The organism is Aquabacterium parvum, assembly GCF_001447195.1.
Lineage (GTDB): Bacteria > Pseudomonadota > Gammaproteobacteria > Burkholderiales > Burkholderiaceae_C > Aquabacterium > Aquabacterium parvum.
On the sequence record NZ_LFRI01000157.1, the window covers coordinates 54,715 to 97,019 of the forward strand.

Consider the following 42,305-nt stretch of genomic DNA (forward strand, 5'->3'; position numbering starts at 1 on the left):
GTGCTGGCCAGCGACCCCGGCGCCTGCGTCATCAACAGCTTCTCGAAGTACTTCGGCATGACGGGCTGGCGACTGGGCTGGGCCGTGGTGCCCGAGGCCCTGGTGCCCGCGATGGAGCGCCTGGCCCAGAACTACTACATCTGCGCGCCCACGCCGGCGCAACTGGCCGCGCTGGCCTGCTTCACGCCCGAGTCGATCGCGGTGTGCGAGGCGCGCAAACGCGAGTTTTCAGAGCGGCGTGCGCTGGTGCTGCAGGGGTTGAAGGACATCGGCCTGCCGGTGCCCGTGCAACCCGACGGCGCCTTCTACGCCTACATCGACGTGAGCCAGACGGGGCTGGACGCGATGGGCTTTTGCGAGCGCGCGCTGCAGCAGGCGCACGTGGCGCTGACACCGGGCAACGACTTTGGCGTCAGCGGCGCGGGGCGGTTCGTGCGGCTGTCGTTTGCCGCTTCGCGCCAAGACCTCGTGGAAGGGCTGGCGCGGCTGGGTCGATTCGTGGCCAGCTTGAGAGCCTGAGGCGTCAGGCGTAGGCCACCGCGGTCTCGCCGCGGCAGAAACCGAACAGGCGCAAGCCGCTGCGCTGAGCCAGCGAGATGGCCAGGGACGTGGGCGCCGAGATCGCCCCCAGGGTGCCCACGCCCACCCTCACGCACTTGCTGACCATCTCGTGGCTGGCGCGGCTGGAGACCACGATCAGGCCACTGGGTGGCTCGGTCGATGTGGCGGTCGATGCAGCGGCCAACTGCCCCGCCAGCGCCAGGGCACCGATCAGCTTGTCGAGGGCGTTGTGGCGGCCAACGTCTTCGCGCACGCAGACAATCTGCCCCGCTGGCGTGGCCCAGGCTGCGGCATGGCAACCACCGCTTCGGGCCTGCAAGGCCTGGCTTCGGGGCAGCGCCTGCAGGGCGCGACGCACCGCGGTGCTCAGGTCCGTCTGGCCAGCTGGCGGCGCCATCAGCGTGCGCTCGGGCAAGGTGTCTTGAAAGGCCTGCAGGCTGTCGATGCCGCACAGGCCGCATCCGGTGCGGCCTGCGAGCTGGCGCCGCCGCTCCTTGAATCGGTCGAAAGCCCGAGGCGAGACCTCGATGTGCACGCTCACGCCGGCTTCGGCGTGCGCCACCCTCAGGTCCCGCAACTCGTCGACGCCATGGAGCAAGCCCTCCGACAGCGAGAAGCCGACCGCGAAGTCTTCCAGCGCGGTGGGCGTGGCCATCATCACCACGTGCGACACGCCGTTGTAGACCAGGGCCACGGGGGCTTCGTCGATCACCCAGTCGTGGTCAGGCCGGCGCGGCGTCACCGATCGGCGCTTCGACCCGGGCGTTCACGCTGGCACCTACGGCATCACCACCGCCGCACGCAGGCGCACGGGGATGGCCTTCGAGGCGGGCGTGCGGGCACCCACGGCATGGCTGTCCAGCGGCACCAGCACGTTGGTCTCGGGGTAGTAGGCCGCCACACAGCCCGGCGGGATGTCGTGGTCGACCAGCTTGAAGCCCGGCGCCACGCGCTCGATGTCATCAGGCGCCGCGCCCACCAAATCGACCCAGGCGCCTTCGGCGAAGCCATGCCGCTCGCGGTCTTGCGCGTTGACGAAGACCACGCGGCGCTGCCCAAAGACGCCCCGGTAGCGGTCGTCCAGGCCATAGACGGTCGTGTTGTACTGGTCGTGGGCGCGCACGGTGGTCAGCGTGAACACGGGGCCCACGCCAGCACGTGCCTTCGCGCGGTGCACCACCGTGTCGGTCGGGATGGCGTGCACCGCGAACTGCGCCTTGCCCGACGCCGTGGCCCACACGCGTTCGCTGGCGGTGTTGCGCAGCCTGAAACCACCCGGGCGATGGACCTTTTCATTGAAGCCCGCGAACTCGTCGAACACCTGCGCGATGTGGTCGCGGATGCGGCCGTAGTCTTCCACCAGCCACATCCACGGGACGCGACTGTTCGGCAAGGTGGCGGCGGCCAGCCGGGCCACGACCACAGGCTCGGACAGCAGGTGTGGCGAGGCTGGCGCGTTGATGCCGGCCGACAGGTGCACCATGCTCATCGAATCTTCCACGCTGATGTGCTGCGCGCCACTGGCCTGCTGGTCGACCTCGGTGCGTCCCAGGCAGGGCAGCACCAGGGCCTCGCCGCCATGCACCGTGTGGCTGCGGTTGAACTTGGTGGCCACGTGCACGGTCAGGTCGCAGCGCTGCAGCGCGGCCCAGGTGGTGGGCGTGTCGGGCGTGGCCGCGGCGAAGTTGCCACCCATGCCGAAGAACACGCGGGCGCGCCCGTCGCGCATGGCCTCGATGGCGCCGATGGTGTCGAAGCCTTCGTGGCGTGGCGGCTCGAAGCCATAGACGTCACGCAGCCGGTCGAGGAAGGCGGCCGAGGGCTTCTCGTAGATGCCCATGGTGCGGTCGCCCTGCACGTTGCTGTGGCCGCGAACGGGGCACAGGCCGGCGCCGGGCTTGCCCACCATGCCACGCATCAGCAGCAGGTTGGCGATGGACTGCACCGCCGCCACGCCATGCTGGTGCTGGGTGATGCCCATGCCCCAGCAGGCGATCACCTTGTCGGCTTGCGCGATGACCTGGGCGGCTTGCAGCAGGCGCTCGCGCGACAGGCCCGATTCGGCCTCGATGCGGGCCCAGTTTTCGACCTCCAAGTCGGCCTTGAGCGCCTCGAAGCCCGTGGTGTGCTCGGCCACGAAGGCGTGGTCCACCGCTTCAAGCGCCAGCAGGTGCTTCATGATCCCCTTGAGCACCGCGATGTCCCCGCCCACCTTGAGCTGGTAGAAGTCGGACGCGATGGGCGTGGCGCCGCCACTGAGCATCTCCAGCGGGTCTTGCGGGTCGGCGAAGCGCTCCAGGCCGCGCTCGCGCATCGGGTTGAAGCTGAGGATGCGCGCACCACGGCGCGAGGCCGCGCGCAGCTCGCCCAGCATGCGCGGGTGGTTGGTGCCCGGGTTCTGACCGAAGATCAGCAGGCAGTCGGCCAGCTCGAAGTCATCGAGCGTGACGGTGCCCTTGCCCACGCCCACGCTGGCCTTCATGCCCACGCCGCTGGGCTCGTGGCACATGTTCGAGCAGTCGGGGAAGTTGTTGGTGCCGTACTCGCGCACGAACAGCTGGTACAGGAAGGCGGCTTCGTTGCTGGTGCGCCCCGAGGTGTAGAAGATGGCCTCGTCGGGCGAGGGCAGGGCCTGCAGGTGGCGCGCCACGGTGGTGAAGGCTTCGTCCCAGGTGATGCGGCGGTAGCGGTCGGTGGTGGGGTCGTAGGCCAGGGGCTCGGTCAGGCGACCCAGGGCTTCGAGGTCGTGGTCGGTCCAAGTGCGCAACGCGGTCACGGTGTGCTCGCCGATGCGCTCGGGCGTGGCGCGGTCGGCGGTGGCTTCGGCTGCCACGGCCTTGACGCCGTTTTCGCAGAACTCGAAGCTGCTGGTGTGCTGGCGGTCGGGCCAGGCGCAACCCGGGCAGTCGAAGCCGTCTGGCTGGTTGGCCGACAGCAGGGTGCGCGCGCCCTTGAGCGCGATGCGGTGCTGCAGCAGCTGGTGGGCCACGCTGCGCAGCGCGCCCCAGCCGCCGGCCGGGCCCTTGTAGATCTGGATCTTGGCTTCGCTCATGGTGTGACAGGTGGCATGGGTCGCATCAAGCAGGGGCCATGCCACCCTCTCACATCAACTGGCCGTTTGCAAGGCCTGCGCGTGGTGCGCGATGTGCTCACCGATGAAGCTGGCGATGAAGTAGTAGCTGTGGTCGTACCCGGCGTGGCGGCGCAGCGTCAGCGGGTGGCCGGTGCGCTCGCAAGCCTCGGCCAGCAACTCGGGTCGCAGCTGGCCGGCCAGGAACTCGTCGGCTTCGCCCTGGTCCACCAGCAGGGGCAGGCGCTCGGCACCCGCAGGCAGCGACGTGATCAGCGCGACGGCGTCCCACTCGGCCCAGGCCGCCGGGTCGCTGCCCAGATAAGCCCCCAGCGCCTTCTGCCCCCAAGGCACCTGCGAAGGCGCGACGATGGGCGAAAACGCCGACACACTGCGGTAGCGCCCCGGGTGACGCAGGGCCGTGATCAGCGCGCCATGCCCGCCCATCGAGTGGCCGGAGATGCCGCGTTGGCCGTTGGCTGGGAAGTGCTGATCGACCAGCGCAGGCAGCTCCACCGCCACGTGGTCCTGCATGCGGTAGTGCGCGGCCCAGGGCGCCTGCGTGGCGTTGACGTAAAAGCCCGCGCCTTGGCCCAGGTCATAGCCCGGGTCGTTGGCCACGCCTTCGCCACGCGGGCTGGTGTCCGGCGCCACCACGATCAGGCCGTGCTGCGCCGCGTGCTGCTGAAAGCCCGCCTTGGTGATGAAGTTCTGCTCGGTGCAGGTCAGGCCCGAGAGCCAGTACAGCACCGGGCAGGCCTGGCCGCGCAGCGCCGCAGGCGGCAGGTAGACGGCGAACCGCGTGTCGCAGCCCAGCACGGGCGAGGCGAACTGCCAAACCTCCTGGCTGCCACCGAAGCTGGCGTGTTGCTCGACGCGTTGCATGGCGCTGCTCCGATCAGGCGGTGGCTTCGGTCACGTCGGTGCCCGCTTCGGCGAAGTTCACCACGCTGCGGATCGACTTGCCTTCGTGCATCAGGTCGAAGGCCTGGTTGATGGCTTGCAGGCCCATGGTGTGGGTCACGAAGGGCTTGAGGTTGATGTCGCCCTTCATGGCGTCTTCGACCATGCCGGGCAGCTCGCTGCGGCCCTTGACGCCACCGAAGGCCGTGCCCAGCCACTTGCGGCCCGTCACCAGCTGGAAGGGGCGGGTGGAGATTTCCTGGCCCGCGCCGGCCACGCCGATGATCACGCTCTGGCCCCAGCCGCGGTGCGCGCATTCCAGTGCCGCGCGCATCACGTTGACGTTGCCGATGCACTCGAAGCTGTGGTCCACGCCCCAGCCCGTCATCTCGACGATGACCTGCTGGATGGGCTTGTCGAAGTCCTTGGGGTTGACGCAGTCGGTCGCGCCGAAGGTGCGCGCCAGCTCGAACTTGTCGGGGTTGGTGTCGATGGCGATGATGCGGCCGGCGCCGGCCTTCTGCGCGCCATGCACCACGGCCAGGCCGATGCCGCCCAGGCCGAACACCGCCACGGTGTCACCCTGTTGCACCTTGGCCGTGTTCTTGACCGCGCCCAGGCCGGTGGTCACGCCACAGCCCAGCAGGCAGACCTGCTCGGGGTTGGCGTCGGGGTTGACCTTGGCCAGCGAGACCTCGGCCACCACCGTGTACTCGCTGAAGGTGGAGCAGCCCATGTAGTGGTAGATCGGCTTGCCCTCGTAGGAGAAGCGCGTGGTGCCATCGGGCATCACGCCCTTGCCTTGCGTGGCGCGCACCGACACGCACAGGTTGGTCTTGCCGCTCTTGCAGAACAGGCACTCGCCGCATTCGGCGGTGTACAGGGGGATGACGTGGTCGCCCGGCTTCACGCTGGTCACGCCCTCGCCCACCTCCACCACGATGCCCGCCCCCTCGTGGCCCAGCACCACCGGGAAGAGGCCTTCCGGGTCTTCGCCGCTGAGGGTGAAGGCGTCGGTGTGGCACACACCGGTGTGCGTGATGCGCACCAGCACCTCGCCCTTTTTCGGCGGGGCCACGTCGATTTCAACGACCTGCAGGGGCTGGCCAGCGGCGAAGGCGACAGCGGCTCGGGACTTGATCATGGTGCGGCTCCTGAACGGGGGCGGGGAGGGGGAAGATGGAGCCCCGGATCTTATGCGCAGGCGCTGCGGTACGCTGGTGGCCCCAACGCTCCCGACCTTCTTCCGATGGCCGAACGACCTCTTTCCGTGGCCCGCCGCGCGCGGCAAACCGTGCACCTGTGGGCGGTCTCGCTGCGCGACATGCTCGCCTCGCTGGGGCCGGTGCTGCTGCTGGCCTTCGGGCTGCTGGCGGCGGCCTACTGGTGGCTCGACCCGCAACCCCCACGCACCGTGAGGCTGGCCAGCGGCCCCGACGACAGCGCCTACGCCGAGTTCGCGCAGCGCTATGCCCAGGCCCTGGCAAAACACGGCATCACCGTGGAGCGGCTGCCGACCGACGGCCCCGCCGCCAACCTGCAGGCCCTGCGTGACGGCCGCGCCGACGTCGCCTTCGTGCGCGGCGGCAGCGACGCCAGCGCAGGCGACGCCGCCGCCCTGGCCGAGGCCAACGAAGGCATCTTGTCGCTGGGCGCACTGTTCTACGAGCCACTGTGGATCTTCTACCGGCCTGCGGCCCTGGCAGGCAAGGCGCCCCCGGTGGCCCTGCGCTCGCTGAGCCAGCTGCAAGGCCTGCGCATCAACCTCGACCAGGCGGGCAGCGGCGTGCCCGAGCTGATGCGTGGCCTGTTGCTGGCCAACGGCCTGGGCCCGACCGCCTTCGTCGCCAGCGAGCTGCCCCCGGCCGAGGCCGCCGAAGCGCTCAAGGCCGGCCGCCTCGACGCCCTGGTGCTGATGACCGCGCCCGAATCGGCCACGGTTCAGCGCCTGCTGCAGCAACCCGGCGTGGCCCTGGCCGAGGTGCCTCAAGCCGATGCCCTGACGCGGCGCTTCCCCTTCCTGCAGACGGTGACACTGCCGCGCGGCATGGTCGACCTCGCCCGCGACCTGCCCCCCGATGACGTCGGCATGCTGGCCGCCACCACCGCCTTGCTCACCCGCGACGACACCCACCCCGCGCTGCGCCAGCTCTTTGCCCAGGCGGCGCAACAGATCCACGGTGGCGCGGGCTGGTTCAACGGGGTGCGCGACTTCCCCAACACCCGCACCAGCGAGCTGCCCGTCAGCCCCGAGGGCGACCGCGCCATCAACGGCACGCCGCCCTTCTGGCAGCGCTACCTGCCCTTCTGGGCCAGCAACCTGCTCGAACGCATGTGGCTGGTCATCGGTGGTTTGATCGTGCTGCTGCTGCCGCTCTCACGCGTGGTGCCGCCGCTCTACACCTACCGCGTGCGCCAGCGCGTGTTCCGCTGGTACGCCCGCCTGCGCGAAGTCGAGGCCCGCATGGAAGAGGGCGAAGGCACACGGTCCGAGCTGCTCGACGAGCTCGACGAACTCGACCGCGTGGCCAGCCAGATCACGGTGCCGCTGGCCCACGCCGACGAGCTCTACTCGCTGCGGGCCAACATCGAGCGCACCCGCAGGCGCTTGCTGGGCGGCCCCCTCAGGGCTTGACCACGTCGGTGACCAGCGTGGGCAAGTCCCAGGCGCCCCCCGGGGTGACGAGCTTGCACTGCCCTGAGCTGCTGTCGCGGGTCTGCACGAAGTGGTGGCCATCCCAGGTCCAGACCTGGTGGTGCCAGCAGTCGCCCAGACCGCGAGACTTCTGGCTGGCCCAGATCTCGCCCTCGCCGATGTCGCTGGCCGAATCCGTGACCGGCTCGAACTGCCCTGGCTTGCGCTCGTTGACCACCCACGCGCACGAACCCGCGTTGTAGGCCCCGCGCCAGCACAGCTTGCTGACCAGCCAGTGGCCGCCCCCCAGGGGCTGGAAGCTCAGTTGCCCGTCTTCGCTGTCGATGCGGAACTCCTCGTCCGCGTCCTCGTTCTTTTTCAGCTCGGCGCGCACGGCGGCCTGGAGCCTGGCGCTGGGCGCGGCCGCGGGCGGCACCTTGGCGGCCCTGAGCACCGGGGTGGGCAAGGGCGGCAAGGCCTGGGTTTCGGGCTGGTTGCCGGGGCGGGCCAGGGCGGTGGGCGTGCCCAGCCGACCCTGGAACTCGTCCATCTTGAGCAGCACGGCCGCCGCCCCTTGGTCAGACAGCCGCCACACGTGGCGCCCGTGGCTGAACTCGATGCGCGCATTCGGCCGCGGCAAGGCCTTGAGCACCGCCTGCAGCTGCGCGGGGCTGAGCCCGAAGGTGTCGTGCTCGGTCAGCCAGGGCAGGGTGCCCAGCGCCTTGCCATTGACGCGCAGCTTGAGCAGCCCCGGGCCCCGCGCCGGGTCGGATGCCGCCTGGTCCTCGTCACCGTAATCACCCAGCGTGAGGCGCGCCTGCACCGGCGTGCCAGGCCCCGCCGCCCGCGTGAGCAAGAGCGACACCGCCAGCTCGGCTTCGTCGGGCTGGTAGCCGGCGGCGCGGCAGGTGCGCGTGTTGTCGCAGGCCAGCTCCCAGTCGCGGTGGCCGAACGAGACGCCGGCAGCGTGTGGGGCAGCGCCCGCTGCGGGCCCGCTGGCGCAAAGGGTGGCGAACACGGCGGCAAGAACGCCGCCTGACGTACGAGGAGAAAAGCGCATAGGGCTGTGACTGCCGACAGGCGATGGGACGCCGAGCGTATCGCGCCGCGGCGCCAGGCTGACGAGCGCCCCCACCCCCGCACTCAAGTGTCCGTCCATGGTTCAGGCCACACAGACTCCAGATAATCGGACGAGGCGGCTCACCACGCCGAGGGCCTGCGCATGAACCTCGTCCACACCAAACTCCACCCCCCTGACACGGTGACCGCAACGTGCCTGCGTGCCCGCTTGATCCCAGCGAGGCAGACAGCCCTGACCGTGATCCATGCACCGACTGGATTCGGCAAGACGACACTCGCACTGCAAATCATCCGGGACACCGCGCTCGGCGGCTGGTTGTCCATTGACCCGTTTGACAACCACCCCCAGCGCTTCTGGCTGGCCGTGATTGCTGCGCTGCGGGTGGCTCACCCCTCGCTCGGCAAGCGCAGTGAGGCCCTCCTGCGCGAGTCCGACACCGGCGTTTGGGACGCCCTGGCTTGTTTGCTCAACGACCTCAACGAGCTGGACCGCGAGCGCCCCAGCCCGCTGCAGCTGGCGTGGGACGACTTCCATCACGTGTCTTCGCACGAGCTGTTGAAGTCGATCAACTTCTTCATCGACCACCTCCCAGCCCACTGGCAGCTCATCGTGACCAGTCGCCACTTGCCTGCGCTGAAGTTGGCTCAGCGCAAGAGCAAGGGACTCGCCACCGAGATCACTGCCCACGACCTGCGCTTCACCGAAGCCGAGAGCATCGAGTTCCTCGCGCGTGCCGAGCCAGCTTCCCTGGCCCGGGACTTTGCCGCCATCCATGCCCGCTGCGAAGGCTGGGCCGCTGCCCTGCGCCTCTACAGCCTTTCAGGACTGACCTGCTCGAACGACACGTCGAGCAGCGCAGCAGAGCAGGACATTCACGAAGTCCTCTTCACCGAAGTGATGGCCGAGCTGCCCGAGGGACTGAGGCACTTCCTGGGCCACACGGCGTTCCTGCCAAGGTTCTGCCCTGCGCTGGTGAACCATCTCCTGGGGGAAGGGCAGGCCGAACAGTGGATTCCGGAGCTGATCTCGCGCAACCTGTTCGTCGTCGCGCTCGATGGCCAGCAGCAATGGCTTCGATACCACGACCTGTTCAAGGAACTCATCCTGCAGGTTCAGGCCCCACCACCCGACACCCTGTTGGATCTGCGCGCCCGTGCCGCCGCCTGGTTCGAGGTCACCCACCACATGGCCGAGGCCCTGGAGCAGCATGTGCTCGCCAGGCAATGGGCTCAGGCCTGTCGGCTGCTGTCCACCGTTGGCTCTCGCTGGATCCGGCAAGGGCATGGCGACAGCGTGAGGCGCCTGCTGGGGGAAGTGCCCCATCACGAATGGCAGAAAGACCCCGCGCTGCTGTGTCTGCGGTTTTGGGTGGCGTCGGACACCGAGAAGTTCACCCACGGCGAGACCTGGCTTGATCGCGCAAGCGACCTGATCGGACAAGGCCAAACCGGCAGCACGCCGATCGAATCCCTCACATGCGAGGTGATGACGCTCAAGGCGATCGTCGCCCGGCTCAAGGGACAGTGGCTGAAAACGCTGACCTTTTCCCAGGCAGCCCTGGAAGCGGCCGAAAGCTCCGACTCCCCGCTGCGGTGGCGCTCGTTCCTGACCCTGGGCGCCTACGCCTACCTCCAGGGCGAGCTGGCCCGCGCAGCCTCTTTGCTGGAACAAGCGGTCCACTGGGCCCTGGTCGATGAGAACCTCTATGGTGCGGCGCAATCGTGCGGCTACCTGAGCGAGGTGCTCTACCAGCAAGGTGAACTGCAGAAAGCCTGGCAAGTTGCACGGCGAGTTGAAAGTGAACTCGCATCACGCGGGTGGGACGCCGGCAGTCGGCTCGGCTCCTGGCGCTGGATCGGGCTGGTCGACCTTTTTCGAGAACAAGGCGACTTCGCCCAGGCCGAGGGCGCCTTGGTCGAACTCCGCCGGTTTCGACAACTGGAGAAGTGCGAGGCCCTGCAGCACCTGATCATCCTGATCCGGGGCTACACGCTTTCGATCAGCCAAGGCCAGGCCGAGCAGGCGCTCGGGCTGATTCAACAGATCGAAGATGTGCAACACCGGATGCACTTCAAAAGCGTGTTTGCCTCCGGCTCGATGGCGGCCTTGCGCGCAGAGGTCGCGTGGCTGCGGCGCGATGCCCCAGCGTGCAGACAATGGCTGGTGAAACACGCGCGCTCCCGCGAAGCGCCTCTGAGCTTCATCGACGAACGCGACGAGCTGATCGCCATCCGCATCCTCGTGCTGCTTCAGCGGCCCGAGGAGGCTGCGATCCGTGCCGCCCGCCTGGCCGAACACGCGGCCACCCATGGCCACACCATGACCCACGCGCTGGCGCTCACCTGGTCCGCCATCGCCCTGCATGGGCTGAATGACCTGGGCTGCGCCAGATCGCAATTGATCTGCGCCCTCGAGCTGGTCTCGGGCGAAGGCTACCGGCGCTTGCTGCTGGATCAGGGACGGGACCTGGCCCCCGTGCTCGACCTCGCCAAAGATCACCCGCTCTATGGCGCGTTCTGCCAACATTTGCGCTCAGCCATGGCCGAACAATCGCCGCGCGACGTCGGCGCCGCTGCACCGATCGCCACGCACCAGCCCTCACTTGAAACCAGCGTCGACATTGGCAACAATTTGAGTCAGCGGGAGGTGGGCATCCTCTGGTACGTGCGCGATGGTTACTCCGACAAGGAAATCGCCCGGCTGGCCAACATCTCCCCCGGCACGGTCAAGACGCACTTGCGCAACATTTACCGCAAGCTCGAAGTCAACGGCCGGGTGCAGGCCCTCTCGAAAATGAACCTGCTGAGCCTCAACGGCAACCCCATGCCCACCCACTGAAATACCTCCTCCGATAGATAACCATCGGAGGACGCCTCTCCTAGCATCGGCTGTCTCCATCCAACGACGCAATGCCGAGAGGTGCACATCCCATGAAAACTCGCTTGACCGCCGTGGCCTGGGCCATGGCCGCCACACTCACCAGCCCCCTCATCGCCCACGCGCAGACCATCAACACGGTCTCGGTGGTCGTGGCCTACACGGACGACGCCAAAGCCTGGGCGGAACAACAGAAGGTCAGCTGCCCTCAACTGCTCGCCAACCCCGCCACGGCCGCCCGGCTGAGCACCATCCGCACACTCACCAACATCCAGCACGTGTGCGAGCTCGACCCCACCCTGGGCCGCTCCACGAACCACATCGACAACCTCATCAAGATCGCCATCGCCGAGACCAACAAGGTCTACAAAGACAGCGGCATCAACAACATCAACCTGGTGCTGGCAGACCAGGTGCATGTCACGGGCTACAAGGAGGGCGTGGCGGCCACCACCGTCAGCCACCCCGAGACCATGGTCTCCACCCTCATCAACGACCAGGGCCTGCGCATCGCCCCCGAACTGGCCGGCCTGCGCAACCGCCAGGATGCCGGCACGAATGCCGAACTGCTCAACGTGGTCCACACCCGCCGTGCGGCCGTGCAGGGCGACATCGTCGTCCTGCTCACGAACGGCACCTACAACAACGCCATGTTCGACGGCAAGAGCCTGCGGGCCTCGGCAGGCCTGGCTGCGGGCATTGGCGTCGACAACCCTGACGAAGGCTTTGCCACGCTGATGGCCGACGTTGCGACCGCCCCGAGCTTCACCTTCGCCCACGAAGTCAGCCACCTGTTCGGCGCCAACCACGACAAGGTCCGCGTCGTCGGATCAGGCCTCATCAACGCCAGCCAGGACGTGGTGGCCGGCACACCGCATCAGGTCCGCGTCACCGTCAATGGTGCCGGCGTGAACAAGATCAGCGGCTGGGGCTACGCCAACCCCAGATACCCGATCGGCAACCCCGCCAGTGCCGACTACTTCGATGGCTACAACGACCTGATGGGCTATGTCGCCTGCTCGGAGACGATCGTCAAGGACCCCGTCACCCAAGATGAGCGATCCGCCAAGTGCCTGGGCCTGCCCATCCTCTCGACGCTGTCGCCCGCGAGCGGCATCAACCGAGCCATCGCCTACGGTGATGCAGGCACCAGCTCCACCTCGGCCAAGTTGCGCGACAACGCCAGCGCCGTGGCCGCCGGCGCCGCCAAGCTGGCCGGTTTCGGAGAACGCCTGAGCACCTCGGCAGACCCCGCCCTGGCACCCAACACCACCAAGATCGGCATCGACTTTGGCGAAGACCCCAGCTACGGCTGGAACTACAAGGTGTCGCCCACCGACTCGACCACCATCACCACGGCCGCCTACACCAAGAGCTACAACCTGAAGACCCCCGCCGATCGGAACTGGAACAACATCACCAACCGCGAAGCAGGCGCCGCAGTCGACCTGATCGACCAGGCTGGCGTGAAGTCTCGCTTCCAGCTGGCCATCACCCAGCCTTTCGCAGCACGCACCGCCACCGGCCTGTTTGCGCACGACGGCAAGGCACCCTACACCGCCCAGGTGCTTCACGCCTACGGCGGCGGCCTCGACGAAATGCCCTTGATGGCGATGGCCGATGGCTTCCTCTCCAAGCAAGCCCAGCAAGGCAAGATCGAGATCCGCGGGCTCAACCCGTCCGCACGCTACTTCTTCAAGATCTTTGGTTCGATGGAGTCGGGCGAGAACCTGCGCATTGCCCAGTACGACCTCAAGGGAGCGGGCGGCGTCGTCAAGTCGGCCAAGTTGGCCACCCACGGCAACATCCTCAGGTTCGCCAAGTTCAGCAACGTCCAGCCTCAAGCCAACGGGGTGATCGAGATCACGGTCAAGCCGGACGCCAGCGTGCCCAGCTCGGTGTCGGTGCCCATCAACGCCATCGAGTTCTATCAGCAGCCATGACGCCGACCTGATAGACCGAAGCAGGCGGCGCCCCCCAGAGGTGCCGCCTGCCCCTGAAAACTGCGGAATTTGGGCGCTCTCTCCCGGTGATTTTGCCAACCCCCATTGCGCGTGTTCGTTCAGCTTTCCTAATATTCGACCTGTCCGATCGAAGACGCCAGACCAGCGCAGCGCTGGCCTCGGCGCCCCCGTGCGTTCGGACGCGGCTGCGGATTCGGGCATGAAAGGGAGAGAACATGGATGCCACCGAAGACGTCGTCGCCAAAGTTTTGATCATTGACGACGGCAATGCCGAGACGCTGGCGCTGATCAAGCAGTTCTGCGCCGACAACCACCTCATCGGTCTGAAGACCCACTCCAACAACGTCATGAGCGTGCTCAAGTCCAACGTGGACCTGGGCGGCATCCTGATGTCCGAGAGCTACAACGGCTCAGCACACGGCGGCATCGACCTGGCCGTCAAGCTGCACAAGATCCGGCCCGAGCTGCCCATCTTCCTGCGCCGCACGAAAACCAGCTCGCTCGAAGACCTGCCCAAGCGCGCCCAGGACTGCTTCTGCGCGGCCTACCACGTCGACGACATGGACGCGCTCAAGCACAGCCTGCGCGACTTCATCTTCAGCTACTACTTCCCGAACGCGATGGTGCGCGGCATCCAGCGCATCACGGAAGACGCCATGCGGACCTACTTCAGGCACTTCAGCCTGAGCTGCGAGACGCCCTACATCGTCAAGGACTCGATCGTGTGCGGCGAGGTGTTCACGCTGGTGCCGCTGGAAAGCCGCTGGTGCCGCGGCTACATGATGCTGCAGTGCGAGAACCGCACGCTCAAGCTCGACGCCAGCTCGCACGACCCCTACGTCAAGCCCAAGGCCCACCGCATCTCGGACGTGCTGGGCGAGATCACCAACATGGTGTGGGGCTCGTTCAAGTCACGCTACGTGGTCGACGAGTACCGGGTGCTGATGTCGCAAACGCAGGTGCCGATGCTGGTGATGCTGGAAGAAAAGAACATCTCGTTCGGCAGCAGCACGCCGCAGCTGTGCTTCAAGTACACGCTGACCGACCTGGACGACCAGAGCTCGCCGCCGGTGGAGATTTTCCAGCGGCTGGTGTTCAACCTGAGCTGGTCGCCTGAGGACTTCAAGGAAGTGCAGGTGTCGACGGAAGAGCTGGTGGATTCGGGGGAGTTGGAGTTTTTTTGAGGCGCTGCAGGTCTCTACACTCACGCATGAACCAGGCGTGAGGCCCCATTGACAATCAGCCACTACCGAGACCACGCGACCGCTTACGCAAACGCCACGCGCGACGTGGACATGTCACCTGTTCGCGCTCGGTTCTTGGCGCATTTGCCACCGGGCGCCAGGGTGCTGGACGCCGGGTGCGGCTCAGGCCGCGATGCCCTGGCGTTTCAACGTGCAGGCCACCGAGTGGCCGCGTTTGACGCGAGCCCGGAGTTGGCCCGCCTGGCCAGCGAGCACACCGGGCTGCCCGTGTACGTGGCTGATTTCTTGAGCTTGAGCGAAACCACCCCGCTTGGCGTGCCGCCTGGCATTTGGTTCGATGGCATCTGGGCCTGCGCGAGCTTGTTGCACGTGACCGAGGCCGATCAGGTCCAGGCTTGGGCTCGGTTATGGGCGTGGCTGGCGCCGGGAGGCGTGGTGTACGCCAGCTACAAGCTGGGTGAGGGCGAGCGGGTGGATAGGTTGGGGAAGCCGTTCACGGATGCTACCGAGGGGCGCTTGAGTACGTGGATCGGCCAACTCGATGGTGTGGGGCAAATCCAGACTTGGGCGACGGAGGACCGGCGACAGGACTCATCCGAACGGTGGATGAATGCCCTGGTTTTCAAGCAAGCTGACTGAGCTTGTTACCTCGAGAACTCGCAAAATCGCCCCAGTCGTATGGTGAGGCCCCCCGCGATTTGATGTGAAGACACGCCCGAAAAGTGGCGCTTGGCCCCAACTGCTCCCTTGTTTGCCGGACCCGTCCTTCTCACGAGGCTCCACCCGTCAGCCCCAAGCCAAACGGAATCCCCACCCTCCAAAGGGTGAGCGCCCTCAGCCGATCAGTCGATCCGGCCTCCAGGGTTGATCCAGCGCCACACCCGGCCGGCCATCGTCCGCATTCCCGATGGGTCGCCTGGATCAGGGCGGGGTGCATGCGGCCCGACACGGGTGTCACACCCCGTGCCTAGAGTGATTCGCATTCGCCCCAAACCCCACCCGGTTCAACCACGGAGCTTGTTCATGTCCATCGATTCCAGCCGCCGCAGCCTGATCAAGGGCGCCGGCGCCCTGCCCTTCCTGGCCGCCCTGTCGGCCCTGCACAGCCGCAACGCCATGGCCGCCGCCACCCAGTTGGTCGACAGCCCCTATGGCCCCGTGGCCCCCGTCAACGACCTGAGCACCGGCTTGCCCTTGCTGATGCTGCCCGCCGGCTTCACCTACAAGTCCTACGGTTGGACGGGTGACCTGATGGCCAACGGCCAGCCCACCCCCGGCTCGCACGACGGCATGGCCGTGATCACCACCCGCAAGGTGGGCCGCAGCACCGAAATCGTGATGGTGCGCAACCACGAGCGCGGCACCGGCAGCGACTCGGGCTTCTTCGGCGCGCCCGCCGTGTACGACGCCTTCCCCAGCACCTCGGGCGGCACCAGCTACTCGGCCGGCGGCACCACCAACCTGACCTTCCGCGACGGCAACTGGATCAAGACCGAGCCCAGCCTGGGCGGCACGCGCACCAACTGCGCCGGCGGCCCCACCCCCTGGGGCACCTGGCTGACCTGTGAAGAAGTCGGCTCCGACAGCGTGAGCGCTGGCGGCAAGAAGCACGGCTACGTCTTCGAAGTCACCGCCGATCCGCAGCAGACCACGGGCCAACCCATCGTCGGCATGGGCCGTTACGCCCACGAAGCCGCAGGCATCGACCCCGCCACCGGCATCGTCTACCTGACCGAAGACAGCAGCGGCAAGTCGGGCCTGTACCGCTACGTGCCCGTGATCACGCAGGGCTTTGTGGGCTCGCTGGCCCAGGGCGGCACGCTGCAGATGGCCAAGGTGGTCGGCCAGAACAACGTCAACGTGGCCCCTGCCGAGCTGGGCCAGACCTACGCGCTGGAGTGGGTCAACATCGCCGACCCGGACGCCAACCGTGGCACGGCCACCGGCCTCAATGGCGTGGTCATCACCAACACCGCCGGCCCCTTCGTGCAAGGCTGGGCCCAGGGCGCGCTGCGCATGAACCGTGGCGAAGGCGTCTGGTACCACGCCGGCAAGATGTACCTGATGGACACCTCGGGCGGCCCCGTCAACGAAGGCGCCATCTGGGAGCTGGACCTGGCCACCCAGGTCATGACCTGCATCTTCGCTTCGGCCAGCACGCTGGCCGGCAACAACGGCGACAACATCACCGTCAGCCCGCGCGGCCACCTGGTGATCTGCGAGGACGGCGGCACCGTCAACGACCAGTTCGGTCCGGGCACGCGCCTGATGGGCCTGACCGGCAACGGCGGCACCTTCATCTTCGCCAAGAACAACATCAACCTGAGCTCGGCCCAGTTGACCGCTGCCGGCAAGCTGGCTTCGTTGGCCGCTGACCGCCGCTCCAGCGAGTTCTGCGGCGCCTGCTTCGACCCGACCGGCCGTTACCTGTTCGTCAACATCCAGACGCCGGGCGTGACCTTCGCCATCACCGGCCCCTGGGCCAAGGGCCCGATCTGATCGCCGATCAGGTCTGCAACCCACTCAACCTTTCATCACCCAGGCATTCCAGATGAAACTGCATCACATCGCCCTGGCCGCCATCGCGGCCGCCACCTTCGCCACGCAAGCCCAAGCCGCCGTCTTCAACGGCGCCAGCACCGCCGGCGGCAACACCTTCACCGAGTACACCAGCGGCTCGGCCCTGAGCTTCGACCTGGACCTGGCCTCGCAGGCACCCGTCACGCTCAATTTCACCCTGGAGTCGGCCGACTTCAGCGGCGACGCCATGACCTTCAACGCCCTGGTGCGCAACCTCAGCGGCCTGGGTTTTGACGGCGTGCGCGTGACGCTGTCGGGCATCACCTTCGCCATGCCCGCTGGCACCATCACCACCGATGGCTTCTCGGCCGTGGGCGCATCGGGCCACTCGGCCACGCAGGCCTGGGCCAGCTTCGTGCCGGGCTTGAGCAGCGAGTTCTACATTGGCAACCCGCTGGCCGTTGCTGGCGCCACCGACTGGACGCTGAACCTGGACGGCCTGCAAGCTGGCCTGCAGTTCTCGGTGACCGTGGCGGTGCCTGAGCCCGAGACCTACGGCCTGGCCTTGGCCGGTCTGGCCGCACTGGGCTTTGCCGCTCGCCGCCGCAAGGTGGGCTGACCGTGCGCTGACCGGGGCGCACGCACGCACGGCGCGTGCGTGCCACCTGGTCACCCGCGTTTCAACGCCTGGCTTCGGCCGGGCGTTTTTCATGGTGGGGTGGCAGAGACCCAAGCCCGAGCTGGTCGCACCCGGGACCGGGTTCAGCTCAGTCCGCCTTTGGGCGGCCCTTTTTGATGGGCGCCAGGCCGGTCAGCAGCGCGCGCACCTTGGCGTCGCTCAGCGCTTCGAGCGCGTGCAGGGCCGCGCGCAGCACCTCGCTCTTCTTGACCGGCTGCTTCCACTCGATGGCGCGCAGCTTGATGCGGTCGATGATGTCGAAGTCGGACTGCGGCATGGTGAAAGAGTCGCGCACGACCTTGGGGGCCTTGGCAACCTTTGCAGGCTTGGCCGCTTTCGGGGCTTTCGGAGCTTTGGCCGGCTTGGGGGCGGCGGCCGGTTTGGCCACCTTGGGCGCCTTGACCGGCTTCGCTGCCTGCTCAGCCTTGGCTGGTGCCGCGGCCACAGGCTTCACAGCTTGGGGCGCCGGCCTCTTGACGGCCACTTTTTTGGCCACCACTTTTTTCACCACCACCTTCTTGACGGTGGCTTTGGGCTGAGGGGTTGGCGAGGTGGTTCGGCTCATGACTGCGTGACAGGATTGTGAAAACACGCATATCGTATGAACATTTCGCCTTCAATGGCAAGCGACAGGCAAATTTCGCCCTTCGTGTTCTCGCACCTGCAGCATCACCTGCTGCCCGGCACGCAGGCCCTCGAGGTCGACGCCAGGCGTGCTGCGGGTCAGGGCCCACTCCTGCATGTCCTCTGATTGCACCCAGGCGAGGCCGGTGCGGGGCAAGACCTCGATCACCTTGACGGCGACCACTTTGGTGTCAGCAGGGCTTGGATGCATGGCGAACTCCTCAATCAACCAACACAAGACACAGCGTCTTGATGATCGATTGTCGTGCAGGCCACACGTTTTGAAACTGATCCCCCCGCGTTCCGATTGATCCGTTCAGATCACGCCACGCAAGCATGATCCGATCGGCTCATGGGGTTGCCGCGTGGCTTCGGCAAGCGTGTCACGGGCTGTGTTCAGACTCCGCAGCAAACGATCTTTCGGAGCTGTCCCCATGAAGTCCCTCGTCCGCCCCGCCCTGTTTGCCGCCGCCCTGAGCATGGGCCACGCCGCCCAAGCCGCCAGCCCCGTTGCCATCACCGAGTGGATGTACAACGGCAGCGAGTTCATCGAATTCACCAACCTCAGTGGCGCCGCCCTCGACCTGACGGGTTGGTCCTTCGACGACGATTCGCGCACCGCAGGCACCGTCAGCCTGTCGGACTTCGGCACCCTGGCCGCCGGTGAAAGCGTGATCCTGGCCGAAGACGACGCCGCCACCTTCCGCACCAAGTGGTCGCTGGCCTCGGGCGTCAAGGTCATCGGTGGCAACGGCACCAACCTGGGCCGCAACGACGAGATCAACCTCTACAACGCCAGCGGCGCCCTGGTCGACCGCCTGCGCTACGGCGACACCAACTTCGTGCCCGGCAGCATCCGCACGCAAGACATCAGCGGCAACCCTGGCAGCCTGGCTGTGCTCGACGGCAGCGACGCCACCGGGTGGGTGCTGTCTTCGGTGGGCGATGCCTTCGGCTCTTACGCCAACGCAGACGGGCACATCGGCAACCCCGGCGTCTTCACGCTGGCACCGGCCGTGCCCGAGCCCTCGCAATACGCCCTGACGCTGGGTGGCCTGCTGGCCATCGGCGCCCTGGCCCGCCGCGGTCGCCAAGGCTGATCAGCCCGCGCCCCGCACACCTTGTACCCATCGGAGTTGTCCCCATGAAGTCCCTGTTCACCACGCTGGCCACCGCCGCCACCCTGGCCCTGCTGTCGGCCGCACCCGCGCACGCTCAAAACGCCCTCAACCTGGGCAACTACCAGCTCACCGGCAACCACACCATCGCATCGCTGGGTGGCCTGGGTCTGGAGGCTTCGGCCGTGACCTACGCCCGCGATCGCGGCTCGCTGTTCATCGTCGGCGACGAAGGCCTGGGCGTGGTCGAGATCTCGCGCACTGGCCAGACGCTGGGCACCATGTCCTTCAACTGGGCCGGCACCGGCAGCTCCAACAACGACGCCGAGGGCCTGACCTACCTGGGTAACGGCCGGCTGGTCGTCGTTGACGAGCGCCCGCAGATCGCCTACCAGTTCGACTACAGCAACGGCGGCAGCGTCGCCCTGAACAACCAGCCCAAGGTGGCCATCACCGGCAGCACCACCAGCGTCAAGAACGTGGGCACCGAAGGCATCAGCTACGACCCGCTGACGGGCAAGTTCTTCAGCGTCAAGCAAGACGACCCGGCACAGCTGCGCGAACACTCGCTGACCTTCGCCGTGGGCGGCGGCACGGCCACCAACAACGTGCTGTTCTCGGGCGCTTCGTCGGTGTTCGGCTTGAACAGCCTGTCGGACATCCAGACGCTGTCGGGCGTCGACGCCCTGGTCGGCACCAACGCCGCCGACAACCTGCTGGTGCTGAGCCTGGATTCGCGCAAGCTCATCGAGATCGACCGCAGCTCGGGCAGCATCCTCAGCCAGTTCGACCTCAGCGGCGTGACCACCCAGGCCATCGAAGGCGTGACCATCGACGAGCGCGGCACCATCTACCTGGTGGCCGAAGATTCGGGCACGCCGAACTCGCGCCTGTTCGTGCTGAGCGCCGTGCCGGAGCCCGAGGCTTACGCCCTGATGGCTGCAGGCCTGGCTGCGGTGTTCGTGGCGCGTCGTCGCGAGCGCCGCTGACAAGACCCCGGGCTCGCCACCAGGCATGCCGCCCGGCGGCCTGGTGGCTTCAAAGCCCCAGTTCGGTCAGGCCGGGATGGTCGTCAGGCCGCCTGCCTTGTGGCCAGTGAAACTTGCGGTCCACTTCGGCGATCGGCTGGTCGTTGATGCTGGCGTGGCGCACGGCCATGTACCCGTGGTCGTCGAACGCCCAGTTCTCGTTGCCGTGCGAGCGAAACCACTGGCCGCTGTCGTCTCGCCATTCGTAGACGAAGCGGACCGCGATGCGGTGCGTGTCGTGCGCCCAGATTTCCTTGATGAGGCGGTAGTCGTGTTCCTTGGCCCATTTGCGGCGCAGGAAGGCATCGATCTCTTCGCGCCCCTGGATGAATTCGGCGCGGTTGCGCCAGCGGCTGTCGCGCGTGTAGGCCAAGGCCACGCGTTGGGCGTCGCGGGTGTTCCATGCGTCTTCGGCCAACCTGACCTTTTTGATGGCGTCCGCTCGGTCAAACGGTGGCAGCGGAGGGCGTGGGGGATCGATTTGGGTGTTCATGTGTTGTCCTGATGGTGGCGAGGGTCCTCAAGGGCGCGTCAGCGTGACCTTGTCCTTCAAGGTCACGAACTCTTCGGCGGCAGAAGGGTGCAGGGCCACGGTGGCGTCGAAATCGGCCTTGGTGGCGCCCATGCGGATCGCGATCGCCAGCCCCTGGATGATTTCGGGGGCATCGGCACCGACCATGTGCGCACCCAGCACCCGCTGGCTGTGGGTGTCGACGATCAGCTTGACGAGGGTTCGCTCGTCGCGGCCCGCCAGGGTGTGGCGCATGTTGCGGAAGGTCGAGCGGTAGATGTCCAGGCTGGTGTGCTCGGCCCACGCCGCCGCCTCGCTCAGCCCGACGGTGCCCACAGGCGGTTGGCTGAACACGGCCGTGGGCACGGACCGGATGGCGCTGCCAACGGGCGTGGGGCCGAACAACCTGTGCGCCAGGGCCGCGCCTTCGCGGATGGCCACGGGCGTCAAGGCCAGGCCGTTGGTGACGTCGCCCACGGCGTGGATGCTGGGGACGTTGGTGGTGCCGTGCTCGTCCACCAGGATGCCGCCGTCCTTGTCCAGCGCCACGCCCAGCGCGTCCAGGCCCAGGCCCTGGGTTTGAGGGCGGCGCCCGGTGGCGTACATGACCGCATCGAACACCTGGGGTGCGGCGGCATGGCGCATCGTCACGCTCAAGCTGCCGTCGGGCAGGCGTTCGATGCTTTGCACCTCGTTGTTGAGCAGCAGCTCGACGCCCTTCTTCTGCACCTCGGCTTGCAGGTGGCTGCGCACGTCCTCATCGAAGCCGCGCAAGAGCTTGTCACCCCTGTGGCTCAGGGTGGTTTGTGCACCCAGGCCCTTGAAGATGCCGGCGAACTCCACCGCGATGTAGCCCCCGCCCACGATCAGGATGCGTCCCGGCAGCTGTGGCAGGTCAAAGGCTTCGTTGGAGGTGATGGCGTGTTCGATGCCGGGCAGGGCGGGCAGGTTCGGTGTGCCGCCCGTGGCCACGAGGATGTGTTGCGCGGTGAAGCGCTGGCCGTTGACCTCGACCGTGTGCGGGTCGATCAGGCGGGCATCGCCATGCAGGACCTCGACCCTGGACTGGCGGAGGTTGCTTTCATACAGGCCGCTCAGGCGGGTGATCTCTTTGTCTTTGGCGGCGATCAGCGCTGGCCACGAGAACTCGGCCTGCGGCACGCGCCAGCCAAAGCCGGCCGCATCGTCGAAGGACTCGGCGAACTGGGCCGCGTAGACCAGCAGCTTCTTGGGCACGCAACCCCGGATCACGCAGGTGCCGCCGTAGCGAAAGCGCTCGGCAATGGCCACCTTGGCGCCCAGGCTGGCGGCGACCCGGGCCGCGCGCACGCCACCGGAGCCTCCGCCGATGACAAACAGTTGGTAATCGTGTTCAGGCATGTCGACCTCGTTCAGATGTCAGGAAACCTCGGGGCATGTGACCTTGCAGCGTCGGGTGAGCCTCGATCAGGCGGCGATTGCGCTGGGCCAGCGCCCCCGTGCCCAAGTGTGGCGCCCGGCCGGCATCGGTGTCGTAGTTGGCCCGTTGAAACCCACTGTAGAAGCGCGTGTTGCCCTGGTCGCGGCGGTAGGGACGTGACGCGATGGACAGCCGGGCCAGCAGACGCGGGTCGATCTGACGGCTGAACCGGGCGAAGCCGTCGAACAGAAAGGCCTCGTCGACGTGCCGGTCGCTGTGTTGAATCAGGGCGTCCATCAGTTCGTGGATGAGTTGATGGGGCTGCGATGGGTCAAAGCGCACGCACAAGCGCAGGTCGGCGAACTCGGGCAGATCGCCTTCTTCGGCACGGCCAGGTGCCTGCTCGCCCAGGGTCACTTCGACCCAGGCTTGCCCCCCGAAGAAATGGAGCGAGCGCAGGTGCAGCGTGCGCTCGGCAAAGCGCAAGCCGGCCAGGATCTGTTGAACGCGCTCGGCATCGGTGACCTTGTTCACACGGGCTTGCGTCAGCCATTGGCGCTGTTGTGCCAGCATGGGCAGGTCCAGGTGATTGCTCAGCGCGGCACTGCTGGCGCCATGGCGGCCTTCTCTGATGGTCAGCAGCTCGCGAACCTCGTGCTCACGCGCCTTCTTGATCGCCAGGAAAATGGTCTGCACGATCTCGGAGCTGGGGGTGTCGGCATCGATGCGCCACTTGCGGCCGTAAACGAGCTTGCGCGGGCGCACGGCCTGGCCACGGTCGTAGTTCTCGCGCCCGATCAGGCCGATCTGGATGGACATGCCGTGCTCGTCTTGCGAGGCAAACACCAGGGTGTGCGCATCAAAGCTGACCCGCGAAGCGATCTCGGACAGCGAGGCCAGGTCGTGGTGGTAGGTCACGTAATGCTGCGGGATGCAGTCCATGCCGCTGGGCAAGCGCACCAGGGGGGCATGCGGCATGACCTGCTCGCCGGGCAAGCTGGCTTGGGTCAACTGAACAGCGGTGGATGGGGTGGCAGACATGGTGTGACCTCGTTGATGAAGTCATTCTGATTGGTACGGCTGTCGATGTGAATACACGCTCGACGCAAGGAACCAATCCACTGAACGGAAGAATCAGCCAGCCAGCGCGGCCAAGGCCCGTTGCGTGGCAGGCCGGGTGGTGATGGCGTGCACCCAAGCCTGCACAGCGGGATAAGGCGTCATGTCCATGCCCAGGTAAGTGGGGGCCACGCGCAGCCAGCCGAAGTGGGCGATGTCGGCGATGGAGTAGCTTTCGCCCGCCAACCAGGGGGTCGTGGTCAGGCGGCTTTCCAGCACGGCGGTCAGGCGAAGCGACTCATCCTGGTAGCGTTTGACGGCCACGGTCAGCTCGGGTGCGTTGCGCTGAAACCAGCCGGCCTGCCCGAACATCGGGCCCACGCCGCCCACCTGGAAGAACAGGTACTCGAGTGCGCGGGTGCGGCCCACGGTGTCGGACGGGATCAGCTGGCCAAAGCGCTCGGCCAGGTGCAACAAGATGGCGCCCGACTCGAACACCGACAGCGGCCCATGGGCGCCAGGGGCATCGTGGTCGACGATGGCCGGGATGCGTCCATTGGGGTTGATGCGCAGGAAGTCGGGCTGCTTCTGGTCGTTGCGGCCCAGGTCCAGCTTGTGCAGGACATGGGGCACGCCCATTTCTTCCAGCGCCATCGGGATCTTCAGGCCGTTGGGGGTGTTGGCGGTGTAGACGTCGATCATGTTGGTTCCTTGGGGTGGGGTCAGAGGGTCACAGGTCCAGGGTCAGCGCATCGGACTGCGCTCGGGAAACGCACGGGCACATCTGCCCAGCGGCTTGTTGTTCGGGACTCAGGAAGCTGTCGTGGTGCAGCACCTTGCCTGCGGTGGCGCGCACCACGCAGGTCCCGCAGCTGCCTGTGCGGCACCCTGAAGGCACAGAGACGCCCGCGTCTTCCAGGGCCTGCAGCAGGCTCACGTTGGCAGGCACCTGCACGGTCTTGTTCTGCTTGGCGAGCTTGACGACGAAAGGGTGACCTGGGTGGGCGGTGTCCAGCGCGAACGCTTCGTGGTGCACGCGTTCATGGCTCAGGCCTTGCTGTCGGGCGGCTTCGTTCACCGCATCGATCAGGCGCGCCGGCCCGCACACATAGAGGTGCGACCCTGCCGGGGCACTTTGCAGCAAGGCGGCGACGTCCAGCTTGCGCGTCGCCGAGGCATCGTGGGACACCAGGCGCTCGCCCAGCTGGCGCTCCAGGCGGTCCAGGTAAGCCGCTTCCGCACGCGAGCGGTAGGCGTAGTGCAGCGTGAACTCGCGGCCTTGGGCCAGCAACTCCAGCGCCATCGCCTTGATGGGCGTGATGCCGATGCCCGCGGCCACGAGGATGACGGGCCCTGCAGCGTCAACCAGGGCAAAGTCATTGCCCGGCACGCTGCAGTTCAAGACCATGCCCAGCTCGAAGCTGGCGTGGATGGCGGCAGAACCGCCCTGGCCCGCTGGCTCGTTCAGCACGGCGATTTCGTAGGCATCGCGGCGGGTGGGGTTGGAGCTGATCGAATAGCGGCGCGAGGTGAGCACGCCAGATGGCAAGGCCACGGGCACGTCCAGGTGCGCGCCGGCCTGGATGGCAGGCAGTGCACCGCCGTCCACGGTGCGCAGCTCGTAGGCCCTCACGCGCGGCGTGAGTTGGCGGATGCCCGTGATGCGCAGGGGCAAGGGGCCCGAGCCCAGCACCTGTGGGCTGGGTGTGCGGCGGGTCGCATCGAGCTGAGCCTTCAGCGCCGCGATCTCGGCGTGCAAGGGCGCCACGGCCTCCTGCACCTCGGCCTCGGTGAAGCGCGGCGTGATGTGCTGCGGGCAGTTCCAGTCGTAGGCCTCGATGGTGATGACGAAGGCGCGCTCCACCCGGGCTCGGTATGAGGGCAACTCCAGCCTGGCGACCAAGCCCGGGTCCTCCGCCTCGCTGACCAGGCGCACGCGGCCCAGCAGCTTCAGGCTGAGAACGGCCACCAGGTTCACCACGAGCAACCCCAGGGCCGAGAAGCGCCCCAACAGGCCCAGGGCCAGCAAGGGTGGCAGCGCCAGCTCGCCGCCAGTGCCCAGCCAAGCGGCCAGCTCGGGCGGCAAAAAAGGCACCTGGTACTCCTCTTGAAACAGGAACAAGGTGCCCTCCCAGTTCTGAACCTTGGTCAGGCCGGACGACCAGAAAACCTGGGCCACGTGCAACCTGGCCGCAAGCTGCAGCAATGGCTCGAGCCTGGCCAGTGAGGCCAGCTGAGTTGACTGAAAACGGTAGAGGCGTGACGCCCAGCAAGACAGGGACATGGTGTGCTCCATTCAAAGGGTGGGATCGGGAAGGTGTTCGGCCAGCCCCACGACCCAGCCTTGCTGGATCGCGTAGGGCAGCCACTCGACGAAGTCGAAGCCCGCGGGCTCGGCCGCATCCAGCGCATGCGCGAGGCTCTGGCCCGTCATCACAGCGCTCAAGAATCGGTGGGCAGACTCAGGCAGCTCGGCGGGCACGGCACGCCACGGTCTGCGGTGAACCAGCACGTGCCGACGCCACTCAGGTGGCAAGGGCTCGTTCGCGATGGCTTGCCAGCGGGTCCGTTGCGAAGGCTCGGCGTGGTGAACGTGCCAGATGGCCAGCACCGGATGGCTTGAGCTCAGCACCCGCAGGTCATGCGCCAGGCACAAGCGCAAGGCATCGGGTGAGCGCGTGCCCAACCAGGCCAGCGAGGCGGCGTCGACAGCGGTGTCCTGGGCCCGTTCGCTGACGTGGCACAACCAGTCCAGCCCCGCGACATCGGGCAGGTAAGGCAGGTCTTGCAGCTCTGGCTGCTGCGCCAGGCAGGCGGCAAAGCCCTCGCCCCATGCGCCCCAGTCGGCCAGCCCATGCGGGCTCTGGTCGAGAAAGCGCTGGCTCAGCACCTCGAAGGCCTCTTCACCCAGCAGCTGCATCACGGTCGGGTAGGTGATGGCCAGCGCACGTTGCGCGTTGGCGCGTCGCGAAGGGGGGTAGGGCCACAGCGCCGAAAGGTGTGGGTGCCCCGCCTCGGCAACGCGCGCGGGCAAGGTCTCGTCGGGCTCGGCGCAGATCGGTCTCATGCCAGCGCCCTCGTGTGTTCACGCGCCCGGTCGGCTTCTTGAACCAGCCGCGACCACGGTGGCAGTTGTTCGTCCCATTCGATCAAGGTGACCGCCTGAGGAAACCGCTGACACGCGTGCCGATGCAAGGCCCAGACGGGCTCGGACACCGGCTGCGCGTGGTCATCGATCACCAGGCCGCCGGGGTTGGGCGTGCTGCCGGCCAGGTGCAACTCCTTGACGAGGTGTGCGGGGCAGGCGTCCAGCCAACGGCGCACCGAAGCCTCGGCATCGCCTTCGCCCGCGTTGAGGGCGTTGACGTGCAGGTTGTTCAAGTCCACCAGGAGCCCACAGCCGCTTTGCTCGCAGGCCCGCACCAGGAACTCGAGCTCCGTCATGTCCGACTGTGCGAAGACGACGTACTGCGCCAGGTTCTCGATGAGGATCTGGCGGCCCAGGTGGTCCTGCACGCGGCAGGTGTTGTCGACCAGGTGGCGCAAAGCGGCTCGGTCGAAAGCGACGGGCAACAGGTCGCCCGCGTGCCTGAGCTGCCCGTGGTGGACAAACCAGGTTTGCGCCACGTGGTCGGACACCCAGGTCGGCTGAGCCCAATCGACCAGCGCACGCAAACGCCGCAGGTGCGCCATGGGAATGGGCACCTTGGACGCCAGGCCGGCACCCGTGCCGTGCAGGCTCAGTGGCAACACACCGGCCACGCGCTCCAGCAGGGCGCGCGACAGGCCACCTTCTGCAAAGTGGTTCTCGGCATGCACCTCGACGAAGTCGACACTTTGTGGCGAGGTGAGCAGGGCTTCAAAGTGAGGCGCGCGCAGGCCCACGCCCACCAGGGGATGCGAGGCCATGCGGCGCCCCCTTCACTTTCGGGCAGCCGAAGCGGCAAACCGGGCCTTGGCATCGGCCGCGTTGAGCCCGCCGAGGTTGACGCAGGTGCCCTTGGGCACGAGCTTCCACTCGCCCGGGTCCTTGTCGACCTTGGACTGCCCGGCGCAGGAGTGCGTGCCCGCCAGGTTGGCGCAGTCGTTCTGACCCGCCTTGGCGATGCCGTAGCACTTTTCCTGGTTCGGGTCAGCGGCCTGGGCTGTTCCGGTTGCGAGCGTGGCCAGGGCACAAGCCAGGGCGGCCTGCAATACAAGTTGACGTTTCATGGGAGAGCCCCTTTCGTGGTGGTGACAGCCGATTGTTTCGACCTCGCCCGACAAAGAGAATCCCCGTGAATGGCAATGGATAATTGCGCCAGGAGGAACAGTGATGGACCGTCTTCACCTGATGACCGTGTACGTGGCCGTGGCCGAAGAGGAGGGCTTTGCGGCAGCGGCCCGGCGCCTGGCGATGTCGCCCCCGGCGGTGACACGCGCCATCTCGGCCCTGGAAGATCGCCTGGGCGTGAAGCTGCTTCAGCGCACCACGCGCCACGTGCGCGTCACCGAGGCAGGTGAGCGTTACCTGGACGACGCGCGCCGCGTGATCGCCGCCGCCGACGAAGCGGACGAAGCTGCCGTGGGCATCAACGCGCAACCTCGTGGTCACATGACGGTGACCGCCCCGGTGCTGTTCGGGCGCATGTACGTGATGCCGGGCATCGTCGACTACCTGCGTCAGCACCCCGAGACATCGGTTTCAGCCCTGTTCCTCGACCGCGTGGTCAACATGCTGGAAGAGGGCGTGGACGTCGGCATCCGCATTGGCGAGTTGTCCGACTCCAGCTACCGCGCCTTGCGCGTCGGCCACGTTCGGCGGGTCATCTGCGCGGCCCCGAGTTACCTCAAGCGCCACGGCATCCCTCAGACACCGCACGAGCTCAAGCAACACCAGGTGATCGTGGCCAGCAGCCTGTCGCAGAACATCGAGTGGCGGTTCGTGGACCAAGGCGAGCCGCTGTCGGTGCGCATCAAACCGAGGTTGACCGTCTCCAGCAACGATGGCGCGATCGAGGCCGCGTCCCTGGGCCTGGGCGTGACCCGGCTGATGTCGTACCAGGTCGCGCCGTTGCTGGCCGCCGGCAAGCTCAAGGTGGTGCTCAGCGAGTTCGAGTCACCCAGGGTGCCGATTCACATCATCCACCGCGAGGGCCGGCACGCATCGGCCAAGATGCGCGCCTTCATCGACCTGATGGCCGAGCGTTTGCGAGCCGAACCCTCGCTGAACTGAACCGGGCCCGACTCAGCGCAACCACTCGATGAGCTTCTTGCGGGTGTCTTCCTGCTGGAAGTACTGCGTGTGCATCACGCCCTTGGCCGCCGGGAAGCTCAGGTAGCGCTCGGCGGGCACCTGCAGCGAGCCACCCCAGGTCGACATGCCCAGCGTGGGCACGACCAGGTCGTTGGGCTGGGTGTCGAAGACGCGGTCGACCACCGAGTCCACCCCCGTGCAGAAGGCCGCGCCCAGGCCGAAGCCCGCTGGCTCGAAATCGGCGCCGATGCCATACAGCTCGGTGCCCGGCAGCGGCGTGGTGTTGAGCTGCTTGAGGAAGTCGTTCTCGGGGCGCATCGAGGCCAGGCCGTCCAGGCCCTTGAGGCCGGCATGGCCGATGACCTTGACGGCCGCCATCACCACCTCCAGCGCGTCGGCCCAGTCGGGCGTGGCCGAGGTGAGGTTCAAGGCCGTGGTGGTGCGGTCCAGGAAGGCGACCATGTGATCCGGGTCGGCCAGTGGCGTGCCAGCGTTGGCGGCGCCCACCAGCACGATGCGGCGCACCTTGAAGCGGCTGGCATCGCCCCCGCACAGCGCGGGCAGGGCCAGCAGGCGGCTGAGCAGGCCCCCGCGGCTGTGGCAGACGATGTCGACCTCCAGCTTGGCGTCGGCCGGCATCTGGCTGAAAAACCAGCGGGCGTTCTCCATCGGCGAGGCCGAGACGCTGGGGTGGTCGAACGCGAAGGAGCGTTGGCCATATCGCGGCAGCAGCGTGCCCAAGGTGGTGGTGTCCACGTCGCCGAAAGCCGCGCGCGCCGAGCTGAAGGTGCCATGCACCCACAGCAGCGCCGGGCCCTGACTGAGGTCGGCCCAGTCGGCGGCGGTCAGCGCGGGGCGCTCGCGCGAAGGGAAGCGGCTGAGGTGGTGCGGGCGCTTCTTCTTTTCCCAAAAGCCCATGGCCGCGTCGATGACGGGGCCGAAGATGGCGTCGCCAATCGGGTAGACCAGCACCTTGAGCAGCTTGCGCCCGACCAGGCCGATCAGGCTTCGCGTGGTGGCCTGCTCGGCCAGCGCGGACGGGGCCACAGCCACTTCCTTGGGGATGCGGTAGCGCAGCGAGGGCCCACCGCCGCGCGTGGCAGCCGGCTGCACGTTCAGGTCGTCGTCGAGCGGGAAGTGCCAGTGCATGGCGCCCGCTTCGTCGATGGACAGCACCACCTGGCCGTGGTCCGGGCCCGGATCGGCCGCTTCGAGCTCGAAGGCATCGGCGCCATCGGGGCCGCGCATCGACGTGGCCGCCAGCGGCTGGGGCACGACATTGACCTGCAGCTCGACGGTGGCGACTTCTTCCAGGCCGGCCTGGGCCAGGGCCGCATCGAGCGCTGGCGTGACGAGCTCTTCGCCGCGCGTGCCGGGCTGGCGCGGAGGCAGCACACGGGCCTGACCCGTGAGGCCGGGCGCGCGCAGCGTGAGGTTGCCGCCGAGGGGGATGGCTTGGCTGCCGCCATGCAAGGTGGTCATGGTTGGGGCTCCAGGGTGGATGAGGTGTTGACGTTGGATGAAGGGCTGCGGCTCAGGGTCAGGCCGGGGTGGCCATAAAAGACATAAGCCAGGCGCGTGAGGCTGTTGGGCTCGGTGTCGGCAAAGCGGGCGCGCATCTCGCGCAGCACCTCGGCCACCGGGCGCGGCGCGCGAGTGCCGTCTCCGAAGACCTGCTCGTAAAAGCCCAGGGCGATGTCGCGCGCGAGTTGGTCTTCCACCGACCACAGCGGCGCCAGGAAGCCCCGAAAACCGCCCTTGATCGACTCACCCGCGAAGCCCGAGAACGAAGCCAGCAGCTCGCTGGCCTTGCCCACCTGGCAGGCGTTCATGAACAGGAAAGGCGACGAACGTTTGCCCAGTGGCGCGTTGGCGAACACCAGCGGGCTCAGGCGCATGCCATCGGCCAGGATCACGGCCGCATCGAGCGCGTGCTGTTGCAGGGCTTCGCCATGGCAGGCGAAGTGCACGGCCTCGGCACCATGGCCCGGCTCGACCTCGCCCAGGCGCGCGGTCAGCAGCTTCTTGATCTGCGGGGCATCGGCGGCCAGTTGCACCGCTTGGTAGCGCTGCACCAACTGGGCACCTTCTTCCATGGCCTGCTGCAGCTTGCGCCAGCCCGAGCGCGCGGCGTAGTCGCCCACCACCGCGGCCATGTGCTGCACCTCGATGTGGGCGCGAGGCGGCAACTCGCTGTGGTCGAGCGGCCAGCGGCCCAGGTTCACCTGGCAGCCCAGCAGCGGCGGCGCATCGGCGATGAGCTTGTCGGCGTCATCGAACAAAGCCAGCTCCCAGGGCACATGCGGCTCGGCGGTGAGCAGCAGCACGTTGAGCGCGCGGCGCTCGCCCGCCGCCTGCATGGCGCGGTGCACCGTGCGCAAGGCCTGCCAGAGCTCGGGCGGCGCCGCGTCGTAGATGGTGCGGCCCAGCCCGGTGACCATGAGCTCGGCCATGTCCAGCAAGGTGGCCTGGTGCACCTCGGTGATCACCTTGCCACCGAACTCCTGACTGCCGGTGCCGAGGTCGGAGGGCACCGGTTGATGGGGCAGGTCGGTGGTGTGCGGCGAGGTGAAGCGCCACACGAAGCGGCCCTGGCTGGGGTCGCCGTCGGGCTGGTCGATGACCACCGTGAGATCGACTGGCGGCAGCCCCGGCTGCACGCACACGGCGCTGGCCTGGGGCTCGGCTTGCGTCCACAACTGGCCATGGCCCTGCACGCGCTCGGGCGCCTGAGGTTGGCCCGCCACCACCGCGATGCGACGCAGCGCCATGCCGCAGACCTGGCCCTCGAACAGGTAGAGCACGCGCAGGCTGCTCAGGCGGGTGGGCTCGTCGCTGGCCAGGCCAGGCGCCACCAGCTCGAACTGAACGATGCTGTCGGCTGGCCGGTCGCGGTTGACCTGCAGCTGGGCTTGCAGGCCCTGTCCGGCCGCAGGCTCAAAGCCATCGACGATGAGCTGCACACCCAGCTCGAAGGCCTGCACGCTGGCCGGCAGGTCGATGGTGATCGGGCCGCCGATGACCCCGGCCTGCGCCTGCTCGGCCAGGCCCACGGTGACGGTGAAGACCTGGCGGGGCTGGACGAGCTCGGGGGCGTCGAAACGGGGATGCGCCGTGAACGGCGGCGCTTCGTGCACGGGCGCAGCGGGTGCCGCGGCCTCAGGCCAAGCCTCGAACCCGAGGCCGGGAGGCTCGGCGCCTGAAGCCTCTGGCTGCTCCCTCGCATGCCGCACCGAGAACACCTCTCGCTGTGCGTGCACCCGCCTCTCCGACCTTTGATCGCGCAATGCGATCTCGTCCATTCGATGCCTTTGCGCCACCACTTCGCGCGTCAGTTCATCGAGCCGGGCCTGGCTGGCTTGACGCATGGCGTTGAGGTCCGGCAAGGGCAAGGGCACCGACGCCACCGTCTGCACACCGATGAAGCGACCATCGTCGAGCACCACCGCATCGCGCTCCAGCGGCTGCATCAAGGCCTTGGCATCGCTCGCGCGTGCTGGCGCAGACAGGAATTCTTGCAGGTCAAGCGCACGCTTGAGCGAGGCTTGCGGTGGCGACTGCTGCACCCGCTCGCGCGCCCACGCCATGTCAAAGCTGTACCAGTAAACGGTGAGCCCCTCGACCCGGCGCACGGCCAGGAAGGCCGCCTCGCTGGCCAGCAGGCGAGGCAGGGCATCTTGTGCACTCAGGTGAGCGGGCAGCAGCAGGGCGGGGGCCACGCGCGGCATGGTGCTCAGGTCCAGGTCTGCTTCAAGGTCCTGTGTTGCTGCGCTCATCGTGACTCCCTGGCTGTGTGCATGGCCGGCTGCAAGGCCTTGGACCAACGTCCAGCATGCCACGGCTGTGCACGGGTGCCAGGGCGGGCTGCCTCCCACGAGCTAGGGGGGCGCAAACCACCGATGTGTCCGCCTCCCTAATCTGTGGCCGCTCGGCCCCTCGCCATGGTCAGGCCAGCATGCGATAAAGCCCGTGGGAGTGTTCTGCCCGCAGGGTGGAAGAGCGGTCGCCCCCAAGCCTCTTTCCGTCCCACCTTGCCGTAGAAACGCATGCGCCGATACCTGATCGCTTTCCTGGCCCTCCTGGGCCTGCTTGCCAGCACCCCCACCCTGGCGGCCTCGGGCACCAACTGTGGTCCAGGCACCTGCACCGCGCCCGAGCTGCCCGCCAACACACTGCCCAGCACGCCACCGGTCACCAACAACCTCAACCAGGTGCTGCTCAACGGCAACTTCAATGGCCTGGCTCCCGACCCGTCGTTCGGTGACGACTCCTTCGTCTACTACATCAAGCTGGTCAGCCTGACGACGTGGAAGGAATACAAGGCCCTGGCCCAGCAGACCAACGAAAGCTGCACCGATTGCCTGCCCACGACGATCGGCTTCAAGGCCACCAACGGTTGGACCGACACCACGGGCTTCACGCTCAACCTGGGCTATTCCGCCGGCGGCGCCACCTTGGGTGCCACGCTGCAGCAGCAGACCGCACTGCAAGCATCGCGCGAGGTGAACTTCTCGACGACGTTCCAGCTGGCCTGTTGCTCGGCCAACGTCATCTTCGAGGAGGATGCCTACTACAAGTACACCTTCGACATCGCTTGGCAGCAAGACATTCTGGACGGCTGGACCGACATGGGCCACCAGCAGTACACCGCCACAGGCCTGCTCAGCGGCTTCAAGCTGGTGAGCAACCTGAGCACGTGCGTGCCAGAGCCGCATGAGTACCTGCTGGCTCTGTCGGGCGGCGTCGTGTTGCTGGGTGTCAGGCGGCGCAAGCGGGCACGCTTTGGCAGCGATCGCGCAACACGTTGATCAGGCGGAATGACCTTTGATGCTTGCTTCGGGCTCATCCCATCCGCACCCAGTCCAAACAAGCTGGCCGCAAGGCAATTCTTCGACAGACCGACGCCCAAACCCAGGCCTCGCCACCAAGGGCGCAAAGTTCCGCTCGATCACACACATCCGGTCAAACAGTGACGGCTGTCGGCGGATCCAAGCAGCACATTGCTGAATGCGGTTTTGCAGCGTTCCCGTCACCACCTTGAGGTGGTCGGCCAAATCGTCCAGGTCCCATGTGAATCGTTCCAGCAAGATCAAATAGGCCGCCGCCTGCGAATAGCTGTGTTTGATCACGGCCAAGCGCCCTTCTCGCTCTTCTTCCAGCTCATGTGCAACGGCTGGATCGAACGCCTCAGGCGCGATCAAGAACCGCGCAAGTGCCTCCACTTCGGCCCCTGCGTCTTCCTGATCCCAATCCTTGTCCAAGCGAACAGCGTACCGGGTCTGCTTGTCTGCATAGCGAACCAGCTCGTTGAACAGCCAGGCCAGCACGGTTTCCTGGTCATGCACGTTGGAAAAATCAACATCGAACCCACGCTTGCGACCGATTCGCTCGGCAATCAGCCAAGCCTCGCCCATCACATCGCCTTCGGTGTATTCACCACACGTTCTGGACGCGATGAGCCTCAGCTTGGCGCGCCTTGATTGCACGAACGCCGAGAATGTCTCTGCTGGGTTTGCCACACGCCACCTCCCGATGGTTGACGTGCGCAATAAACGCCATAAACAGGTGGATGTCAAGAAACGGTGCCCGCCATTAACATCCGTTTTCAATATTTCAGATTAGCGGCGCACCATGGGAGGCATCGTGTCTGCACCGACAGTCTTCTTTCAAGGCCCGCGCGAACATTTCTTCAGGCCACTGGGCTGGCAGGACAGAGAAGCCTGCGCCGCTGTCCTGCGCCAGTTGCATGAGCGCGTTCATGGCCCGGACGCCGACTACGCCGAGGCACTGACACGTGAGCTGGTGCTGGAGATCATCCAGCAGGTGATCGCACAGCCGGCTTATCGAACTGGCGCGTTGCCTGAGAGCGTCGCGGCGTCAGGCATCGTCCAGCCCCAGGCGGAACGCGATTACGCCTTGAATCTGCTGCGCGCGCTCAAGGAGTACGGCTGGCTGGAAGACCACAAAGACCCGATCAACCTGCAGCCCACGCTCAAGCTGACACGCGCCGGCAAGGCGTTTTCCGAAGTCTTTGCGGAGTTGGACAACGCCCGGCACAAGACCCGTCAGCGCAACATGCGTTCGGCCCGCAAGGCCTTGCAAGCCTTCCTTGAAAACCGCGACGAAGACGAGTTGCTGGATGCCTATGACTTTGCCAGCCGCGTGGTTCAGGACCTGCAGGAAGACATCGAATACTTCCGGCTGTTGATGCAGACCCTCACCCGGGAAGCCTTGACGCAAAAGCTGGCCTGGGACGAATTCAACGACTTCCTGGAGCGGCGATTTGGCAAGGAGCTGTCGTCTCGACTGGTGGCCGATTCCGTAGATCGCCACCGCAGCCAGATCATCGAGTTGCTGGACATGGTTCGCAGCTGGCCTGAGCCCCAGCGCCAGGCTGTGGACGGTGCCCTGCGTCAGCGGGCCACGTGGCTGGAGGGCGTGCTCGAAGGCCGCAGCGCCACCATCTGGCTTTGCAAACGCATCGAAGACCTGATCGACACCGCCTGCCAGGTCAAGCTGCCGATGCTGCGCAGCGAGATGCACAACTATGTGCGGCGCTTCACCAGCTTGTTGCGCCAGGCACTGTCTCTGGACTACGGTGCCGAGTCACCTATGGGGCGCACGCTGGCCGGCATCAAGACCAGCACAACCGTTGAACGTGACGCCTGGCTGAATGCACTGGCGCAGCGCCTTTCAACCACCGAGATCCGCTTGCCCACCAGCGGCCTGCGCTGGACTCAACGTGATCGACAAGAGCTTGATGGCTCTGACATCGACTGGCACATCTTGCCCCACAGCCGACTGGAGGCGGCCATGCGGCGCGCCGAGGCAGAGGCCTTCGTCATCAGCGAAGATTTCTTGCTGGCGCAGTTGCAAGACTTGGTCAAGGGCTGTGAGATGAATGGCTCGTTGCGTCTGTCAGACCTGTCCATGGGTGATGCGCCAGACGCCCTGAGAGCACTGCACGCCGTGGGTGCCGTGCGATCGGCACAAGGCAAAGCTCATTGGACAGCGCACAAACTGCCCGTCAAATTTGAAACGCCCGTTTTCGTGGCCGATGACTTCGAGTTGAGACGCCGAGAACCATGAGCTTGCCAACTTCTTTTCATGCCTTGCTGGACGCTCGCCTGACCGAACGCACCAGCGGGGCCGTTTCACGCAAACGCTTCGCAGAGCTGTGCAACCGCCTGATGGCCAGCGGCATCATCTGGCGCGAATACTCGCGGCCTGAGCAAGCGTTGTATGACGACGCCTCCATGGTAGAAGAATTGTTGCGTGAGTGGTTCGACGTGCTCGGCTTTGCCCTCACCCACGATGTCGATGCCAACCTCTTTCGCCTGTACCCACCGGGCGATGACCAGGAGGATGAAGACGGCGTCAAGCGCTTGCGGGCCCGGCTGTCGCGCGATGTCGTGGCCGCCGCACTGGGCTTGCGTTTTCTCTACACCGAAGCCCTCACCGGCAAACGCGAGCTGGTCAACCAGGAGCTCGCCATCAGCCTGGAAGAGCTCTCGCAGACGCTGGTGTCGCTGATGGGCATGACCTTGCCATCGTCCATGGCCGAGCGCGGCCAACTTTTGCGCGAACTGCGCAAGCTGCGACTGATCCGCTTCAAGGACGCGGACGGCCTGGGTCAGATGGACACCCTGGCCAGCGTGTTGCGCCCCGTTCTGTCCTTCGTGAGCGACGAAGCCCTGCAAGACGTGTTGCGAATGATGCAGGAGCGCCAAGCTGCCGCACAAAAAGCGGAAGGAGCCGCCTGACATGCGCATGTCTCGGCTGATCACCCTGAACTGGGGCACCATCGACCACCGCGACTGGCCTTTGGCCGATGCCACCTTGCTGACCGGCGAATCAGGCTCCGGCAAGTCCACCCTGCTCGATGCCATGCAAGCCGTGCTCACGGCCGCACGCCAGGGCGTCTTCCATTTCAACGCAGGCCAGAACGAATCCACGCAGAGCCGCCGTGGTGGCAAAGAGCCACGCACGCTGGCGGCCTACGCCCTGGGGCAATGCGGTGGCGATGTGTTCTTGCGCACGCGCTGCACCAGCTACGTGGGCCTGGTGTTCGAGCCTTCCGAGGGCGAGTCGGCACAGGGCTTCACGGCGCTGCTGGGCATGGATGCCCACGTCGATGCAGCTCGAGCCGATGGCGGCCGCCCCATGTTCTACCTGGTGCGTGCCGCCGTCTCCATCGAGCACCTGCTTGCCACGGCCAACAGCGCTTCGGCGCCACGCCCCTTGGGCCTCAAGGAGGTGCTGCCCCAGTTGCAACTTCGCCTGGGACTGACACCCGATCAGATCAGCCGGTACGAGGGCAAGGACAGCTACCTGCAGCACCTCTATGGCTTTTTGATGGGCAAAAAATTCGTGCCGGAAGCCGACGCCACACGCTGCGCACGGGCCATCGTCAAGGCCATGGCCTACCGCGAAATCGGCAACGTCAACGACCTCGTGCGTGACGAGATCCTTGACGAAAAGGACTTCTCGCAAGAGGTGGGCAAGCTGCGCCAGTTGATGCAAGAGATCGCTCGCCTCAAGGCAGATGCCGAGCGCCTCAAACTCAACATCGATCGCCTGAAGCTGGTCGATGACGCAGCCTCGGACGTCATCGCTTTGCTGCGCAAGCACGTCATCGCGCTCAACGCCCATGCGCTGCGCCTGCAACGCGAGTGCACAGCAGAACGGCTGAGCGTTTTCAACCACCAACAGCGCCTGCTCAAGCAAGCTGGCGAATCCCAGGGCCGGCTGGATGCCATCGGCTTGCAGCGCCAGCGGCTGGACAGCGAACTGGCCGAGGTGCAGGGCGAGTTGAACCTCAGCACGGTCAATCAGGCCAAACAAGCACTGGACGCCCGTGCGGCCCACCTGGCCCAGCAGTTCCACAAAGAGTGGTCCCGGGTGCAGCAAGCGGCCCGACAGATGGACGAGGTGCTGACCCACGTCACGCAACTGCTGGCGCTGGATGTGTCGGCTTTGCCCGATCTGCGCGAAGCAGTGACCAGGCTGCATCCCGCAGCCCAGCAGGCCCACAAGCTCTGGGCGCCTGCACGCGGCCCCTTGACGAGTGCCGCACGCCTGGATGACGAGCTGGCCGCCTTTGAGCTGGAGCCCCTGGACCAGGCTCTCAAGGCCCTGGAGTCGGTGCTTTCGGGGGCCGACGCATCGGTGATGAACGCGCTGATCAATGCGCGCAGCCAACTGCTGCAACAGCAACGCTTGCTCAAGGATGAGCAGGACGCCTTGCGTGCGGAGCTCAAGCTGCTGCTCAGCGGCCGCTCGCCTGCGCCCACCGACGTCCAGCAGGCTCTGACCCTGCTGGACGACGAACTGCCCCAGGCGCGGGCCAAGATGCTGGCCGCACTGATCGAACCCAAGCCCGGCAGCACCTGGCAATCCTCCATCGAGGGCTACATGGGCCGTGACCGCTTCGCCATCATCGTCGAACCTGAGCACGAAGAAGACGCCATCAAGTTGATCAAGCATCACTTTGCCCGCCGCTCGCCCAAGATCGTGCAAGGCAGCAAGGCCATCGACGACACGCGAGACGCCAGCCTGCCTCCGCAAGCCATCCTTCATGAGCTGGTCTGCCAGCACCCCGTGGCCAACGCCTACCTGCTGGCACTGTACCGCCGTGTGGTCAAGGTTGGCACCGAAGCCGAGTTGCGCAAGACGCCTCAAGGCCTGATGCAGCAGGGATTGGGCAGCCGTGCCTACGGCATGTTTGCCTGCCTGGCCAGCGAGCATGAACTGACCTTCGGCCTGGCAAGCCGCCAAAAGCGCCTGGCCTGGGTCAGCCGGCGGCTGGATGCGCTGGTCCCCGAACTGACCCAGTTGACCAACCTCGACCGATCCTTGCGCATGGTCATGGGTTGGTTCCAACGCCTGGGTGCTGACTCGCTGAGCCAGGCGCTGGGCGAAGCGCTGTCCACACGCCTGCTGCACGTTGAAGTGGTGCTCGACTTGAGCCGCCTGGACACCTCCAGCATCGATGGGCTGACGGCGCGCAAAGCAGGCCTGCAAGAGGCCCTGGAGGACTGCGCCAAGCAATGGGACGATGAACAAAGAAAAGTCGGCGTTCAAGACAAGGATCTCGCGCAGGCCACCAAGCGACTGGCTGACCTGGACGCTCGCCGGCCCACGCTCGACCAGGAAGTCACCAACGCTAGCGTCTGGTTCAGCCGGTTTGCCGCTGTGGCTTCAGGCATTACCTCCGAAGTGCAGTTGCAGACAGAAGCCCAGGAACTCGGCGACACAGACGAGCCCACCACCAGCACCCTGTCCAACTGGGTGAACAACACCGCCGACAACCTGCCCGACCGGCTCAAAACGCTGCGCAACCACATCGGCACCTACCTGGCGGGTGCGCGCACCGATGACGAACGCTTCACCTGGAACGAACCACCCCGCGTGGTGGACCAGATGGAAGCCGTGCTGCAATCGGTGCAAGGTGTGCAACACACGGCCCGCGATCAGGTCCGGCGGCAAGACAGCATCGGCCTGGCCGACAACGTCGCACGGTTGGAGAAAGCCGAGGCCAGCTTCAACCACGTCTTCACCAGCGACTTCTGCTTCCAGGTGCGACGCGATGTCAAGGATGGCTCAGCCACCTTGCGCAAGCTCAGCAGCGAGCTCAAGGCCATCCAGTTCGGCGTGGACACCTACGACGTGGTGCAAGACTGGGTGCCCCGCTTCAAGGCCTTCTACGATTTCTTCGAAGCCCTCGACACCGTGGTGGACCAGCTCGACAAGGACAAGGGCGCCATCTTCGATGCCCCCCAGCTGTCCGAAGCCCACCGCGCCACAGCCCAGGAAATCAAACGCCTGCTGTTGTCACAAGACCAGATCGCCGCCGAACGCGCCCTCAAAGAGCTGGCCGACTACCGCAACTACCGCCGCTACGACATCCACCGCATCGTGGGTGGTCACGCCACGCCGCTGTCCACCTGGGGCACAGGCTCTGGCGGCGAGCTGGAAACGCCGTTCTACGTGATCCGCGCGGCCGTTCTGGCCCACGCGCTCGGGCACTTCGGCCGGGATGCCAAAGCACCCGCGCTGCGCATGATGCTGTCCGACGAGGCCTTCTCCAAGATGGACGAAAGCCGCTCTCGTGCGGTGCTGCGCTTCCTCTCCCAGAACATGGGGCTGCAGTTGATCGTGGCGATGCCCACGTCCAAGTCAGGCGCCATCAAGCCCGAGTTCGACAAGGAGTACACCTTCTCGAAGCTGGAGGCCCAGGCCAACGGCCAGACGGTGTACCTCAGCGAAGTGCAGGAGAAAGACTTCAAACGGCACGCCATGGCACAACTGTGGGCCGATCACGCCCAGACCGCACGCGAACAGGCGCGACAAGCGTTTGAGGCAAAGCCATGAGCACGCCTGCGCCTGCCCCCCTGTTGATCAGGCTGGCCCACGCGCTGCTTGACAAGGCCGATCGCAGCCAAGGCCTGCGCACCGTGACCTTGAAGCTCGATGCCAAGGTGCTGCCAGAGCTGCACGCCACTCAGACACCCGATGACCTGGCCCGCATCACCGCACTGTTGCAGTCGCTGGTGCAAACGGGTTGGGTCACACTGCGAACCAAGAAGCCCCAGGCCTTTCAGACACTGGCCGATCAAGACCCCACGCTGGTGCTGCACGATGCGCTCGCCCTGGCTTCGTGGTCGGATCATCACCCCATGGGGCCCAAGTGGAGCCGAGAGTTGGTTGCGCAACTTGGCGCGCCAGGTGTGCTGGAGGTGCCGGATGCACCCGCCTTGCTGGACTACCTGCAGCGCAACCCCTTGCCATGGTTTGCCGGCATGCCCGCTGGCGAGGTGGCTCAGGTGCTCAACGCGCTGGCCACGGCCTGCGCAACCACCCCGGGCCGGCCCACGCTGTTCCTGCGTGAGCTGTCTGCAAGGCATTTCAAAGGCCACAGCAAGGTGCTCGACAAGCGCGAAGAATGCATGCGCTTGCTGGGTGCAGAGGCAGACCAGTTTCCTGAAGCGCCCATCCAGTTGCTGATCTGCTTGCCTGAAGCAGGCACGGAAGTTGGAACGCAAGGCTTCGACGAGATCTTGTTCATCGAGAACCTCGTCACCTTTGAACGCATGGCCCTGCAGCGCCAGCCCGCATGGGCTCACTGCGCACTGGTGTTCGCATCAGGCTTCAAAGGCGCGGCCCGCCGCTTGCGTCATCCCCAGGGTGCATCGCTCTACTGGCGGGGCCCAGCCCCTGCTGCTGCCCAGGCCTTCACCCAATGGCTGCATGGCCCAGCACACGCTGATTTGCCGGTGAGCTTCTACGGCGACCTGGATTTCGCCGGCCTGCAGATCCTGGTCCAACTGCGCCAGACCTTTGCCAATTGCGCGGCCTGGCGACCAGGCTACAGCGCCTTGGCCTCCGCCATGCAAGCCGGGCAGGGGCACGCGCCTGAAAGCGCCGGCAAAGAAGGACAAACAGACCCAGGGTTCACTGGCTGCCCCCATGCCGACCAGGTGCTGCTGCCCTTGCTGCGAGAATCGGGCCTGTGCATTGATCAGGAAAGCTGGCCTGCTGACATGGGCCTGGCCACTGTGGAACCCGCTCATGAACATCGACAACCTCAGCTATGACCAACTGGTCGACCTGAACAACCGGGTGGTGGCTCGCCTCAGGTTTCTGGACCAGATGCGCGCGCACTCGGCCATGCTCGATTTCAGCATTGGCGAGCAGGTGAGTTTTCATCCCCCCGGCCACCCTGTCCTGACGGGTGTGATCACCAAGTACAACCAGAAGACGGTGACGGTGATTGCCAGCAACGGTCAGCAGTGGAAGGTGTCACCGTCGCATTTGCAAAAGGTGGCTGCAGCAAGCCTTCCAAGGTCATCTTGATGCCCAAGGGGTGAGGGCCGCTGACAAGCTTCGCAAGACGCGCAGGCAAGCCCGCCAGATTCGAGGGTGTCGTTGCTTGAGGCTGGCGAAAGGTTCCTGCCTTTGTCCTGACCAATGAAAACACCTTGACCTGCACGATCTTGCCTGTGTAAAACACCATGGAAAGCGACTTGCCTGAGCCTTGGGTGTGCCACACCACGCCCGCCTTTTTGTCACCTTTCGGTTGGCTGGACACGCCCGGAACACCGTAACTGGCAGGGTTCTCTCGCACAGCATGGCCTGAGCCCAGGTCGGAGGCACGCAGGGTCGATGCCACCGCCGCATTCACAGCGTAGTACTGGTGATAGGCCGCCAGCTTCTTGACCGTGCTGATGGTGATCTGACCTGTCTCTGGGTCTTCCTTGCAAGCCTTGACCACCAGGAACTCGTTGCGCTCGGGCTGGTCAAAGTCGATCAGCCACACACGCTCGCCACGTTCGTCACCGTCTTTCTGGCGGCTCACCGGCACGCCTTCGGTCAGCCAGCGGTGAAAGGACTCGTTGGCGGCAAACAGCTCGGGTGAGCCCGCACGCAGCACCTCCTTCACAGCCAGGTCCACCACCTCGGTCGGCAAGCGATGGTTGATTCGGCGTGCTGCCTGGGCCAGACGCCCCCCCAGCATCACTTCGCCGTAGTGGGTGCGCTCTGCCTGCTCGCCCTCTGGTGCCAAGGCCGGGCCATGCACGTAGGTGAACCCCTGGCGCTCCAGCAGCTTGATGGCGAAGGCTTCGATGGCTGATTCGGTGAGCATGCGGGGCCCTCTCTTTCGCTTCTCTCTTAAATTTGACGCAACCTCAACGTAAGCGTCCGACGACGACCCTCTAGCCAAGGCTGTATGGCGGCGTGAAGATCGCGTCCACTATGGAGAAGATGGTGGACGCGATCGCAAAACAAGACTCAGACGCCAAGACAGGCGTTGTGGGTGTACGCAAGCGGCGGAC

The 42,305-nt window shown here is 66.3% G+C and carries 35 protein-coding genes (1 of these 35 running past the window's edge); 16 read left to right on the forward strand and 19 right to left on the reverse strand.

The window, feature by feature from the left end:
• On the forward strand, nt 1–519 hold the 3' end of the coding sequence (locus tag ABG80_RS06175) for an aminotransferase class I/II-fold pyridoxal phosphate-dependent enzyme (protein ID WP_058086877.1). 660 nt of this gene lie to the left of the window's left edge; 519 of the gene's 1,179 nt are visible here — the last part of the coding sequence; the start codon falls outside the window, past its left edge; its stop codon occupies nt 517–519.
• Between the two features lie 4 nt (nt 520–523).
• On the opposite strand, the gene fdhD is transcribed toward ABG80_RS06175, so the two are convergent.
• From fdhD to ABG80_RS06195, 4 genes are read right to left on the reverse strand one after another with little or no spacing between them, the layout of a single operon-like run.
• Nucleotides 524–1,303 carry a formate dehydrogenase accessory sulfurtransferase FdhD gene (gene fdhD, locus ABG80_RS06180; protein WP_058086878.1) on the reverse strand — a complete coding sequence of 260 codons (780 nt, stop codon included), beginning with the start codon at nt 1,301–1,303 and terminating at the stop codon, nt 524–526.
• A gap of 36 nt (nt 1,304–1,339) precedes the next feature.
• Nucleotides 1,340–3,613, reverse strand: coding sequence for an FdhF/YdeP family oxidoreductase (locus ABG80_RS06185; RefSeq protein ID WP_058086879.1), 2,274 nt, complete (start codon nt 3,611–3,613; stop codon nt 1,340–1,342).
• A gap of 54 nt (nt 3,614–3,667) precedes the next feature.
• A complete protein-coding gene (gene fghA / locus ABG80_RS06190; protein ID WP_058086880.1) occupies nt 3,668–4,516 on the reverse strand; it encodes an S-formylglutathione hydrolase in 849 nt (282 codons plus the stop codon).
• A gap of 13 nt (nt 4,517–4,529) precedes the next feature.
• The gene (locus ABG80_RS06195) at nt 4,530–5,675 is read right to left on the reverse strand and encodes an S-(hydroxymethyl)glutathione dehydrogenase/class III alcohol dehydrogenase (protein ID WP_058086917.1); all 1,146 of its coding nucleotides are present in this window, start codon (nt 5,673–5,675) and stop codon (nt 4,530–4,532) included.
• Between the two features lie 108 nt (nt 5,676–5,783).
• On the opposite strand from ABG80_RS06195, the gene ABG80_RS06200 reads away from it, so the two are divergent.
• Nucleotides 5,784–7,169: a TAXI family TRAP transporter solute-binding subunit gene (locus ABG80_RS06200; RefSeq protein WP_058086881.1), complete on the forward strand. Its 1,386-nt coding sequence runs from the start codon at nt 5,784–5,786 to the stop codon at nt 7,167–7,169.
• Here the strand turns inward: ABG80_RS06200 and ABG80_RS06205 are convergent.
• Nucleotides 7,159–8,187, reverse strand: a complete 1,029-nt coding sequence (locus ABG80_RS06205) for a DUF1176 domain-containing protein (RefSeq protein WP_058086882.1) — start codon at nt 8,185–8,187, stop codon at nt 7,159–7,161. The genes ABG80_RS06200 and ABG80_RS06205 overlap by 11 nt on opposite strands.
• Before the next feature lie 204 nt (nt 8,188–8,391).
• Between ABG80_RS06205 and ABG80_RS06210 the strand changes: the two genes are divergently transcribed.
• The 6 genes from ABG80_RS06210 (at nt 8,392) to ABG80_RS23390 (ending at nt 17,435) form a co-directional block, all read left to right on the forward strand.
• Nucleotides 8,392–11,088 carry a LuxR C-terminal-related transcriptional regulator gene (locus ABG80_RS06210; RefSeq protein WP_058086883.1) on the forward strand — a complete coding sequence of 899 codons (2,697 nt, stop codon included), beginning with the start codon at nt 8,392–8,394 and terminating at the stop codon, nt 11,086–11,088.
• Between the two features lie 92 nt (nt 11,089–11,180).
• The gene (locus tag ABG80_RS06215) at nt 11,181–13,070 is read left to right on the forward strand and encodes a zinc-dependent metalloprotease family protein (protein WP_058086884.1); all 1,890 of its coding nucleotides are present in this window, start codon (nt 11,181–11,183) and stop codon (nt 13,068–13,070) included.
• Nucleotides 13,071–13,306: 236 nt separating this feature from the next.
• The gene (locus ABG80_RS06220; RefSeq protein WP_058086885.1) at nt 13,307–14,275 is read left to right on the forward strand and encodes a chemotaxis protein CheX; all 969 of its coding nucleotides are present in this window, start codon (nt 13,307–13,309) and stop codon (nt 14,273–14,275) included.
• Nucleotides 14,276–14,386: 111 nt separating this feature from the next.
• Entirely contained in the window at nt 14,387–14,935 is a 549-nt protein-coding gene (locus ABG80_RS06225; protein ID WP_200964269.1) for a class I SAM-dependent methyltransferase, read from the forward strand.
• A 384-nt stretch (nt 14,936–15,319) separates the two neighbouring features.
• Nucleotides 15,320–16,795 carry a PhoX family protein gene (locus ABG80_RS06230; RefSeq protein ID WP_058086887.1) on the forward strand — a complete coding sequence of 492 codons (1,476 nt, stop codon included), beginning with the start codon at nt 15,320–15,322 and terminating at the stop codon, nt 16,793–16,795.
• A 52-nt stretch (nt 16,796–16,847) separates the two neighbouring features.
• Nucleotides 16,848–17,435: a PEP-CTERM sorting domain-containing protein gene (locus ABG80_RS23390; RefSeq protein WP_058086888.1), complete on the forward strand. Its 588-nt coding sequence runs from the start codon at nt 16,848–16,850 to the stop codon at nt 17,433–17,435.
• Nucleotides 17,436–17,583: 148 nt separating this feature from the next.
• Here ABG80_RS23390 and ABG80_RS06240 read toward each other — a convergent pair whose 3' ends face one another.
• Together ABG80_RS06240 and ABG80_RS06245 are read right to left on the reverse strand one after the other, a co-directional pair.
• Complete coding sequence (locus ABG80_RS06240; RefSeq protein WP_083505873.1) at nt 17,584–18,060, reverse strand: hypothetical protein; 477 nt, start codon at nt 18,058–18,060, stop codon at nt 17,584–17,586.
• A 51-nt stretch (nt 18,061–18,111) separates the two neighbouring features.
• Nucleotides 18,112–18,330 (reverse strand): hypothetical protein, encoded by a 219-nt coding sequence (locus ABG80_RS06245; protein WP_152987491.1) that lies wholly within the window; start codon nt 18,328–18,330, stop codon nt 18,112–18,114.
• A 223-nt stretch (nt 18,331–18,553) separates the two neighbouring features.
• Between ABG80_RS06245 and ABG80_RS06250 the strand changes: the two genes are divergently transcribed.
• Together ABG80_RS06250 and ABG80_RS06255 are read left to right on the forward strand one after the other, a co-directional pair.
• Entirely contained in the window at nt 18,554–19,219 is a 666-nt protein-coding gene (locus tag ABG80_RS06250) for a lamin tail domain-containing protein (protein ID WP_058086890.1), read from the forward strand.
• Between the two features lie 44 nt (nt 19,220–19,263).
• Nucleotides 19,264–20,226 (forward strand): SdiA-regulated domain-containing protein, encoded by a 963-nt coding sequence (locus ABG80_RS06255; RefSeq protein WP_058086891.1) that lies wholly within the window; start codon nt 19,264–19,266, stop codon nt 20,224–20,226.
• A gap of 49 nt (nt 20,227–20,275) precedes the next feature.
• Here ABG80_RS06255 and ABG80_RS06260 read toward each other — a convergent pair whose 3' ends face one another.
• The 8 genes from ABG80_RS06260 to ABG80_RS06295 form a co-directional block, all read right to left on the reverse strand.
• Nucleotides 20,276–20,758: a nuclear transport factor 2 family protein gene (locus ABG80_RS06260; RefSeq protein ID WP_058086892.1), complete on the reverse strand. Its 483-nt coding sequence runs from the start codon at nt 20,756–20,758 to the stop codon at nt 20,276–20,278.
• A gap of 27 nt (nt 20,759–20,785) precedes the next feature.
• Nucleotides 20,786–22,156 carry a glutathione-disulfide reductase gene (gor, locus tag ABG80_RS06265; protein ID WP_058086893.1) on the reverse strand — a complete coding sequence of 457 codons (1,371 nt, stop codon included), beginning with the start codon at nt 22,154–22,156 and terminating at the stop codon, nt 20,786–20,788.
• Entirely contained in the window at nt 22,149–23,216 is a 1,068-nt protein-coding gene (locus tag ABG80_RS06270) for a hypothetical protein (RefSeq protein ID WP_058086894.1), read from the reverse strand. The genes gor and ABG80_RS06270 overlap by 8 nt, the downstream gene beginning before the upstream one ends.
• Nucleotides 23,217–23,309: 93 nt before the next feature.
• A complete protein-coding gene (locus ABG80_RS06275; RefSeq protein ID WP_058086895.1) occupies nt 23,310–23,936 on the reverse strand; it encodes a glutathione binding-like protein in 627 nt (208 codons plus the stop codon).
• Nucleotides 23,937–23,964: 28 nt separating this feature from the next.
• The gene (locus tag ABG80_RS06280; protein ID WP_160322464.1) at nt 23,965–25,518 is read right to left on the reverse strand and encodes a PDR/VanB family oxidoreductase; all 1,554 of its coding nucleotides are present in this window, start codon (nt 25,516–25,518) and stop codon (nt 23,965–23,967) included.
• A gap of 12 nt (nt 25,519–25,530) precedes the next feature.
• Nucleotides 25,531–26,301: an HvfC/BufC family peptide modification chaperone gene (locus ABG80_RS06285; protein ID WP_058086897.1), complete on the reverse strand. Its 771-nt coding sequence runs from the start codon at nt 26,299–26,301 to the stop codon at nt 25,531–25,533.
• Nucleotides 26,298–27,143 carry a DUF692 domain-containing protein gene (locus tag ABG80_RS06290; RefSeq protein WP_058086898.1) on the reverse strand — a complete coding sequence of 282 codons (846 nt, stop codon included), beginning with the start codon at nt 27,141–27,143 and terminating at the stop codon, nt 26,298–26,300. The genes ABG80_RS06285 and ABG80_RS06290 overlap by 4 nt, the downstream gene beginning before the upstream one ends.
• Before the next feature lie 12 nt (nt 27,144–27,155).
• Entirely contained in the window at nt 27,156–27,446 is a 291-nt protein-coding gene (locus tag ABG80_RS06295) for a BufA1 family periplasmic bufferin-type metallophore (RefSeq protein WP_058086899.1), read from the reverse strand.
• Nucleotides 27,447–27,549: 103 nt separating this feature from the next.
• Here ABG80_RS06295 and ABG80_RS06300 point away from each other — a divergent pair, with 103 nt between their 5' ends.
• Nucleotides 27,550–28,449, forward strand: coding sequence for a LysR family transcriptional regulator (locus ABG80_RS06300; protein WP_058086900.1), 900 nt, complete (start codon nt 27,550–27,552; stop codon nt 28,447–28,449).
• A gap of 12 nt (nt 28,450–28,461) precedes the next feature.
• On the opposite strand, the gene ABG80_RS06305 is transcribed toward ABG80_RS06300, so the two are convergent.
• Complete coding sequence (locus ABG80_RS06305; protein WP_058086901.1) at nt 28,462–29,952, reverse strand: esterase/lipase family protein; 1,491 nt, start codon at nt 29,950–29,952, stop codon at nt 28,462–28,464.
• Nucleotides 29,949–32,246: a TCAD7 domain-containing protein gene (locus ABG80_RS06310; RefSeq protein ID WP_058086902.1), complete on the reverse strand. Its 2,298-nt coding sequence runs from the start codon at nt 32,244–32,246 to the stop codon at nt 29,949–29,951. The genes ABG80_RS06305 and ABG80_RS06310 overlap by 4 nt, the downstream gene beginning before the upstream one ends.
• Nucleotides 32,247–32,516: 270 nt before the next feature.
• On the opposite strand from ABG80_RS06310, the gene ABG80_RS06315 reads away from it, so the two are divergent.
• Nucleotides 32,517–33,278 (forward strand): hypothetical protein, encoded by a 762-nt coding sequence (locus ABG80_RS06315; protein WP_058086903.1) that lies wholly within the window; start codon nt 32,517–32,519, stop codon nt 33,276–33,278.
• On the opposite strand, the gene ABG80_RS06320 is transcribed toward ABG80_RS06315, so the two are convergent.
• Nucleotides 33,279–33,989 (reverse strand): hypothetical protein, encoded by a 711-nt coding sequence (locus ABG80_RS06320; protein WP_152987492.1) that lies wholly within the window; start codon nt 33,987–33,989, stop codon nt 33,279–33,281.
• Nucleotides 33,990–34,113: 124 nt separating this feature from the next.
• Between ABG80_RS06320 and ABG80_RS06325 the strand changes: the two genes are divergently transcribed.
• Genes ABG80_RS06325 through ABG80_RS06340 form a run of 4 tightly spaced genes read left to right on the forward strand, consistent with a single transcriptional unit; the run spans nt 34,114 to nt 41,066 of the window.
• The gene (locus ABG80_RS06325) at nt 34,114–35,559 is read left to right on the forward strand and encodes a Wadjet anti-phage system protein JetA family protein (protein ID WP_235513760.1); all 1,446 of its coding nucleotides are present in this window, start codon (nt 34,114–34,116) and stop codon (nt 35,557–35,559) included.
• A complete protein-coding gene (locus ABG80_RS06330; RefSeq protein WP_058086906.1) occupies nt 35,556–36,233 on the forward strand; it encodes a DUF4194 domain-containing protein in 678 nt (225 codons plus the stop codon). The genes ABG80_RS06325 and ABG80_RS06330 overlap by 4 nt, the downstream gene beginning before the upstream one ends.
• Nucleotide 36,234: 1 nt before the next feature.
• A complete protein-coding gene (locus tag ABG80_RS06335) occupies nt 36,235–39,843 on the forward strand; it encodes an ATP-binding protein (protein ID WP_083505874.1) in 3,609 nt (1,202 codons plus the stop codon).
• Entirely contained in the window at nt 39,840–41,066 is a 1,227-nt protein-coding gene (locus tag ABG80_RS06340) for a DUF2220 family protein (protein ID WP_058086907.1), read from the forward strand. The genes ABG80_RS06335 and ABG80_RS06340 overlap by 4 nt, the downstream gene beginning before the upstream one ends.
• 143 nt (nt 41,067–41,209) lie before the next feature.
• Here the strand turns inward: ABG80_RS06340 and ABG80_RS06345 are convergent, their stop codons facing one another.
• Nucleotides 41,210–42,115: a type I restriction endonuclease gene (locus ABG80_RS06345; protein WP_058086908.1), complete on the reverse strand. Its 906-nt coding sequence runs from the start codon at nt 42,113–42,115 to the stop codon at nt 41,210–41,212.
• Nucleotides 42,116–42,305 lie beyond the last annotated feature (190 nt).

What these genes read in the sequence shown, in the direction of transcription:
- ABG80_RS06335 (WP_083505874.1), top strand. Translation starts at nt 36,235, where the DNA reads ATGCGCATGTCTCGGCTGATCACCCTGAACTGGGGCACCATCGACCAC.
- ABG80_RS06310 (WP_058086902.1), bottom strand. Translation starts at nt 32,246, where the DNA reads ATGAGCGCAGCAACACAGGACCTTGAAGCAGACCTGGACCTGAGCACC.
- gor (WP_058086893.1), bottom strand. Translation starts at nt 22,156, where the DNA reads ATGCCTGAACACGATTACCAACTGTTTGTCATCGGCGGAGGCTCCGGT.
- ABG80_RS06260 (WP_058086892.1), bottom strand. Translation starts at nt 20,758, where the DNA reads ATGAACACCCAAATCGATCCCCCACGCCCTCCGCTGCCACCGTTTGAC.
- ABG80_RS06230 (WP_058086887.1), top strand. Translation starts at nt 15,320, where the DNA reads ATGTCCATCGATTCCAGCCGCCGCAGCCTGATCAAGGGCGCCGGCGCC.
- ABG80_RS06305 (WP_058086901.1), bottom strand. Translation starts at nt 29,952, where the DNA reads ATGACCACCTTGCATGGCGGCAGCCAAGCCATCCCCCTCGGCGGCAAC.
- ABG80_RS06255 (WP_058086891.1), top strand. Translation starts at nt 19,264, where the DNA reads ATGAAGTCCCTGTTCACCACGCTGGCCACCGCCGCCACCCTGGCCCTG.
- ABG80_RS06315 (WP_058086903.1), top strand. Translation starts at nt 32,517, where the DNA reads ATGCGCCGATACCTGATCGCTTTCCTGGCCCTCCTGGGCCTGCTTGCC.
- ABG80_RS23390 (WP_058086888.1), top strand. Translation starts at nt 16,848, where the DNA reads ATGAAACTGCATCACATCGCCCTGGCCGCCATCGCGGCCGCCACCTTC.
- ABG80_RS06295 (WP_058086899.1), bottom strand. Translation starts at nt 27,446, where the DNA reads ATGAAACGTCAACTTGTATTGCAGGCCGCCCTGGCTTGTGCCCTGGCC.
- ABG80_RS06270 (WP_058086894.1), bottom strand. Translation starts at nt 23,216, where the DNA reads ATGTCTGCCACCCCATCCACCGCTGTTCAGTTGACCCAAGCCAGCTTG.
- fghA (WP_058086880.1), bottom strand. Translation starts at nt 4,516, where the DNA reads ATGCAACGCGTCGAGCAACACGCCAGCTTCGGTGGCAGCCAGGAGGTT.
- ABG80_RS06340 (WP_058086907.1), top strand. Translation starts at nt 39,840, where the DNA reads ATGAGCACGCCTGCGCCTGCCCCCCTGTTGATCAGGCTGGCCCACGCG.
- ABG80_RS06290 (WP_058086898.1), bottom strand. Translation starts at nt 27,143, where the DNA reads ATGGCCTCGCATCCCCTGGTGGGCGTGGGCCTGCGCGCGCCTCACTTT.
- ABG80_RS06225 (WP_200964269.1), top strand. Translation starts at nt 14,387, where the DNA reads ATGTCACCTGTTCGCGCTCGGTTCTTGGCGCATTTGCCACCGGGCGCC.
- ABG80_RS06300 (WP_058086900.1), top strand. Translation starts at nt 27,550, where the DNA reads ATGGACCGTCTTCACCTGATGACCGTGTACGTGGCCGTGGCCGAAGAG.
- ABG80_RS06280 (WP_160322464.1), bottom strand. Translation starts at nt 25,518, where the DNA reads ATGTCCCTGTCTTGCTGGGCGTCACGCCTCTACCGTTTTCAGTCAACT.
- ABG80_RS06285 (WP_058086897.1), bottom strand. Translation starts at nt 26,301, where the DNA reads ATGAGACCGATCTGCGCCGAGCCCGACGAGACCTTGCCCGCGCGCGTT.
- ABG80_RS06345 (WP_058086908.1), bottom strand. Translation starts at nt 42,115, where the DNA reads ATGCTCACCGAATCAGCCATCGAAGCCTTCGCCATCAAGCTGCTGGAG.
- ABG80_RS06240 (WP_083505873.1), bottom strand. Translation starts at nt 18,060, where the DNA reads ATGAGCCGAACCACCTCGCCAACCCCTCAGCCCAAAGCCACCGTCAAG.
- ABG80_RS06330 (WP_058086906.1), top strand. Translation starts at nt 35,556, where the DNA reads ATGAGCTTGCCAACTTCTTTTCATGCCTTGCTGGACGCTCGCCTGACC.
- ABG80_RS06250 (WP_058086890.1), top strand. Translation starts at nt 18,554, where the DNA reads ATGAAGTCCCTCGTCCGCCCCGCCCTGTTTGCCGCCGCCCTGAGCATG.
- ABG80_RS06185 (WP_058086879.1), bottom strand. Translation starts at nt 3,613, where the DNA reads ATGAGCGAAGCCAAGATCCAGATCTACAAGGGCCCGGCCGGCGGCTGG.
- ABG80_RS06220 (WP_058086885.1), top strand. Translation starts at nt 13,307, where the DNA reads ATGGATGCCACCGAAGACGTCGTCGCCAAAGTTTTGATCATTGACGAC.
- ABG80_RS06210 (WP_058086883.1), top strand. Translation starts at nt 8,392, where the DNA reads ATGAACCTCGTCCACACCAAACTCCACCCCCCTGACACGGTGACCGCA.
- ABG80_RS06200 (WP_058086881.1), top strand. Translation starts at nt 5,784, where the DNA reads ATGGCCGAACGACCTCTTTCCGTGGCCCGCCGCGCGCGGCAAACCGTG.
- ABG80_RS06275 (WP_058086895.1), bottom strand. Translation starts at nt 23,936, where the DNA reads ATGATCGACGTCTACACCGCCAACACCCCCAACGGCCTGAAGATCCCG.
- ABG80_RS06245 (WP_152987491.1), bottom strand. Translation starts at nt 18,330, where the DNA reads ATGCATCCAAGCCCTGCTGACACCAAAGTGGTCGCCGTCAAGGTGATC.
- ABG80_RS06215 (WP_058086884.1), top strand. Translation starts at nt 11,181, where the DNA reads ATGAAAACTCGCTTGACCGCCGTGGCCTGGGCCATGGCCGCCACACTC.